Annotated in this window: 59 protein-coding genes and 1 other annotated feature (2 of these 60 running past the window's edge); of the genes, 24 read left to right on the forward strand and 35 right to left on the reverse strand. The window is 66.6% G+C overall.

Annotated features, from left to right (window positions below; translation table 11 throughout):
• Together M9978_RS00280 and M9978_RS23240 are read right to left on the reverse strand one after the other, a co-directional pair.
• A protein-coding gene (locus tag M9978_RS00280) for a reverse transcriptase domain-containing protein (protein ID WP_254290790.1) crosses the window boundary here: on the reverse strand, positions 1–812 show its 5' portion. Its footprint begins 547 nt before the window's first position; 812 of the gene's 1359 nt are visible here — the first part of the coding sequence; it begins with the start codon at positions 810–812; its stop codon lies beyond the left edge, outside the window.
• A gap of 3 nt (positions 813–815) precedes the next feature.
• Positions 816–1277 carry a hypothetical protein gene (locus tag M9978_RS23240; RefSeq protein WP_367305023.1) on the reverse strand — a complete coding sequence of 154 codons (462 nt, stop codon included), beginning with the start codon at positions 1275–1277 and terminating at the stop codon, positions 816–818.
• Between M9978_RS23240 and M9978_RS00285 the strand changes: the two genes are divergently transcribed.
• From M9978_RS00285 to M9978_RS00305, 5 genes are all read left to right on the forward strand, one after another.
• Positions 1265–2493 (forward strand): IS3 family transposase gene (locus M9978_RS00285; RefSeq protein ID WP_254290791.1). Its coding sequence is split into 2 segments (ribosomal slippage): positions 1265–1553 and positions 1553–2493, totalling 1230 coding nucleotides; the frame shifts between segments, so codons are not numbered across the junction. The two genes, M9978_RS23240 and M9978_RS00285, sit on opposite strands and share 13 nt — an antisense overlap.
• Positions 1546–1662, forward strand: a sequence feature (AL1L pseudoknot). Its footprint overlaps the gene before it by 117 nt.
• Positions 2494–3049: 556 nt before the next feature.
• Positions 3050–4228, forward strand: coding sequence for a hypothetical protein (locus M9978_RS00290; RefSeq protein ID WP_254290792.1), 1179 nt, complete (start codon positions 3050–3052; stop codon positions 4226–4228).
• A 180-nt stretch (positions 4229–4408) separates the two neighbouring features.
• Positions 4409–4621 (forward strand): cold-shock protein, encoded by a 213-nt coding sequence (locus M9978_RS00295; protein ID WP_254290793.1) that lies wholly within the window; start codon positions 4409–4411, stop codon positions 4619–4621.
• A 76-nt stretch (positions 4622–4697) separates the two neighbouring features.
• Positions 4698–4895: a hypothetical protein gene (locus tag M9978_RS00300; RefSeq protein WP_254290794.1), complete on the forward strand. Its 198-nt coding sequence runs from the start codon at positions 4698–4700 to the stop codon at positions 4893–4895.
• Positions 4892–5041 (forward strand): hypothetical protein, encoded by a 150-nt coding sequence (locus M9978_RS00305; protein ID WP_254290795.1) that lies wholly within the window; start codon positions 4892–4894, stop codon positions 5039–5041. The genes M9978_RS00300 and M9978_RS00305 overlap by 4 nt, the downstream gene beginning before the upstream one ends.
• Here the strand turns inward: M9978_RS00305 and M9978_RS00310 are convergent.
• The 4 genes from M9978_RS00310 to M9978_RS00325 form a co-directional block, all read right to left on the reverse strand.
• Positions 5038–5337, reverse strand: coding sequence for an antibiotic biosynthesis monooxygenase (locus tag M9978_RS00310; protein WP_254290796.1), 300 nt, complete (start codon positions 5335–5337; stop codon positions 5038–5040). The genes M9978_RS00305 and M9978_RS00310 overlap by 4 nt on opposite strands.
• A gap of 105 nt (positions 5338–5442) precedes the next feature.
• Positions 5443–6054, reverse strand: coding sequence for a hypothetical protein (locus M9978_RS00315; protein ID WP_254290797.1), 612 nt, complete (start codon positions 6052–6054; stop codon positions 5443–5445).
• A gap of 18 nt (positions 6055–6072) precedes the next feature.
• Positions 6073–6609 (reverse strand): 16S rRNA (guanine(966)-N(2))-methyltransferase RsmD, encoded by a 537-nt coding sequence (gene rsmD / locus M9978_RS00320; protein ID WP_254290798.1) that lies wholly within the window; start codon positions 6607–6609, stop codon positions 6073–6075.
• Positions 6606–7772 carry a pseudouridine synthase gene (locus M9978_RS00325; RefSeq protein WP_254290799.1) on the reverse strand — a complete coding sequence of 389 codons (1167 nt, stop codon included), beginning with the start codon at positions 7770–7772 and terminating at the stop codon, positions 6606–6608. The genes rsmD and M9978_RS00325 overlap by 4 nt, the downstream gene beginning before the upstream one ends.
• A 104-nt stretch (positions 7773–7876) precedes the next feature.
• Between M9978_RS00325 and M9978_RS00330 the strand changes: the two genes are divergently transcribed.
• Both M9978_RS00330 and M9978_RS00335 read left to right on the forward strand, forming a co-directional pair.
• Entirely contained in the window at positions 7877–8308 is a 432-nt protein-coding gene (locus M9978_RS00330) for a response regulator (protein ID WP_254290800.1), read from the forward strand.
• 55 nt (positions 8309–8363) lie between these two features.
• The gene (locus M9978_RS00335; protein ID WP_254290801.1) at positions 8364–9719 is read left to right on the forward strand and encodes an AmpG family muropeptide MFS transporter; all 1356 of its coding nucleotides are present in this window, start codon (positions 8364–8366) and stop codon (positions 9717–9719) included.
• Between the two features lie 195 nt (positions 9720–9914).
• Here the strand turns inward: M9978_RS00335 and M9978_RS00340 are convergent, their stop codons facing one another.
• The 15 genes from M9978_RS00340 to purM all read right to left on the reverse strand — a co-directional run bounded on the left by M9978_RS00340 (position 9915) and on the right by purM (position 22644).
• The gene (locus tag M9978_RS00340) at positions 9915–10343 is read right to left on the reverse strand and encodes a DUF6628 family protein (protein WP_254290802.1); all 429 of its coding nucleotides are present in this window, start codon (positions 10341–10343) and stop codon (positions 9915–9917) included.
• A gap of 71 nt (positions 10344–10414) precedes the next feature.
• Positions 10415–11740, reverse strand: a complete 1326-nt coding sequence (locus tag M9978_RS00345) for a bifunctional folylpolyglutamate synthase/dihydrofolate synthase (RefSeq protein WP_254290803.1) — start codon at positions 11738–11740, stop codon at positions 10415–10417.
• 319 nt (positions 11741–12059) lie between these two features.
• Complete coding sequence (gene accD / locus M9978_RS00350; protein WP_254290804.1) at positions 12060–12920, reverse strand: acetyl-CoA carboxylase, carboxyltransferase subunit beta; 861 nt, start codon at positions 12918–12920, stop codon at positions 12060–12062.
• Positions 12917–13717, reverse strand: coding sequence for a tryptophan synthase subunit alpha (gene trpA, locus M9978_RS00355; RefSeq protein ID WP_254290805.1), 801 nt, complete (start codon positions 13715–13717; stop codon positions 12917–12919). Before trpA ends, accD begins: the two co-directional genes overlap by 4 nt.
• Positions 13714–14946: a tryptophan synthase subunit beta gene (trpB, locus tag M9978_RS00360; protein ID WP_254290806.1), complete on the reverse strand. Its 1233-nt coding sequence runs from the start codon at positions 14944–14946 to the stop codon at positions 13714–13716. Before trpB ends, trpA begins: the two co-directional genes overlap by 4 nt.
• Positions 14947–14991: 45 nt before the next feature.
• Positions 14992–15630, reverse strand: a complete 639-nt coding sequence (locus tag M9978_RS00365; RefSeq protein WP_254290807.1) for a phosphoribosylanthranilate isomerase — start codon at positions 15628–15630, stop codon at positions 14992–14994.
• A gap of 85 nt (positions 15631–15715) precedes the next feature.
• Positions 15716–16219: a GNAT family N-acetyltransferase gene (locus M9978_RS00370; protein WP_254290808.1), complete on the reverse strand. Its 504-nt coding sequence runs from the start codon at positions 16217–16219 to the stop codon at positions 15716–15718.
• Positions 16220–16223: 4 nt separating this feature from the next.
• The gene (pyrF, locus tag M9978_RS00375) at positions 16224–16895 is read right to left on the reverse strand and encodes an orotidine-5'-phosphate decarboxylase (protein ID WP_254290809.1); all 672 of its coding nucleotides are present in this window, start codon (positions 16893–16895) and stop codon (positions 16224–16226) included.
• Positions 16892–17209 (reverse strand): lipopolysaccharide assembly protein LapA domain-containing protein, encoded by a 318-nt coding sequence (locus M9978_RS00380; RefSeq protein ID WP_254290810.1) that lies wholly within the window; start codon positions 17207–17209, stop codon positions 16892–16894. Before M9978_RS00380 ends, pyrF begins: the two co-directional genes overlap by 4 nt.
• 66 nt (positions 17210–17275) lie before the next feature.
• On the reverse strand, positions 17276–19567 hold the full coding sequence (locus M9978_RS00385) for a patatin-like protein (protein ID WP_254290811.1): 2292 nt from the start codon (positions 19565–19567) through the stop codon (positions 17276–17278).
• Positions 19568–19577: 10 nt separating this feature from the next.
• Entirely contained in the window at positions 19578–20273 is a 696-nt protein-coding gene (locus tag M9978_RS00390) for an endonuclease/exonuclease/phosphatase family protein (RefSeq protein WP_254290812.1), read from the reverse strand.
• A gap of 39 nt (positions 20274–20312) precedes the next feature.
• On the reverse strand, positions 20313–20513 hold the full coding sequence (locus tag M9978_RS00395) for a hypothetical protein (RefSeq protein ID WP_254290813.1): 201 nt from the start codon (positions 20511–20513) through the stop codon (positions 20313–20315).
• A gap of 100 nt (positions 20514–20613) precedes the next feature.
• Positions 20614–20991 carry an MmcQ/YjbR family DNA-binding protein gene (locus M9978_RS00400; protein ID WP_254290814.1) on the reverse strand — a complete coding sequence of 126 codons (378 nt, stop codon included), beginning with the start codon at positions 20989–20991 and terminating at the stop codon, positions 20614–20616.
• Positions 20988–21557, reverse strand: a complete 570-nt coding sequence (gene purN / locus M9978_RS00405; protein WP_254290815.1) for a phosphoribosylglycinamide formyltransferase — start codon at positions 21555–21557, stop codon at positions 20988–20990. The genes M9978_RS00400 and purN overlap by 4 nt, the downstream gene beginning before the upstream one ends.
• Positions 21550–22644: a phosphoribosylformylglycinamidine cyclo-ligase gene (purM, locus tag M9978_RS00410; protein ID WP_254290816.1), complete on the reverse strand. Its 1095-nt coding sequence runs from the start codon at positions 22642–22644 to the stop codon at positions 21550–21552. Before purM ends, purN begins: the two co-directional genes overlap by 8 nt.
• Positions 22645–22706: 62 nt before the next feature.
• Here purM and M9978_RS00415 point away from each other — a divergent pair, with 62 nt between their 5' ends.
• Genes M9978_RS00415 through M9978_RS00430 form a run of 4 tightly spaced genes read left to right on the forward strand, consistent with a single transcriptional unit; the run spans position 22707 to position 28289 of the window.
• Positions 22707–23987, forward strand: coding sequence for a heavy-metal-associated domain-containing protein (locus tag M9978_RS00415; RefSeq protein ID WP_254290817.1), 1281 nt, complete (start codon positions 22707–22709; stop codon positions 23985–23987).
• Positions 23984–24607, forward strand: coding sequence for a P-loop NTPase family protein (locus M9978_RS00420; RefSeq protein WP_254290818.1), 624 nt, complete (start codon positions 23984–23986; stop codon positions 24605–24607). Before M9978_RS00415 ends, M9978_RS00420 begins: the two co-directional genes overlap by 4 nt.
• An 11-nt stretch (positions 24608–24618) precedes the next feature.
• A complete protein-coding gene (locus tag M9978_RS00425) occupies positions 24619–26787 on the forward strand; it encodes an RNA degradosome polyphosphate kinase (protein ID WP_254290819.1) in 2169 nt (722 codons plus the stop codon).
• Between the two features lie 2 nt (positions 26788–26789).
• Positions 26790–28289 (forward strand): Ppx/GppA phosphatase family protein, encoded by a 1500-nt coding sequence (locus tag M9978_RS00430; RefSeq protein WP_436977155.1) that lies wholly within the window; start codon positions 26790–26792, stop codon positions 28287–28289.
• Between the two features lie 4 nt (positions 28290–28293).
• On the opposite strand, the gene M9978_RS00435 is transcribed toward M9978_RS00430, so the two are convergent.
• Together M9978_RS00435 and rnd are read right to left on the reverse strand one after the other, a co-directional pair.
• Positions 28294–28578, reverse strand: a complete 285-nt coding sequence (locus M9978_RS00435) for an I78 family peptidase inhibitor (protein WP_254290820.1) — start codon at positions 28576–28578, stop codon at positions 28294–28296.
• Entirely contained in the window at positions 28575–29753 is a 1179-nt protein-coding gene (gene rnd / locus M9978_RS00440; RefSeq protein ID WP_254290821.1) for a ribonuclease D, read from the reverse strand. Before rnd ends, M9978_RS00435 begins: the two co-directional genes overlap by 4 nt.
• Before the next feature lie 91 nt (positions 29754–29844).
• On the opposite strand from rnd, the gene aspS reads away from it, so the two are divergent.
• Positions 29845–31638, forward strand: a complete 1794-nt coding sequence (aspS, locus tag M9978_RS00445) for an aspartate--tRNA ligase (protein WP_254290822.1) — start codon at positions 29845–29847, stop codon at positions 31636–31638.
• 72 nt (positions 31639–31710) lie between these two features.
• A complete protein-coding gene (locus tag M9978_RS00450; RefSeq protein ID WP_254290823.1) occupies positions 31711–33090 on the forward strand; it encodes an L-serine ammonia-lyase in 1380 nt (459 codons plus the stop codon).
• Between the two features lies 1 nt (position 33091).
• On the opposite strand, the gene M9978_RS00455 is transcribed toward M9978_RS00450, so the two are convergent.
• The 4 genes from M9978_RS00455 to M9978_RS00470 all read right to left on the reverse strand — a co-directional run bounded on the left by M9978_RS00455 (position 33092) and on the right by M9978_RS00470 (position 36764).
• Positions 33092–33811: a Crp/Fnr family transcriptional regulator gene (locus tag M9978_RS00455; protein WP_254290824.1), complete on the reverse strand. Its 720-nt coding sequence runs from the start codon at positions 33809–33811 to the stop codon at positions 33092–33094.
• A 75-nt stretch (positions 33812–33886) separates the two neighbouring features.
• Positions 33887–34369 carry a transcription elongation factor GreB gene (greB, locus tag M9978_RS00460; RefSeq protein WP_254290825.1) on the reverse strand — a complete coding sequence of 161 codons (483 nt, stop codon included), beginning with the start codon at positions 34367–34369 and terminating at the stop codon, positions 33887–33889.
• Positions 34366–34782 carry a GNAT family acetyltransferase gene (locus M9978_RS00465; protein WP_254290826.1) on the reverse strand — a complete coding sequence of 139 codons (417 nt, stop codon included), beginning with the start codon at positions 34780–34782 and terminating at the stop codon, positions 34366–34368. Before M9978_RS00465 ends, greB begins: the two co-directional genes overlap by 4 nt.
• A complete protein-coding gene (locus M9978_RS00470; RefSeq protein ID WP_254290827.1) occupies positions 34779–36764 on the reverse strand; it encodes a lytic transglycosylase domain-containing protein in 1986 nt (661 codons plus the stop codon). Before M9978_RS00470 ends, M9978_RS00465 begins: the two co-directional genes overlap by 4 nt.
• A gap of 71 nt (positions 36765–36835) precedes the next feature.
• Between M9978_RS00470 and dapA the strand changes: the two genes are divergently transcribed.
• The 6 genes from dapA to M9978_RS00500 all read left to right on the forward strand — a co-directional run bounded on the left by dapA (position 36836) and on the right by M9978_RS00500 (position 43843).
• Positions 36836–37717 (forward strand): 4-hydroxy-tetrahydrodipicolinate synthase, encoded by an 882-nt coding sequence (dapA, locus tag M9978_RS00475; protein ID WP_254290828.1) that lies wholly within the window; start codon positions 36836–36838, stop codon positions 37715–37717.
• A 48-nt stretch (positions 37718–37765) separates the two neighbouring features.
• Positions 37766–38248, forward strand: a complete 483-nt coding sequence (smpB, locus tag M9978_RS00480; protein ID WP_254290829.1) for an SsrA-binding protein SmpB — start codon at positions 37766–37768, stop codon at positions 38246–38248.
• On the forward strand, positions 38241–38804 hold the full coding sequence (locus M9978_RS00485) for a DUF2062 domain-containing protein (RefSeq protein ID WP_436977156.1): 564 nt from the start codon (positions 38241–38243) through the stop codon (positions 38802–38804). The genes smpB and M9978_RS00485 overlap by 8 nt, the downstream gene beginning before the upstream one ends.
• An 89-nt stretch (positions 38805–38893) precedes the next feature.
• Positions 38894–40945, forward strand: a complete 2052-nt coding sequence (locus M9978_RS00490) for a M13 family metallopeptidase (RefSeq protein WP_254290830.1) — start codon at positions 38894–38896, stop codon at positions 40943–40945.
• Between the two features lie 121 nt (positions 40946–41066).
• Positions 41067–43451, forward strand: a complete 2385-nt coding sequence (locus tag M9978_RS00495) for a response regulator (protein WP_254290831.1) — start codon at positions 41067–41069, stop codon at positions 43449–43451.
• 41 nt (positions 43452–43492) lie between these two features.
• On the forward strand, positions 43493–43843 hold the full coding sequence (locus M9978_RS00500) for a response regulator (RefSeq protein WP_254290832.1): 351 nt from the start codon (positions 43493–43495) through the stop codon (positions 43841–43843).
• Here M9978_RS00500 and M9978_RS00505 read toward each other — a convergent pair.
• From M9978_RS00505 to M9978_RS00520, 4 genes are read right to left on the reverse strand one after another with little or no spacing between them, the layout of a single operon-like run.
• Positions 43840–44358 carry a phosphoribosyltransferase gene (locus tag M9978_RS00505; RefSeq protein WP_254290833.1) on the reverse strand — a complete coding sequence of 173 codons (519 nt, stop codon included), beginning with the start codon at positions 44356–44358 and terminating at the stop codon, positions 43840–43842. The two genes, M9978_RS00500 and M9978_RS00505, sit on opposite strands and share 4 nt — an antisense overlap.
• Positions 44358–45371 carry an adenosine deaminase gene (locus M9978_RS00510; protein WP_254290834.1) on the reverse strand — a complete coding sequence of 338 codons (1014 nt, stop codon included), beginning with the start codon at positions 45369–45371 and terminating at the stop codon, positions 44358–44360. The genes M9978_RS00505 and M9978_RS00510 overlap by 1 nt, the downstream gene beginning before the upstream one ends.
• A complete protein-coding gene (locus tag M9978_RS00515; protein WP_254290835.1) occupies positions 45368–46564 on the reverse strand; it encodes a dipeptidase in 1197 nt (398 codons plus the stop codon). The genes M9978_RS00510 and M9978_RS00515 overlap by 4 nt, the downstream gene beginning before the upstream one ends.
• Positions 46561–47187 (reverse strand): peptidylprolyl isomerase, encoded by a 627-nt coding sequence (locus M9978_RS00520; RefSeq protein WP_254290836.1) that lies wholly within the window; start codon positions 47185–47187, stop codon positions 46561–46563. Before M9978_RS00520 ends, M9978_RS00515 begins: the two co-directional genes overlap by 4 nt.
• A 147-nt stretch (positions 47188–47334) precedes the next feature.
• On the opposite strand from M9978_RS00520, the gene trxB reads away from it, so the two are divergent.
• The gene (trxB, locus tag M9978_RS00525; protein ID WP_254290837.1) at positions 47335–48306 is read left to right on the forward strand and encodes a thioredoxin-disulfide reductase; all 972 of its coding nucleotides are present in this window, start codon (positions 47335–47337) and stop codon (positions 48304–48306) included.
• A gap of 1 nt (position 48307) precedes the next feature.
• On the opposite strand, the gene M9978_RS00530 is transcribed toward trxB, so the two are convergent.
• The 3 genes from M9978_RS00530 to M9978_RS00540 form a co-directional block, all read right to left on the reverse strand.
• On the reverse strand, positions 48308–48706 hold the full coding sequence (locus M9978_RS00530) for a DUF1801 domain-containing protein (RefSeq protein ID WP_254290838.1): 399 nt from the start codon (positions 48704–48706) through the stop codon (positions 48308–48310).
• The gene (locus tag M9978_RS00535) at positions 48703–49119 is read right to left on the reverse strand and encodes a DUF1801 domain-containing protein (RefSeq protein WP_254290839.1); all 417 of its coding nucleotides are present in this window, start codon (positions 49117–49119) and stop codon (positions 48703–48705) included. The genes M9978_RS00530 and M9978_RS00535 overlap by 4 nt, the downstream gene beginning before the upstream one ends.
• 408 nt (positions 49120–49527) lie before the next feature.
• Positions 49528–49941 carry a SpoIIAA family protein gene (locus tag M9978_RS00540; RefSeq protein ID WP_254290840.1) on the reverse strand — a complete coding sequence of 138 codons (414 nt, stop codon included), beginning with the start codon at positions 49939–49941 and terminating at the stop codon, positions 49528–49530.
• Between the two features lie 79 nt (positions 49942–50020).
• Between M9978_RS00540 and M9978_RS00545 the strand changes: the two genes are divergently transcribed.
• The 3 genes from M9978_RS00545 (at position 50021) to M9978_RS00555 (ending at position 51201) form a co-directional block, all read left to right on the forward strand.
• The gene (locus tag M9978_RS00545; RefSeq protein WP_254290841.1) at positions 50021–50524 is read left to right on the forward strand and encodes a hypothetical protein; all 504 of its coding nucleotides are present in this window, start codon (positions 50021–50023) and stop codon (positions 50522–50524) included.
• Between the two features lie 63 nt (positions 50525–50587).
• Positions 50588–50893 (forward strand): ribbon-helix-helix domain-containing protein, encoded by a 306-nt coding sequence (locus M9978_RS00550; RefSeq protein ID WP_254290842.1) that lies wholly within the window; start codon positions 50588–50590, stop codon positions 50891–50893.
• Positions 50890–51201: a type II toxin-antitoxin system RelE/ParE family toxin gene (locus tag M9978_RS00555; protein ID WP_254290843.1), complete on the forward strand. Its 312-nt coding sequence runs from the start codon at positions 50890–50892 to the stop codon at positions 51199–51201. The genes M9978_RS00550 and M9978_RS00555 overlap by 4 nt, the downstream gene beginning before the upstream one ends.
• A 65-nt stretch (positions 51202–51266) precedes the next feature.
• On the opposite strand, the gene M9978_RS00560 is transcribed toward M9978_RS00555, so the two are convergent.
• On the reverse strand, positions 51267–53552 hold the full coding sequence (locus tag M9978_RS00560; protein WP_254290844.1) for an ATP-dependent helicase: 2286 nt from the start codon (positions 53550–53552) through the stop codon (positions 51267–51269).
• A gap of 127 nt (positions 53553–53679) precedes the next feature.
• Between M9978_RS00560 and M9978_RS00565 the strand changes: the two genes are divergently transcribed.
• Positions 53680–53787: the start of a hypothetical protein gene (locus tag M9978_RS00565; RefSeq protein ID WP_254290845.1), read on the forward strand. The gene runs 579 nt beyond the window's last position; only the first 108 of its 687 coding nucleotides appear in the window; its start codon is at positions 53680–53682; its stop codon lies beyond the right edge, outside the window.

Raw genomic sequence — 53787 nt, forward strand, 5'->3', positions numbered from 1 at the left:
GGAGAAATTTCGGTTTTTCCAGCGACTCCTTTAGGATGAACTTTCAAGCCTCGCGCGGATAGCTTCCGCGATACGCTCTTCAGCAATTCGTCTGCGACTTTGGCAGGGCAAATGAATAGGATGTCGTCGACATATCGAAAATAAGGGTGTTGGGGCGTAGATTGCTGCTCGTCGAATCGTTGCATGTAAAGCGCCGCCAACGCTCCAGAAATGCTTAACCCTTGGGGTATGCCGCGAGATTGCAGTTCGTTCTCGGCTCCCGTGGGGTTTTCCAATGCGTCCATACAAAGGCGCTGAACAGACGGTGTTACCCCTACACGGCGGAGCTCACGCTGCATTAGCTTGTGAGAAACACTGGGGAAGAAGTCTCGGACGTCGAGCCTCAGGAAGACATTGTCCGACTGATCGCCATCACGAATCTTTTCTACGATAGCTTTGATCAGCGCATGGGGTGTCTTACCTCGCGTTCCCGGAACATGCTCGTGCAGTAATTGGCAGGTGGCGCGGAGGGTGAGGCGATCTCGCACGGTGGGGATCGATATCTGGCGCGGAAGCCGCTTGGCTCCCCTGGGTATAAGGCGCTCTTTAAAGTGAGTGAAGCTGTACGTCTCCGCAGCCACCTTCCGTTGAATTAGGCGCGTTTCTTCTATCAAGCGGGTTTCGAACGCTCCTATCCGCACACCGTCCTTGCCTGTTGCATGAGACTTGGCAATCTTCGACCGGAACAGGTCGCGGAGGTAATGCTCATTGTAATATTGATCCTGTTCTCTAAGCACCTGTATGTGCTCAAGCAGGTCGATTAGGTTGAGCAATATTTATCCCGCACGTGAAATGGTGGAAATCACAATCGCAACAGGAATGATGAGCAGAATTCCGAAGAATATTATCCGACCAATAGTCCGTATGATATGCAATCCGATTGTCCTTTTGCTTACAACATTGGAGCCATTCGGATCGTATATGGTTTTGTTTGCGAACCACGAATCGAAAAATACTTTATCATAATCGCACTGCGAATGATTTTCGTATGCCGGCAGCATCTCATTGTACCGCTTTACAACGACGTCCTGTAGTTCAGGGGAGTCGTACAAATCGCGGAGCTTCAGGTAGCACTCACGGAAGCCGACCGCTCTGAGTTCGAACCGCTGGCCGTATAGAAATATTGAGGCCGCTAAGATCGCCGTTGATAGAAAGGTGGTTACGATGCCGCCTGAACCGCCCCGGGTTTGCCGGAGGCTCCAACTCCTGAGAAGGTGGAGCCTGTATGAGCAAGACAACGAACAAGTTTGCGCCGGAAGTGCGCGAGCGAGCGGTGCGGATGGTGGCCGATCACGAGCGCGATTATCCGTCGCGCTGGGCGGCGGTGGTGTCGATCGCAGAGAAGATCGGTTGCGTTCCGCAGACGCTGCATGAGTGGGTGAAGAAGGCGGAGGTCGACAGCGGCAAGCGCGCCGGTGTCCCAACCGAGGTTGCCGACAAGATGAAGGCGCTGGAGCGCGAGGTGCGTGAGTTGCGCCAGGCCAACGAGATCCTGCGCAAGGCGTCCGCATATTTTGCGCAGGCGGAGCTCGACCGCCCGTTCCGGCGATGATCGCGTTCATCGACGATCACCGCGATGCCTATGGGGTCGAGCCGATCTGCCGCGTCCTGCCGATCGCCCCATCCACCTATCACGAGCGCGTCGCGCAGCGACAGGATCCGACACGCCTGTCGGCGCGAGCACGGCAGGATGCGGCCCTCAAGCCGGAGGTCGCGCGCGTGTTCGCCGAGAACTTCGCGGTCTACGGTGTGCGCAAGGTCTGGCGGCAGATGATGCGGGAAGGCTTTCCGATCGCGCGCTGTACGGTCGCTCGGCTGATGCGTGAGATGGGCTTGGCAGGGGTGATCCGGGGCAAGCCGGTGCGCACGACCATCAGCGACAAGGCGGCACCGTGCCCGCTCGATCGGGTCAACCGCAGGTTCTACGCCCCAGCGCCGAACATGCTGTGGGTGTCGGACTTCACCTACGTCGCGACCTGGGCGGGGTTCGTCTACGTCGCCTTCGTCATCGATACCTATGCCAGGCGGATCGTTGGCTGGCGAGCCAGCCGGACGGCGCATGCCAGCTTCGTCCTCGATGCGCTGGAACAGGCGCTTCACGATCGTCGGCCGACCCACCGGGGCGGCCTCATCCATCATAGCGACCGCGGGTCGCAATACGTGTCCATCAAGTACACCGAGCGCCTCGCCGAAGCCGGGATCGAGCCCTCGGTTGGCAGCGTGGGCGACAGCTATGACAATGCTTTGGCCGAGACGATCAACGGCCTTTACAAAGCCGAGGTGATCCACCGGCGCGGACCGTGGCGCAGCTTCGAAGCAGTCGAGTACGCCACGCTGGAATGGATCGACTGGTTCAACCATCGCCGACTGCTGGAGCCCATCGGCAACATCCCGCCTGCCGAAGCCGAAGATCAATATTATGCTGCCGCAAACAACATCGATATGGCAGCGTGACTCACAACCCGATGCCTCCGGCAGACCCGGTGCGGTTCAGCCGTCCTTCACAGCGTAGTCGTTCGACAGGTCGGCCAAGGAGACAGCCGTGATCCAAACCGAATACCAAACTACAATAATCTGTGACCAGAGCGCGGTTCGCTTCATGCGATTCTCGGCGGCAATCCGAGCTTTGTATGTTAAATATATCCGTTCTAGCGGACCGCGAGGCGTGTGTGGGGTGGTGGGCGCAGACATTGGATCACTGTTTCTTCAGAAGAGGAAAGCACGAGCTAGGACGAGCCTGGCAGTAAGGACAACGGCGCCAAGGCGCCGCTAGTGGTCTAAACCACTCCGCCCACCGTCTTTAGCCTAGCTGCTCATGTTGCCTTGAGCAATGCGATCACGGGATAGTTTCCGTCTAAATAAAGCCATTTCGGAACCTCTCGCCAATCAACTGTTTCCGCCGCACACCCCAGTCGGCTCCCCAATCGAACCAAATAGGCACAAACAACTTTCCTACAGCCCCCATTCCGGCATACCTAACCGGTCCTCTGTTCCCGAAAGGACCACGCCGATGAACGCCGTCACCCCCGCCGCCTACGACCCCAGCACCTTCGACCACGCCGCCTTCCACGAACTCTTGCCCGGCGTCCCCGACGAACAACGCTATGACGGCTGGGTCCCCGAAAAGCAGAAGCGCTTCCTCATCGCCCTCGCGCGCGGGCTCAGCGTCACCAAGGCGTGCGCCATCGTCCGCCTCAGCCGCCAGTCCGCTTATGCGCTGCGTGATTCCGCGCGCGGCGCCGCCTTCGCGCTCGGCTGGAACGCCGCCCAGCTTCGCGCCCGCGACGTGCTCGCCGACGAGCTGATGGACCGCGCGCTCAACGGCGTGCGCGAAACCGTCACCGACGATGACGGCCGCGTCACCACCCGCCACCGTCAGGACAACAATCTCGCCTGGCGCATGCTCTCCCGGCTCGACCGCCGCGCCGACGCCGCCTGCACCGAAACCGGCGCCGCCGCCGCGCGCCTCGCCGCCGCCGATTTCGAACAGTTGCTCGACCTGATCGGCCGCGACGCCGCGCCGGCCCGCGCCGGGCTGTTCCTCGCCGCGCGCATCGACCGCGCCGGGATGGAGGCCACGCCGGACGATCTCGCCCCGATCCGCGCGCTCGCCCGCGCCGACCGCTGGCTGCGCACGCGGGTCGACGAGGCGCAGCCGCTCGACACCGCCGACCTCGACCCCGCCGATCGCGCGCGCTGGACCGGCGAGCAATGGGCGCGCGCCGAGGCCGCCGGGCTGGTCCAGCTCGCCCCGCCCGAGCCCGCCGCGCCTGACACCCCGCCGGACTGTCAACTTCGTCAACCGGGGCAGGGGGCGGATGCCATGCCCGATCCCGACAATCCCGACGACGAGCCGGTGTGGTGGGACAGTGGCGAGGAACGCTGGCTCACCCGCTTCCCGCCGCCCGACCATTATTTCGGCCATGAGGAGGGCGAATATGGCGACGCAGGCTATTGGCGCACGCTCGACGCGGACGAGGTCGTCGCGGTCGAAGCGCCCGGCCGCGCCCAGACGGAAGCGAGCCTCCCCGCCGTCAACGCCGCGCGCGAAGCCTGGTTCGCCGCCCGCCTCGCCGAAGCCGAAGCGCTGCGCGCCGCCGCTCCGTCAGCCCTTCAGACTTCGCTTCCTGCGAGCGAGGGGCAGGGGGCGGGTGCGCGCGCCAGCACGCGCCGGCGGACCACGCATTGACCCCGGCAAAGCAACGCCCCGACGGCTGCCCCTTGTAATTTCGCCCCACAGGTCCATATTCGTTGCGCTACAGTCGCAAATCGTCGGTCTACGGAGCTTTGCGGCCCCTTCTTCCTTCATCTGCTTCCGCGGCACAGGTGCGTCCACGCTGGACTCGCCTTTGACATGAAGGAAAAAATTATGAGCATCACCGGCACCGTCAAATTCTTCAATGCCGACAAGGGCTATGGCTTCATCGCGCCTGACAATGGCGGCGGCGACGCCTTCGTCCACATCTCGGCGGTCGAGCGTGCGGGCATGATCACGCTGAACCAGGATCAGCGCGTCAGCTATGAGCTGGAGCAGGACAAGCGCGGCAAGATGGCCGCGGTGAACCTCCAGGCTGCTGACTGATCAGCGGACTTCGGGCGGCGCGCTGCGGTGCGCCGCCCGCTTACTGACCCCGTATTATCGACCAAGGGGAGCCTCGATGGCCCAGCCACTCAGCTATCGTGCCAATGCCGCCAAATGCCGCGAAGATGCGGATTCGGCGACGCTCGACAATGTCCGCGACCGCAATTTGCGCGCCGAGGCCGCATGGCTTGCCATGGCCGAGCGCCAGGAGCGCGTCGACAGCGCCCGCGCCGTCCGCGAGGCGGGCGTCAAACTGCAACAGGAAACTACGTGAACTCGACGATTAACAAGATCATCCGACCCGTTACCGCGGCCCAGCGCGTTGCTCGCGCGCCGCTCTCCCTCTTCAGCCGCGTGCCGGCTCGCGACGGCAACGCCGCCCGCATCGCCCGCGCCGCGGTGCTCGAAGTCCTCGGCTAGGGCCGCGACTTCACCGCCAGCACGACCGGCCCCGACACCGCGTCGGTCACCCCGCGCCCGTCACCCAGATCCTCCAGCGTGTCGCGAAAGCGGTCCAGCGTCGCGATCATGTCGGGCCGGGCATCGGCCAGCGCCTGCGCATCCTCCCACTCGGCGATGATGCAATAGCCGCCATCGCCCGTCTCGATGATGTTGGCGCTGCGCAGGCCGGGCCAGTCGACCGGCCGGTGGGCATCCAGAAATTCCTGCTCCCGCCCCGGCTTCACCCGGAACCGCACGGCATTGAACGCGGTCATCGCATCTCTCCCTGTCTGGCCGCGGCATCATGCCACGCCGCACCCGGCCAGCACAAACCGCTTTCCTACAGCCCCCGATCCAGCCTAGCCTTTTGGCGGACTGGATCAGGCATAGGGTTCGACGATGCCGCTGATGAAGAACAGCGCGATCAGCGTGGCGAGCATCGCGATGTTCCACGCCCGCGACTTGACCTTCAGCAATGCCATCAACAGCACGAGGATCGCGATCCCGCTGACCATATAGATCACCGTCCACGCCCCGTTGAACGCTTCCGCCGCCGCGGCCTTGGCGGCGGAGGGCGGGCTGACCGTGTCGAGCACGGCGATGCCGATCCAGCTCATCACGTTGGCCGTCAGCAGCCCGCCGATGACCATGCGGTTCTGCTTGTCGTACCAGTCGTTGAAGTCGGGCCATTCCTCGGGCTGGTCGGGAAAGATCAGCGAGGCGGCGAGATAATAGATGCCGACCATCGCCAGCACGCCGAGGAGGGTCGGATAATTGGCCCCGATCTGCGCCTGCGCATCCCATGCCAGCACCCAGAAGCTGGTGAGGTCGAGGATGACCAGGATGCCGAGCAGCGGGGTCAGCCAGCCGATTTTGACCGGCTTGGCGTTGCGCTTGAGCTTGAGTGCCCGGGCGAACCCGCCCAGCACCTCGGCAATGGCGAGCCCGAGCAGCAGGCCATAGACCGCGAAGACGAGTTCGAACGACGACATTGGCCCCCCTTTGGGGCCTCAGGCGGCCCGCAGCAGCGTCAGCTTGGCCTTGCCGTGGACTCGCTCCGCATCGACGGTAAAGCCCGCGACTTCAACGGCTTCCGCCTTGCCGGTCTCGATGCTGACCCAGGTTGCCGGCGAAGTCCAGCCGAGCCGGGCGAGCTTGTCGAGCGCCACGCTGCCCGCCCCGGTGCCATAGGGCGGGTCCATGAGGATGAGGTCGAGCGGTTTCGCCGCTGGCCCCAAGGCAAGGACGGAGGAAGCACGGATATCGGCCCGAACGCCCAGTTTCTCGGCATTGGCCCGCAGCGCATCGAGCGCCGCCCGGTCCTGCTCGACGAACAGGCACGACGCCGCCCCCCGGCTGAGCGCCTCGAAGCCGAGCGCGCCGGACCCGGCGAACAGGTCGGCAACGGCAAGCCCCTCGAAGCTGCCCACCCGGCTGGTCAGCATCGAGAACAGCGCCTCTCTGGTGCGGTCGGCGGTAGGGCGGGTGGCGTCGCCCTTCGGCGCCACGAGCACGCGACCGCGCCACTGCCCGGCGATGATCCTCATTTACGCGGACTCCGTGGGCCTTTGGGTGGTCCTTTGGCGAGCGGCCGCCGGTCGCCGGAACGGTAACGCCGCTTGGGCCGGTCGATCAGTTCGCCGGCATCGTCGTCCCTGGCCGGGGCTGGTCGGGGCTTGCGGTTCGCGCCCCAGCCCTTCGGCCCCGCCTTCGGTTTCGCCTCGGGCCGGTGCGGCTTGGCTTCCGGCTTCGCTGCAACGGCCTTCGCTGGTGGCCTGCCTGATGTGCGTTCGGGCCGCGCCGGGCGGGCGGTGCCGGTCGTCTTGGCCGCAACCTTGCGCCGATCGGCCCGATTGGACGGGGTAGTTTCTTCGACGGGCGCCGCCTCGGTCACCGCAACCCGCTCCGCCTTCGGTTTGCCCGACAACTGCAGGTTCGACGCCGCCTTGCCGCCGCCCGGCCCGGCCAGCGCCTTGCGGAACAGGATCAGGTCGTGCTGCCGCACCTCGTCCGCCGCCGCGACCGGCATGTCGTCGAGCCGGAACGGGCCGTAGCGCGTGCGGATCAGCCGGCTGACCTTCAGCCCCAGATGCTCCAGCACGCGCCGCACCTCGCGGTTCTTGCCCTCGGTCAGCGTCAGCTCGATCCATACATTGGCGCCGGTCCGCCGCTCGAGATTGGCGTCGATCGGGCCGTATCGAACGCCGTCGATCTCGGTGCCGAGCATGAGGTCCTCAAGCTGTTCCTGGCTGACCTGGCCATAGGCACGGGCGCGGTAGCTGCGCTCGACCCCGGTGGCGGGCAGCTCGAGCTGGCGCTTGAGCTCGCCGTCGGTAGTCATCAACAACAGGCCCTCGGTATTCAGATCGAGCCGTCCGACCGGCACCAGCCGGGGCAAGCCGGGCGGCAGTCGCGAATAGATGGTCGGCCGTCCGCGCGGGTCGCGTTCGGTGGTCAGCACGCCGGTCGGCTTGTGGAAGCGGAACAGCCGTGCGGGGGCGGCCGCGGCGACCGCTTCGCCATCGACCGTCACGCCGTTGAGCGAAGTCAGCGTGATCGCGGGGGTCGTCAGGACCTGACCGTCGAGCGCCACGCGGCCCTCAGCGATCATCCGTTCGACTTCGCGGCGCGACGCGATTCCGGCGCGCGCGAGCAGCTTCGCGATGCGGTGTTGTTGCCTGGACGGTTCGTTGGGTGATGACGCGGACATTTGCGGCGCGATACAGGGGCAGACGGCATGACGCAAAAAATCTTGCGCGACGGGAGCCGCAAGCCGTTCCATTGCGTTGTCGAAGCGTAACATGGCGGGTGCGAATGGTGTTCGGGAGGAAAAAAAGGCGGATCACGCGGCTCCTCATTGTCGAGGACGAGCCCTTGGTCGCGTTCGACGCCGAGCATTTCCTGACCGAAGAAGGTTTCGTCGTGGTCGCCACCACGGATTCGGTGGGCGAGGCGATCGGTCATATCATCGCGCCGGACAAGGTCGATCTGGTACTCGTCGATCTGGGCCTCGCCGACGGCAACGGCGCCGATGTCGCGCATGCCGCACGGGCCGAGGGTATCCCCGCGCTGCTGGTCACCGGCAAGCCGCCGCACGAGATCGAGGCGATCGCGCTCGGTTGCCTGTCCAAACCCTATCCGCAGCGCGACCTGCTCGCGGCGATTGCCGCGGTCGAGGCGCTGCTCGACGGAAAAACGCCGCGCCGGCTTCCGCCGAGCCTCAAGCTGTTCCAGTCCGCCGCCTGAGGGCTTTGCATCGGCGTTTTTGCCGCTAGGGTCGGCCCCTTCGAGGGAGGGCTGGATGAGCGACGCGGCGGTAACGGAAGGCGGCGTGGAAGCGCGCAAGCGCAGCTTCGGCGAGGTCATGCTGCCTTATGTCCGGCCGCGCCCGCTCGCTGCGCTGCTGCTCGGCATTTCGAGCGGCTTTCCGCTCGCGCTGCTGCTCGGGACGATGACCTTCTGGCTGGCCAAGGTCGGCATCGACAAGAAGACGATTGGCTTCGCGGTCGGCCTGACGACGCCGTACACGCTCAAATTCCTGTGGGCGCCGCTGATCGACCGCATTCGCCTGCCGGTCCTCGCGGCGCTGTTCGGACAGCGCCGGGCGTGGCTGTTCCTGATCATGGCTTTGCTGTTCGGCGCGGTGTGGATGCTGGGTGCGAGCGATCCGCGCGACGGGCATATGGGGCCGTTCGCCGTCTGGGCGATCGTGGTGGCCTTCCTCGGCGCGACGCAGGACATTGTCATCGACGCGTATCGCATCGAGATCCTGCCGGAGGAGGAACTGTCGCACGGCACCGCCAACAATCAGTTCGGCTACCGGCTCGGTGCATTCGCGGCGGGCGTGGGCACCATTGCGCTGGCGTCGTCCGAAGGCTTCAATCTGGGCTGGGCGGCCGCTTATGGGCTGACTGGCTTCTGCATCATTCCCGGGATCATCGCGGCCTTCTGGGCCGGCCCCGGGCTGCATGAGGCGGTCGTTCGGGACAAGTCCGCGCAGAGCTTTGGCGGGTGGCTGCAGGAGACGCTGGTCGGTCCGTTCAGCGAATTTTTCAGCCGCAAGGGCGCGGTGCTGATTCTGCTGTTCGTGCTGATCTACAAGCTTGGCGACGCGATGGGGCAGGTGATGCTCAATCCGATGATCGTCGAGCTCGGCTTTTCCGACACCGAGTTCGTGGCGATCAACAAGCTGGTCGGTTTCTGGGGCCTGATCGTCGGCACCGCGCTGGCCGCGCCGCTGATGGCGTGGCTGGGTCTGGGGCGGTCGCTGTTCGTGTCGGGCGTGCTGATGATGGTCAGCAACCTGACCTTCGCGATGCTGGCGAGCCGCGGCCATGACGTGACCTGGCTGACGATCGCGGTGACGACCGAGCAGGTGACCAGCGGCATGGGGCTGACGGTGTTCGTGACCTACCTCTCGGGCCTGTCCAATCTGGCCTATACGGCGACTCAGTTCGCATTGCTTTCGTCGCTGGCGGCGGTGGGGCGGACCTGGCTGTCGAGCCCGGCGGGGATCGCGGCCGAGGCGCTGGGCTGGACCGGCTTCTGGCTGCTGACCACACTGGTCGCATTGCCGGGGATGATCCTGCTGTGGATTTTGTGGCGCAAGGGGTTCGTGGTGGAGAGCGTTCGCAAGGCGCGATCAGGCGCCGTCTGACACGCAGGTTGACAAAGTTGACAGTTCCACAGGGGTGTCAGCGGTTGTCGGTAAATCCCGTCTCGTCTGAATTTTTGCGTGATCACAAGGTGTTACAGGCGATTTCCTCACGGGATCGCTGATCGGGCGGTTGACACTGTCAAAGAGCGGGCAGGGGCGACAGGAGCAGATCAAATCCTACATTGCAATCGACGGTCAGGTGTCGAGCGGCAGGCCCAGATCGGCGAAGCTGCCCGCCAGCGCCGCGGCGGTGGCGAGAATGCCGTCCACCTGACGCGCGCCGAGCAGGTCGGCGAGCAGGACGCGGGCGCGGCCGGGGTCCGACATGCTGGCGGCGAGCAGGTCGAGCAGCGCGCTTTCATTGGGCGTCATCCTGGGGCAACACCAGGGTGCGATCTGGATCGGGCCGGAGGCCGCGACCGACATCTCGGCCATCAGCGTGCGCAGCAACAGCAGCGGGCGGCGGAAGCCCTTGCCGAAGGCAGTGACGAAGGCGTGGGCGGTCGCCGCATCGCTCAGCCCGCCGGCGCCGATCTGGCGGATGCCGAACAGCAGCAGTCTTGCCCCGGGCGCTTCGGGTTGAAAGCGGGGCAGGGCTTGGCCGAGCGTGGCGATGGCGGTCATGCGGCGGACTCCGGATTCGATTCGTCCTGCTATCCTGACATTCTGTTATTGATAGTCAATCGCAATAAGGGTCAATCCGGCAGTTCGCCGTTCGCCGCCAGCACTTCGCCGGCGAGATAGAGCGAGCCGAGGATCAGAACGACTGGGGCGGTCCTATTCGGATGCGCGTCGACTTGACGGAGCGCGTCTTCGATATGGCTGGCTGTTGCCGTTCGCGCGATCCCCGATGACTGAGCTGTAACCGCCAAGTCCGCCGGATCGTGGTGCGCGTGGCCCGGTACTGGAACGGCGGTGAGCGAAGCGGCGAGGGGCGCAAAGGGCGCCAGCAGGCCGTGGGCGTCCTTGTTCGACAACATGCCCAGAATCAGATGCACCGGCCGCCCATGCGCCGCTTCGGCCAGTGCCGCGCTGACCGATCGCGCGGCGGCTTCGTTATGCCCGCCGTCGAGCCACAATTCGCAGCCAGCGGGCAGCAATGCCATCAGCGGTCCCGGCGAGAGCCGCTGCATGCGCGCGGGCCAGCGTGCGGTGGTCGCCGCGTTGTTCAAAGCGCTCGACGGAATATCGAGGCGGCGCTGATGACGCAGTGCGGCGATGGCGAGCGCCAGATTGGCGGGCTGGTGCGGTCCGGCCAGTTTCGGCAGCGGCGTTTCCAGCTCGCCATCGGCATCGCGGTAACGCAGCCGGTCGTCGGCGACCGCGAAGTCCCATGCGGTTCCGCGGGCGTGGACGGGCGCGCCGGCCGCAGCGGCGACTTCGGCGATCCGTGCCGCTACCGGTGCGTCATAGGCCATCGTGACGAGCGGCACGCCGGGCTTGGCGATCCCGGCTTTCTCCGCAGCGATGGCTTCGGCGGTGTCGCCGAGGAACGACTGATGATCGATGCCGAGCTGGGCGATGGCGCAGACGGCAGGGGCGGGAACGACGTTGGTCGCGTCGAGCCGGCCGCCGAGTCCGACTTCGATGACGCAGGCATCGGCGGGCGTGCGGTGAAAGGCGAGGAAGGCGGCGGCGGTGGTGACCTCGAAGAAGCTGGCCCCGATATCGCCGCCGGCGTCGAGCACTTCCTCGAGCAACTCGGCCAGCGCCGTGTCGCCGATCAGGTCGCCCGCGAGGCGGATGCGCTCGTTGAAGCGAACGAGGTGGGGGCTGGAATAGACGTGCGCGGTCAGTCCCGATGCCTCGATCGCGGCGCGCAGGAAGGCGCAAGTCGAGCCCTTGCCGTTGGTGCCGGCGACGTGGAGCACGGGGGGCAGGGCGAGATGCGGGTCGCCGATGCGCGCGAGCAGGCGGGTGATGCGGTCGAGGCCCAGCACGTCTGCGCCGGGGCCGAGCGCCCAGAGGCGGTCGAGCTGGCGCTGGACGTTGGGATCGGTGGAGGTGGCGTGATCGGGCATGGTCAGACAGCGGCTGGTGCGTCGATGGGGTTAAGGCGCCTTGCCGCCTTGATCGTCATCCCGGCCTTGTGCCGGGATCCACGGTGCTTCGAGTGATGCGGTCGAGTTGATAGCGAAGCATTCGTGGCGCGGTGGATCCCGGCACAAGGCCGGGATGACCATTGAGAGAAGTGGGATAGGGTGGCAGGTCGCGGCGCAACTTGACCGGGCGAGAAGCCGCGGTGGAGCTTGCCTGCGAATTCGGATAGCTCGCGTTCGGACCTTGCCATGACTGCCCCACCCCAACCCCTCCCCTGAAGGGGAGGGGCTTTTAACAGAATCAGGCCGCTTCCTTCTCGCCCACGAGCAGGCCGATCAGCTGGCCGAGCTTTTCGCGCAGCGCCTTGCGGTGGACGACCATGTCGATCAGGCCGTGTTCGAGATAATATTCGCTGGTCTGGAAATCGTCGGGCAGCTTTTCGCGGATCGTGCTCTCGATCACGCGGCGGCCGGTGAAGGCGAGCGTGGCCTTGGGCTCCGCGATCTGGACGTCGCCGAGCATGGCATAGGCGGCCATGACGCCACCCGAGGTCGGGTCGGTCAGCACGACGATATAGGGCAGGCCGGCATCGTGCAGCATCGAGATCGCGACGGTGCTGCGCGGCATCTGCATCAGGCTGAGAATGCCCTCCTGCATGCGCGCGCCGCCCGAGGCGGTAAAGACGATATAGGGGGCGCGGGCGCCGATCGCGGCCTCGACCCCGGCGATGAACGCTTCGCCGACCGCCTGGCCCATCGATCCGCCCATGAAGGCGAAGTCCTGCACGCCGATCACCGCCTTGTGGCCGAAGATGCGGCCGCTGGCGTTGAGGAAGGCGTCCTGCTCGCCGGTCTGGCTGCGTGCGGCCTTGACGCGATCGGTATATTTCTTGGAGTCTCGGAATTTGAGCGGATCTTCCGCCACGCGCGGATTGGCGAGGACGGTGTAGCTGCCGGGATCGAACAGCTGCTCGAACCGCGCGCGGCCGCCGATGCGCTCGTGATGGTCGCAGATCGGGCAGACGGACTGGTTTTCCTCCAGCTCCTTGCTGAAGACCATCTGCCCGCAACCCTTGCACTTGTGCCAGAGGTTGTCGGGCGTCTCCGCTTTGTTCGGGACGACGCGTGAGAGGACGTTGCGGACGCGGGTGAGCCAGCTCATGCGGCGTGTTCCTTTGGCGCGGCGAGGGCCGCGGAGAGGGATTCGATATAGGCGCGGACGGCGGCGGGCGCATCTTCGCCGTGCTGCGCGATCTGGTCGATGATCGCCGAGCCGACGACCACGCCATCGGCGACGCGGCCGATCGCGGCGGCTTGTTCGGGCGTGCGGACGCCGAAGCCGACCGCGACAGGCAGGTCGGTCGCGGCCTTGAGCCGGGCCACGGCGGATTCGATGCTGTCCTGCGCGGCTTGCTGGAGGCCGGTGATGCCGGCGACCGAGACATAATAGAGGAAGCCGCTGGCGCCTTCGAGCACGGCGGGCAACCGCGCGGCGTCGGTGGTGGGGGTGGCGAGGCGGATGACGGCGATGCCGTGCTCGCCGAAGGGAACGAGTTCCTGTGCTTCCTCGGGCGGTATGTCGACAATGATCGCGCCGTCGACACCGGCGTCCGCTGCGCTTTTCGCGAAGGCGGCGGGGGTGGGGCGGGTCATGGTGTTGGCGTAACCCATCAGCACCAGCGGGGTTTCCGGGTGGCGGTGGCGGAAGGCGGCGGCGATGGCGAGGACGTCGCTCGTGCGCGTGCCGCTGGCGAGGCTGCGCAGGTTGGCCGCCTGAATCGCCGGGCCGTCGGCCATCGGATCGGTGAACGGCATGCCGAGCTCGATCACGTCGGCGCCACCCTCGACCAGCGCGTCGAGGATCGCGGCGGTGTCGCCGTCACCGGCCGTGACGAAGGTCACGAGCGCCGCGCGGGATTGCGCACGGGCATTGGTGAAGGCGGTGGCGAGGCGGGTCATATCTCCGCCCCCATCGCCTGTGCGACGGTGTAGATATCCTTGTCGCCACGGCCCGAGACGTTGACGAGGATGATCTGATCCGCGTTCATTTCCCGTGCCTTGGTCTCCAACGCTGCCAGCGCATGTGAGCTTTCGAGCGCGGGGATGATGCCTTCGAGCTTGCAGCAGAGCTGGAAGGCGTCGAGCGCTTGCTGGTCGGTGATCGGCACATATTCGACGCGGCCGCTTTCGTGCAGCCAGCTATGTTCGGGGCCGATGCCGGGATAGTCGAGGCCAGCGGAAATCGAGTGTGCCTCGGTGATCTGGCCGTCCTCGTCCTGCAGCAGATAGGTCTTGTTGCCGTGCAGGATTCCCGGCGCGCCGCCGGTGAGGCTGGCGGCATGCTCGCCGCTGTCGATGCCGCGGCCAGCCGCCTCGACGCCGATCATCGCGACGTCGGGATCGTCGAGAAAGGGGTGGAACAGGCCGATCGCGTTGCTGCCGCCGCCGACCGCGGCGAGCAGCAGGTCGGGCAGGCGGCCTTCGGCCTCGAGCATCTGCGCGCGGCTTTCGGTGCCGATCACCGACTGGAAGTCGCGCACCAGCTCGGGATAGGGGTGCGGGCCGGCGGCGGTGCCGATGATGTAGAAGGTGTCGTGGACGGTCGCGACCCAGTCACGCAGCGCCTCGTTCATCGCGTCCTTGAGGCTTTGCGACCCGCTGGTGACCGGGCGGACCTCGGCGCCGAGCAGCTTCATGCGGAAGACGTTGGGCTGCTGCCGTTCGATATCCTTGGCGCCCATGAAGATCGTGCAAGGCAGGCCGAAGCGCGCGGCGACGGTGGCGGTGGCCACGCCGTGCTGGCCGGCGCCGGTCTCGGCGATGATCCGAGTCTTGCCCATGCGGATCGCGAGCAGGATCTGGCCGATGCAGTTGTTGATCTTGTGCGCGCCGGTGTGGTTGAGTTCCTCGCGCTTGAAATAGATCTTCGCGCCCCTGCCCGCGGCAGCGCCTTCACGATAATGCTGCGTCAGGCGCTCGGCGAAGTAGAGTGGGCTCGGGCGGCCGACATAATGCTTCATCAGCCCGTCGAACTGCGTCTTGAACGCCGGATCGACCTTGGCGGCGCGATACTCGCGCTCGAGGTCGAGGATCAGCGGCATCAGCGTCTCGGCGACGTAGCGGCCGCCGAACTGTCCGAAATGCCCGTGTTCGTCGGGCAGGTTACGCAAGGAGTTGGGTGCGTTCATCGTGAGGCGCGTTTAGGCGTGTCGGCGGCGCAGGCCAAGCCTTCGTTACAGCGCGGCGACCGTCTTGAGGAACGCGGCGATCTTCACCGTATCCTTGATGCCGGGCGCGGATTCGATGCCGGACGAGACATCGACCAGTTTTGCGCCGGAAACCTGCACCGCCTCGGCGACATTCTCCGCGTCGAGCCCGCCCGACAGCGCCCACGGCAACGGATGTGCGAAGCCCTGGAGCAGCGTCCAGTCGAAGCGGAGCCCCATGCCGCCGGGGAGCTTGGCGTCCTCGGGCACCTTGGCGTCGTAGAGCACGCGCTGCACCGCGCCGCGCAGGGCGTTGACGCCGTCGAGGTCGGCGCGGGTCTTGACCGCGACCGCGCCCCATACCGGCAACCGCGTCTGCCGGCCGATTTCCGCCGCGCGCTCGGGCGTGACGCGGTGGAGCTGGATCGCGTCGAGCCGGGTGGCGCGGATCGCCTGATCGAGCAGCGAGTCGGCGGGATCGACGAACACGCCGACTTTACCGACTTGGCGCGGGACGCGTCCGGCGAGCGCGCCGGCCTGTTCGAACGTCACATGGCGCGGAGAGGGCGGGAAGAAGACGAAGCCGACATGGCTGGCGCCGCCAGCGATCGCCGCGTCGAGCGTTTCGGCGGTCGAAAGGCCGCAGATCTTGGCGGTGACGGTCACGCGTTGCTCTCCTGCGGACCAGCGCGCGGGGCGGGCGGTCACCGGTCCGCAGCGCTAGCCGTCCGGCCCCCGCAGGGCAAGCCGGTCAAATGGGCAGATGTTTGACGAGCACGGTCATCGACAGCGGCGGATCGAGCGGCACGGGGAAGGCGCGCGTCTCGCCCGATGGCGCATAGCCGTGCCGCTGATACCAGGCGATGAGTTCAACGCGGCGGTCGATCACGGTCATCTCGATGCGGTCGGCGCCAAAGGCATCGCGCGCCGCGATTTCAGCGGCTTGCAGCAGTTGCTTGCCAATTCCGGCTGTCTGCAGCCGGGGATCGACGCAGAGCAGGCCGAGATAGGCGAGGCGGTCGCCGCGATAAGCGATGTTGACGCAGCCGAGTACCTTGTCGCCATCGAGTGCGATGAGCAGGCGGCTGTGGCCGTCGAGTAGGCCGGTGAGCGTTTCGATATCGGTGCGGTCGCCGGAGACGAGATCCGCCTCGTGCGTCCAGCCCTGGCGCGCCGAGTCGCCGCGATAGGCGCGTTCGACGACGGGGTGCAGACGAGGGAGATCTTCCAGCGTGGCCGGCCGAATCGCGGTCATGCGGTTACAGCGTCGCTTCGATCTCGCGCGCGGCCATGTCCGGGTCGGTCGCCTGCGTGATCGGACGCCCCACGACGAGGATCGAGGCGCCGGCGTCGAGCGCGGCGCGCGGGGTCACCACGCGCTTCTGGTCGCCGGCATGACCATTGGCCGGGCGCACGCCGGGGACGACGAAGAAGCCGTCCTTCCACGCATTGTGCGCGGCCTTCACTTCTTCGCCCGAACAGACGATGCCGTCGACGCCGGCCGAGCGGGCGAGTTCGGCGAGTCGAACGACCTGCTCGTGCGGGTCGGGCGAGAGGCCGATCGAGCGCAGATCGCTTGCGTCGAGGCTGGTGAGCATGGTGACGGCGACGACCTTGGTGCCAGTCGGCGCGGCGGCTTTGGCGTCCTCCAGCATCGCGCGGCCGCCCGCGGCGTGGACGGTGAGGACCGCCGGGTTGAGCGGGCGCAGCGCCTGGATCGCCTTGCCGACGGTGTTGGGAATGTCGTGGAATTTGAGGTCGAGGAAGATCGGCAGGCCGATATCGGCCATCTCGTGCACGCCGGCGCGGCCATTGGCCATGAAGAATTCGAGGCCGAGCTTGATCCCGCCGACATGATGGCGGACGCGCTTGGCGATGGCCTTGGCGCGTTCGAGATCGGGCGTGTCGAGCGCGACGTAGATCGGGCTCATGACAGCACCAGCGGCGGCGCAGCGGGGGCGTCGGCTGGCTGAGCCGGTGGCGGCGTGGCGTGGACGGCGCGCATGTCCTCGAGCGTGCGTTCGAGCATGGTGATGCGCTGCCGATAGCGCCAGCGGACCGTGTGATAGAGCAGCAGCATCGGGATCAGGCCGAACAGGAAGGCGACGAGGATCAGGAAGGGCAGGTTCACGTCAGCGACCAGCCCGCTCCACAGTTGAATCTCGACCGGATGCCAGTTGGTGACCGCAAACGCCGCGATCACGCCAAGGATCAAAAACCAGAATAATGCCTTGAGAAATTGCATCCGCCGCTGACACCTGTTCCAACCGTTCACCGGCAGCTTAGGCCGGGTCGCCGCCAGATGCCAGCCTCAGCCGATCTCCGCACGGAGCTGGTCGAACAGGTTGGGAATCGCGGCGAGACGCGGCTGTTCCTGGTCGAGAATGGCGAGGAAGATGGCGCGCTTGATCGTGGCGACCCGGCCCGGGCCGAGGCTGGCGCCCGTGGGCAAGGTCGAGAGGATGATGTCAATGAGCCGCTCGGCGCCGTGCAGGCGGCCCCACAGATAGTCGTTCTCGCGATAGGCGCGGCTGAAGAAGGCGCCGAAATTGTTGAACTGGATACCCTTGAGCGTCGCCTGTGCGCCGCCCGCACGAATCGAGGTCGCGTCGTCCGGCGAGATGCGGTCGACGCGGATCGGGTCGAACTCGTTGAGCCCTTCGCCCTGCAGCAGCGGCAGCGTCGCAATGTCGAAGAAGGGGAAGCCGAGATAGGCGAGCAGCATCGGCCGGCGCATCTCCTTCGACAACTGGCTGAGTCCGATCGAGAGCCGCTCGTCGGTCTCGCGGTCGAGCGTGCGCAGGTCCATCCGTGCCGCGAGGCTGTCGAGCAATGCACCCACATTCAGGTCGGCGGCGCGGGCCGCTTCGCGCAGGCCCATGAACGGGTCGGTGCGCTGGCATTCGAGATAGCCGGCGAGCGATTCGTAGATGGCGTCGCGCATCGGAGCGAGTTCGGCATTCTTGTTCGCCTGGTCGAGTTCGGTCAGGCGGCGCGCGAGCAGGCGCAAGCGGCGAATACGGAAGCCGAGATCGTGCGCGCGCAGCAGGTCGAGCGTCGCGGGGCTGGCCGAGGCGGCGTGGCTGGTCGCAAAATCGTCGGCGTGGCGGCGCTGGATTTCCGCCCATACCGCGCCGCGCAGCCGCCGCCAGCGTTCCGGGCCGGGCAGGTCGCCGATCTGGTGGAGATGCGTGGCGATTCGATCGGCGACGCCCTCGACCTTGAGCATGCCATAGGCCGCGTGGCCATAGCCGGCCTTGGCCGCGGCGGCGACCTGAGCGCGGCTGCGCCAGGCGTGGAGGCGCTTGGGCGTCGGGTAATCGAGGAAGAGCGTGTAGCCGAACAGCGATTCGACCTGGCCCTCGACCTCGGCTCGGATGCGTTCGACGATCGCGAGCATGCGCTCGATGCGGCGTGAGCGGCCGCCGATCGCCTCGAGATTGTCGCGGATCGGCTGCTGGCGAGGGAGTTCGGACAGCGCGCCGATGATCGTCTGGAAAAAGCCGGGATTGTCCGGCGCCTCCCCGTAGAAGCCGATGCGCTGGCCGGGGGTCGGGTCGATGAACACGAAACGGCGGTCGATCTGGCGGCGCGCGGGGCGTTCCTTGAGCGCGTCGATCGCCGGGCGGAACGGCGCGTTGGCGAGCACCGAGCCGTCGATCAATGCAGCCTTGTCGGCGACATTGGCGGCGTGCTGGCGCGGTAGGGCATGCCGGAGGAACGCCTCGCGACCCGGCCAGCTCACCCGGCGATCGGCCAGCACGGCGTCGAGTTCGGCGACGGTCGCGGGCGGAAAGGCGCCGGGAAAGCTGGAGGTGGCGCGCGCAGCGAAGGCGAGTTCGGCCGGCGCGGCGAATTCCGCCTCGGCGTCGCCATGATCGCTGAACGAGAAGACCAGGCGATGCTCGGTCTCGACCACTTCGGGCGGCGAGTTGAGCTTGAGCCGCTCGGGATGGCCGCGAAAGTCGGTAACGGTGACGAACAGGTCGAGCGGCTGGCCGTCGGGCAGCAGACGCGGGCCACACGGCGCGGCGGCCATCGCGTCGAACGCGTCTAGCATCATGTTGAGCAGTTCCTTGCCGCCAAAGGGCGGTTCGAACCAGCGTGAGCGGACGAATTTCTCGAGCTTGGCGCGCACTTCGGCGCGGGTGCCGGGTTCGACCGTCGCATCGATCGCGCCGCCTTCGCGCGCGAACATCCAGGCGAGCGGTACCGCCCAGATCTTGGCCAGCTTGTGCGACGGCCCCTGCGCCGGGTTGAGCAGCGCCTCCACGTCAGCGGTTTCGAGCCACAGATCGGTCAGCGGGTCGAGCGACTGGCCGGTCGAGATGGCCTGCGCCAGGAACACGCCGTTGATCCCGCCAGCACTCGCGCCGGCGACGATATCGACCAGCGTGCGCAGGCGGATGCCGGTCGCCTCGCCGATCTCGTCGAGCAGTGCGTGATAGACCGCTTCGCTGCCGTCGGGGGATTCGGCGCCGTCGCGATGTGCGCGGCTGGCGCGGGCGAGGTGCCAGATCTCCTTCGTGATGCCGTGCATGTAGACGGCCAGGCTGATGCCGCCATAGCAGACCAGAGCGAGGCGGAGTTCCTTGTCGGCCATCAGTGATTCATCAGCCCTTTCCGACCCGCGCCCAGATCGGAAGGTGGTCCGACGCGGTGCGCGATGCGGCGCTGTCGTGCACGCCGCATTCGGCGACAGCGAGTCCCGGCGACACCATGATCCGGTCGAGCCGCGCGACCGGGCGGCGCGCGTGAAAGGAGCGGCCAGTGGCGGCGAAGGTGAAGTCGCGGCCGAAATCGCGCAGGCATCCCGATTGCGCGCTCCAGTCGTTGAGGTCGCCCATCATCACCGTCGGCAGCTGTTTCGAGCTGGAGGCGAGATGAGCGAGGATCGCATGCGCCTGACGCCGCCGCCACAGGCCGGAAAGGTCTAGATGCATGCCGACGACGCGCACGGCATGGCCGTTGACGCGCAGGTCGGCCATCACCGCACCGCGCGGCTCGAGCGCGGGGAGGTGGATGATCTCCTGATCGAGGACCTGCGCGTCCTTTCGCACCAGGATCGCATTGCCGTGCCAGCCCATGCTGCCGGTGCGCACCCCGAATTGCACGGCCTTCCACGGGCTATGTTCAGCGAGCAGATGGGGGGTGATGACGCCAAGACGCTGTCCGAAGCGGCGGTCACACTCCTGCAGCGCGATCACATCGGCATCGATCTCGCGCAACACTTCGAGCGTGCGCTCGGGCCGCCGCCGCCGGTCGGTGCCGATCGACTTGCGCATATTGTAGCTGGCGACCTTCAGCATCGCGCCAATCTGTGAGACCTGACGGGCAAGAGCAAGCGTTCAGGCAGGGATCCGCGGCGTTTGTTGCGATGTCTGGCCGCGCGCCTCATCGGCGGCAGCGATCAGGCTGTGCGCGGTCGCCTCGGCCGCGTCGGGCGTGAGGGCGATCGCGACCCCGTCGGGACCGTCGAGCATGACGGTGCCTTCTTCTGCGCTGGCGATGCCCGCTTGCTGGTGGGGCTCGCGTCCATGACGGTCCATTGACGCGTCTCCCTGGCTTGCTGAGAAAAGTCTCAGCCATCAACGTCGCGCGCGGGGAATATATCCAAGGTTGGTGGTGATTTACCGGGTGATGCTGAAATCAGCGCCCGCCCGCTTCGAGCAGGCGGCGCGGTGCGACGAGTTCCCAGCTGATCGCGATTCGATCGGCGACGCGGTCCCAGTCGGTATCGGGGCGATCGAGATGGATGCCGACCCAGCCGGACGGGCCGATATAGGGCGGGCGGTAATAGAGATCGGGCTCCATTTCGATGAGCATGCCCTGTTCTTCCAGCCCGCTCGTCTTGACCAGCGCGGCGGTGATCCCGTCGCCATGATGGTCGTGGGTGAAATAGGCGAACATCTTGCCCTTAGTGATGAAGAAAGCGGGCGTGCCGTGCGATAGCTTCTCGTCGGCCTCGGGCAAGGCGAGGGCGATCGCGCGGAGCTTTTCCAGCGCGTCCGCCGCCTGCGGGGTCATTTGCTCAGCCATTCCGCGACAATGCGGGGATAGAGTTTGTGTTCCTCGGTCAGCACGCGGTCGGCAAGGCTGTCGGCGGTGTCGCCGGGCAGGATCGCGACCTGCGCCTGTCCCAGCACCTCGCCGCCGTCGAGTTCCTCGGTCACGACATGGACCGAGCAGCCGGCGTGGGTGTCGCCCGCCTCGATCGCGCGCGCATGGGTGTCGAGGCCTTTATATTTGGGCAGCAGCGATGGGTGGATGTTGACGATGCGGCTGCGCCAGCGCGCAACGAACGCGTTGGTGAGCAGGCGCATGTAGCCCGCGAGCGCGATCGCTTCGACGCCGGCGTCGCGCAATGCTGCGTCGATCCGGGCTTCGTAATCGGCCTTGGCCATGCCTTTGGGCGAGAGCGCGAAGGTGGCAATGCCCTGGTCCTGTGCCCAGGCGAGGCCGGGCGCGTCGGGCTTGTCGCTGGCAACGAGCGCGACTTCGTAGGGGCTGCCGTCGGCGCGTGCCGCTCCGGCCAGCGCCATCATGTTCGAGCCGCGGCCGGAGATCAGGATGCCGAGCTTGCGTTTAGCCATGGTGCGTCGCGGACCAGTCCGCGCGGGCGCTCCACGTCTCGGTGCTGCCCGATACCGTGCAGCCGCGCTCGCCCGCGACGATCGCGCCGATGCGGTGGACGGTTTCGCCTGCCGCTTCCAGCGCTTGCGCGACCGCGTCGGCCTTGTCGGCGGCGACCACCGCGACCATGCCGACGCCGCAGTTGAAGGTGCGGGCCATTTCCTCGGGTTCGATATTGCCCTGCGCCTGCAGGAAGGCCATCAGCCGCGGCTGGAGCCAGGCGTCGGCGTCGACTTGCGCATGGCAGCCAGCCGGCAGCACGCGGGGGATGTTTTCGAGCAGGCCGCCGCCGGTGATGTGCGCGAGGCCGTTGATCGCGCCGTCGCGCAGCAGCGGGAGCAGGCTCTTCACATAGATGCGGGTCGGCGCCATCAGCGCGTCGAGCAGGATCACCTCCTGATCGAACACGGCAGGGCGGTTGAGCTTCCAGCCCTTGTCCGCGGCGAGGCGGCGGACGAGCGAAAAGCCGTTGCTGTGCACACCGGTCGAGCCGAGGCCGAGCAGCACGTCGCCGGGCTTGATCGCGGTGCCGTCGAGCAGCCGGTCGCGCTCGACCGCGCCGACGCAGAAGCCGGCGAGGTCGTAATCGCCATCGGCGTACATGCCGGGCATTTCCGCGGTCTCGCCGCCGATCAGCGCGCAGCCGGCCTGGCGGCAGCCGTCGGCGATCGAGGCGATCACGCGCTCGGCGACGCCGGAGACGAGCTTGCCGCTGGCGTAATAGTCGAGGAAGAACAGCGGCTCGGCACCCTGCACGATCAGATCGTTGGCGCACATCGCGACCAGATCGACGCCGACGCCGTCATGCGCGTCATGCTCGATCGCGAGCTTGAGCTTGGTGCCGACGCCGTCATTCGCGGCGACGAGCAGCGGATCGGCGAAGCCCGCAGCCTTCAGGTCGAACAGCCCGCCAAAGCCGCCCAGGTCGGCGTCGGCGCCGGGACGGCGGGTCGAGCGGGCGAGGGGGGCGATGGCCTTTACCAGCGCATTGCCGGCATCGATGGACACGCCCGCCTGGGCGTAGGTGTAGGGCGTGGGCTCGGTCATGGATGCGCGCCTAGCGATATCGCGCTTGGATTTCCACGCCTGCTTCGCCAAAAGGGCGCCGAATGTTCGCGCGCTTCTCCCCTTGGTCCACTGCCACCGCTGCCGTTGCGCTGCTGGCCACCGCTGGTTTCGCGGTTGCGCAGGCCGCGAAGGACGCGCCCAAGAACGGTCCCAAGGCGGAGTCGGGGCGCGAGGCGGGCGACAGTTCGGGCAGCTTCGAGGTCGGCGGCGTCGATGTCGACGTGCGCGGCAAGGATGCCGAATCGGCGCGGCTCGGCGGCTGGCGGCTGGCGCAGCGCAAGGCGTGGCCGATGCTGGCGCAGCGGCTGACCGGCGAATCGTCGACGCTGTCGGATTCGGCGCTTGACGCGATGGTCACCGGGATCATCGTCGAGCGCGAGCAGATCGGCCCGAACCGCTATGTCGCGCGGCTGGGTGTGCTGTTCGACCGCGGCAAGGCGGCTTCGATCCTGGGCGTGGCCGGGCAGATGATGCGCTCGCCGCCGATGCTGCTGGTGCCGGTGCAGGTGTCGGGCGGGGCGCATCGCGTGTTCGAGGGCAGCAACGCCTTTGCCGAGGGCTGGGGACGATTCCGCACCGGCAACAGCGCGATCGACTATGTGCGGCCGGCCGGTACCGGGCCTGACCGGCTGCTGATGAACGCCGGGCAGATCGCACGGCCCGGGCGCGGCTGGTGGCGCGCGATCATCGATCAATATGGCGCGGCCGACGTGCTGGCGCCCACCGTCGAGCTGCGGCGCAGCTATCCCGGCGGGCCGATCGTCGGCGTGTTCACCGCGCGTCATGGCCCCGACAATCGCCAGATCGCGCAGTTCGTGCTGCGCGTGAACGACGGCAATGCGCTGGGCGCGCTGATCGACGCGGGGATCCAGCGGATCGACAAGGTGTATCAGGACGCGCTGCGCGCCGGCATCCTCAAGACCGACAGCCTGCTCGCGACCGAGCCGCCCAAGCCGGAAGTGCCGGTCGAGGAGGAAGGCACCGAGGAAGTGCTGGACACGACGGATACACCGCAGGTCACGACCGGTGCGGCCTTCACGATCCAGTTCGAGACGCCGAGCGTCGCCGCCGTGAACAATGGCGAGAGCGCGTTGCGCGCAGTGCCGGGCGTGAGCTCAGCGACCACCACCAGTCTCGCGCTGGGCGGCGTTTCGCTGATGCGCGTGACCTATGACGGCAGCCAGGCTGCGTTGCGCGCGGCGCTCGAAGCGCGCGGCTGGCAGGTGCAGGAGGGCGCGGGCGTGCTGCGCATCCGCCGCGGCGGCGGGTCGCCCGCGCCCGCACCGGCGCCTGCCGAAGCCGGGAACAGCAGCGACGGATGAGCCAGCTTTCCCTGCCGCTCGACCGGCCAGCCGGCGCGCGTGAGGACAAGTTCCTGATCGGCGAAGGCAATTCGCGCGCCGTCCACATCCTCGAACATACGGCGACCTGGCCGGTGATGGCGGCGATCATCACCGGGCCGCGCAAGTCGGGCCGTAGCCTGCTGGCGCGCACCATGGTCGCGCGCAGCGGCGGGACGATGATCGACGAAGCCGACCGGCAGAGCGAGACGATGCTGTTCCACGCGTGGAATCAGGCGCAGGCAGAGCGGCGTCCGCTGTTTCTGGTGGCGGACGACGCGCCGCCCTTGTGGGAGGTCAGGCTGCCCGACCTGCGCTCACGGCTGGGGGCGAGTCCGGTGGCGCGGATCGAGGAGCCGGACGATGCGCTCGCCACCGAGATTCTGCGGCAGTTTCTCGACCGTCACGAAATTGTCGTGACTCCCGATGTAGTGACGTGGGTGATGCGCCGGATCGAGCGGAGTTACCTCTCCATCCTGCGCACTGGCGAAGCGCTGGAGGAAGATGCCAGCCGCCGCCGCAACCGGCGCTTGTCGATCCCGGCGGCGCGGGCCACATTGACCGCGTCCGGCCTGCTCAGGGAATCCGGGGCGGACCGCTGAACCGAGGACTCATGTCAAGCCGCGCGCAAGTACAGGCCGACCCCGCCCAACCCGATGCGGAGCGGGGTGCGCGCTATTTCAACCGGGAATTGTCCTGGCTCGCCTTCAACCGGCGGGTGATGGAGGAGGCGTGCAACACCGCGCATCCGCTGCTCGAACGGCTGCGCTTCCTGTCGATCTCGGGCTCGAACCTCGACGAGTTCTTCATGGTGCGCGTCGCGGGCCTCAAGGGCCAGCAGATGCAGGAGGTGGAAGCACATTCCGCCGACGGGCTGACGCCCGTGCAGCAGCTCGCCGCAATCGTCGCCGAGGCCGGCGAGCTGGTGGATACGCAGCAGGCGGTGTGGAACGATATTCGCGCTGAACTCGACGGGCGGGGCATGGAGGTGCTCGACGCGGACGAGATCACCGGGCCGGTGGCCGAATGGATCGAGGCGCATTTCCGCACGCAGATCTTTCCGATCCTGACGCCGCAGGCGCTCGATCCGGCGCATCCCTTCCCGTTCATCCCCAACAAGGGGCTGAGCGTGATCTTCGACCTCGTGCGCAAGAGCGACGGCGAGCCGATCCGCGAACTGGTGCTGCTGCCGCCGGCAAGCCCGCGCTTCGTGCGGATGCCGGGCGACAACGCCTGTTACGTGACGGTCGAGACTTTGCTCAAGCGGTTCTCGGCGATCCTGTTTCCCGGTTACGAGGTGAAGGGCGCGGCGACGTTCCGCGTGCTGCGCGACAGCGATATCGAGCTGGAGGAAGAGGCCGAGGATCTGGTGCTGTACTTCCGCAGCGCGATCAAGCGCCGCCGCCGGGGGCGCGTGATCCGGCTGGAGATGGAAGACGGCATCGATCCCGAGCTGGAGGCGGTGCTGAAGGAAGAGTTGGGCGGCAGCGAGGCGTTGCTGACCGAGACCGGCGGGTTCCTCGGCATCGGCGATCTGGCGCTGATCGTCGACGAGGACCGCCCCGACCTGAAATTCCCGCCTTATTCGCCACGCTTTCCCGAGCGCGTGCGCGAATTCGGCGGCGACTGTTTCGCGGCGATCAAGGCCAAGGACATCATCGTCCATCACCCCTACGAAACGTTCGACGTGGTGCTGGCCTTCCTCAAGCAGGCCGCCTCCGATCCCGACGTCATCGCGATCAAGCAGACGCTGTATCGCGCGGGCAAGCAATCGGCGGTGATCCAGGCGCTGATCGCGGCGGCCGAGGCGGGCAAGTCGGTGACGGCGGTGGTCGAGCTCAAGGCACGGTTCGACGAGGAGCAGAATTTGCTGTGGGCGTCGGCGCTGGAGCGCGCGGGCGTGCAGGTGATCTATGGTTTCACCACCTGGAAGACGCACGCCAAGGTGTCGATGGTGGTGCGGCGCGAGGGCGACGAGTTCCGCACCTACTGCCATTTCGGCACCGGCAACTATCACCCGGTGACGGCGCGCATCTATACCGATTTGAGCTTCTTCACCGCCGATCCGGCGATGGGACGCGATGCGGCGAAGATCTTCAATTACGTCACCGGCTATGTCGAGCCGGAGGATCTCGAGCGGCTGACGGTGTCACCGCGGCATTTGCGCGACCGGCTGATGGAACTCGTCGATGCCGAGATCGCCAATGCGCTGGCGGACAGGCCGGCGGCGATCTGGGGCAAGATGAACAGCCTGGTCGATCCGGCGATGATCGAGAAGTTGTACGAGGCCAGCAATGCCGGGGTCGAGATCGACCTGATCGTGCGCGGCATCTGCTGCCTGCGGCCGGGGATCGAGGGCATGTCGGAGAATATCTCGGTCAAGTCGGTGGTCGGGCGGTTTCTGGAGCACAGCCGCATCTGGGCGTTCGGCAACGGCAAGGCGCTGCCCAATGACGGGGCGCAGCTGTTCATCTCGTCGGCGGACTGGATGCCGCGCAACTTCGACCGCCGAGTCGAGTTCATGCTTCCGATCCTGAACCATACGGTGCATGATCAGGTGCTCGACCAGGTGATGGTCGCCAATCTGATCGATGACGAACAAAGCTGGGAGCTGGAAAGCGATGGCCGCTATGTGCGCGAAATTCCCGGCGCCAAGCCGTTCAACCTGCACCGTTATTTCATGACCAATCCGTCGCTGTCGGGCCGCGGTGCGGCGCTGGAAACCAGCCGTGCGGTGCCCAAGCTGTCGCTGCGCCGCTGGCGCGCCGAGCGAAACGGGTGAGCGTGACTCAGTTGCTGTTCCGCAAGCCGCGCGCGCCGGCGCCGGCTGCGGCAAGCCGCGCGGCGATCATCGACATCGGGTCGAACTCGATTCGCCTCGTCGTCTATGACGGCACCGCGCGGTTGCCGGCGACCTTGTTCAACGAGAAGGTGATGGCGGGACTGGGCCGCTCGCTGGCCGAGACCGGTAGCATCGACGAGGCGTCGCTGACGATGGCGACCACGGCGCTGGCGCGCTTTGCGAGCCTGGCGCGCGAGATGGAGGTCGACACGATCCGCACGGTGGCGACCGCCGCGGTGCGCGAGGCGGCGAATGGCGAGCAATTGATCGCGATCGCGCGCGCGCTCGGGCTGGACGTCGAATTGCTGTCGGGCGAGTCCGAAGCGCTGGCGGCGGGCTATGGCGTGCTGTCGGGGATACCCGAGGCGGACGGGATCGTCGGCGATCTGGGCGGCGGCTCGCTGGAGCTGGTCCGGGTGGTCGCCGGGACGGTGACCGACCGCGTGTCCTTCCCGCTCGGCGTGCTGCGGCTCGGCGCGATCCGCGGCAAGGGCAAGGGTACGCTCGACAAGACCGTCGCGGCGCTGCTCGCGGAAGCGGGCTGGGCGAAACGCGGGGAAGGGTTGCCCTTCTATCTGGTCGGCGGATCGTGGCGCGCGCTGGCGCGGCTCGACATGCATTTGACCGGCTACCCGCTGCCGGTGATCCACGAATATCGCATGGCAGCGCAGACCGTGACACGGCTCCAGCGCACGATCGCGCAGCTCGGCAAGGGCAAGATGCGGGCCGTGCCCAACCTGTCCTCCGGCCGCGTCGCGACGATGGAGGACGCGGCTGCGCTGCTCGGCGTGCTGATCAAGCATCTCGGCAGCCGGGAAACGGTGGTGTCGGCCTTCGGGCTTCGCGAAGGGCTGTTGTTCGGCCAGCTGAGCGTCGAGAAGCGGCGCGAGGACCCGCTGATCGCGGCGGCGCGCGACGAGGCGGAGCGGTTCGGGCGGTTTCCTGAACATGGCGACCTGCTCGACGAATGGATCAGGCCGCTGTTCGCGGATGAGCCTGCCGAGCTGGCGCGGCTGCGTCATGCGGCGTGCCTGCTGGCGGATGTGGGCTGGCGCGCCAACCCGGAATTCCGGGCCGAGCGCGGCCTCGAGATCGCGTTGCACGGCAATTGGGTGGGGATCGACGCGCGGGGGCGGGCGCTGCTGGCGCAGGCGCTGTTCACCTCGCTCGGCGGCGGACTCGAATCGCCGCCGCCGATCGGCCAGCTCGCGCAGATCGACGATATCGAGCGCGCCAAGCTTTGGGGGCTGGCGATGCGGCTCGGCCAGCGGCTGAGCGGCGGGATCGCGGGGCCGCTGCGGCGGTCGTCAATGGTCGCCGATGACGAGCGGCTGGTTCTGCATTTCGATGCAGAACATGCGGCGCTCTATGGCGAGGCGGTGGAGCGGCGGCATCGCGCGCTGGCCGGGGCGCTGGGGCTGACGGCGGCAGTGGACGTCTAGGCGATCAGCCGCAGCGGGCGGCCTTGATCGTGTTGACGTTGTCGAGTTCCAGATTCAGCCGGTCCGAGCGGAAGTCCATCGTGACCGCGTCGCCGGGCTTGATCACGCGGACGGTGCGTGCGCCCGAACGTTCCCTGGCGCGAGCCACCAGATCGGGCGTCGCCTCGCGGCCGATCAGCGGCTGGACGCGGTCGGCGTTGCACTGCACGCCGAGCCGGTCTTCGGTTTCCGGCGACATCGTACAGGCGATCAGCGGCAGGGGCAGCAGGGCGGCGGCAAGGCGGATCATTGCGGCGGTTCCTCGGTTCGCGTCATCTTGAGCTTACCATTGCGCACGGTGAACCCGAGCTGACCCTCGACCAGCGCGAGCGCGTCGCGGCCGAATTGCTCGAAGCGCCAGCCTTCGAGGATCGACAGCCCCTCGCGCTGGCCGGCGGCGAGCGCTTCGAGGTCGTCGGAGCGCGCGAGCAGGCGGGAGGCGACGTTGATGTCGCGCGCGCGAATCTTGAGGAGCAGCTTGAGCAGGTCGGCGACCAGCGCGCCTTCCTTGCCGAGCGGGAGCTTGCGGTCGTCGCGCGCGGGCATTTCCGTTGCGGACATCGCGGTCGCGCCTTCGATCGCGCTCATCAGCCGCCCGCCGATATCGTTGCCGCCCCATGCCGCGGAGAGGCCGCGCACGCGCGTCAGGTCGGCCTGCTTGCGCGGTGGGTTGGCGGCGAGATCGGCGATCGTCTCGTCCTTGACGATGCGGCCGCGCGGCAGGTTCTTGCCCTGCGCTTCGAGCTCGCGCCAGCGGGCGAGCGCCTTGAGGCGGCCCAGCACATCGGCCTTGCGGCTGGAGATACGGATGCGTTGCCACGCCTCGTCGGGATCGTTGCGGTAGTTTTCGGGATCGGCGATCCGCTCCATTTCCTCGTCGAGCCAGTCGCCGCGCCCGGTCTTGCGCAGCTTTTCCAGCATCTTGGGGAAGATTTCGGAGAGATAGGTGACGTCGCAGATCGCATAATCGATCTGGCGCTTGTCGAGCGGGCGGCGGCTCCAGTCGGTGAAACGCGCGCCCTTGTCGACGGTGATGCCGAGATAGGTTTCGACAAGGTTGGAATAGCCGATCTGCTCGCCCTGGCCGAGCGCCATCGCCGCGACCTGCGTGTCGAACAGCGGGTGCGGGGTCTTGCCGGTGAGGTTGTAGACGATCTCGAGATCCTGCCCGCCGGCGTGGAAGACCTTGAGCACGTCCTCGTTGTTGACGAGCAGGTCGAGCAGCGGGGTCATGTCGATGCCGGGCGCCATCGGGTCGATCGCCGCCGCCTCGTTGGTGTCGGCGATCTGGATGAGGCAGAGCTCGGGCCAGAAGGTGTTCTCGCGCATGAACTCGGTATCGACCGTGATGAACGGCTGCTGCGCGAGGCGGGTGCAGAGATTGGCGAGACTGGCGGAGTCTTCGATCAGACCGTGAATGTGCATCGCTGGCCCATAGACCCGAGTGCGCGGGTTGACAAAGGGGCGAGTGGAGGGGAAGCGCGCCACTTTCCATACAAAGATGTTGAAAGTCGCCATGCACGCCTATCGTTCGCACCATTGCGGCCAGCTCGCCGCCGCTCAGGTCGGTGAGACCGTCCGCCTTTCGGGCTGGATTCACCGCAAACGCGATCATGGCGGCGTGTTGTTCGTCGATCTGCGCGACCATTATGGCGTGACGCAGATCGTCGCTGACAGCGATTCGCCGGCGCTGCCGGTGCTGGAGGGGCTGCGCGTCGAGTCGGTGGTGACGATCGACGGGCTGGTGAAGGCGCGGTCGGAAACGACGGTGAACCCGAACCTTGCGACCGGCGAGATCGAGGTGTTCGCCAAGGGCGTCACGGTGCAGAGCCACGCGCAGGAACTGCCGATGCCGGTGTTCGGCGACGCCGAATATCCCGAGGATATCCGCCTGCGCTACCGCTTCCTCGACCTGCGGCGCGAGGCGCTTCATGCCAACATCATGCTGCGGTCGAACGTGATCGCGTCGCTGCGCAAGCGGATGATCGGGCAGGGCTTTACCGAGTTCCAGACGCCGATCCTGACGGCCTCGTCGCCCGAGGGCGCGCGCGATTATCTGGTGCCGAGCCGCGTGCATCCGGGCAAGTTCTACGCGCTCCCGCAGGCGCCGCAGATGTTCAAGCAGCTGCTGATGGTCGCCGGTTTCGACCGTTATTTCCAGATCGCGCCGTGCTTCCGCGACGAGGATGCGCGCGCGGACCGCTCGCCGGGCGAGTTCTACCAGCTCGATTTCGAGATGAGCTATGTCACGCAGGACGATGTGTTCGCGGCGATCGAGCCGGTGCTGCATGGCGTGTTCGAGGAGTATGCGGACTGGCAGGGCAAGGGGCGCACCGTCTCGCCGCTGCCGTTCAAGCGCATCCCGTACCGCGAATCGATGCTGAAATATGGCAACGACAAGCCCGATCTGCGCAACCCGATCGTGATCGGGGACGTCAGCGAATTCTTCAAGGGCTCGGGCTTTGGGCGTTTCGCTTCGATCGTCGAGGGCGGCGATGTGGTGCGCGCGATCCCGGCGCCGGGGACGCATGAGAAGAGCCGCAAATTCTTTGACGATATGAACAGCTGGGCGCAGAGCGAAGGCTTCCCGGGCCTTGGCTATGCGACGCAGAAGGACGGCGTGTTCGGCGGGCCGATCGCCAACAACCATGGCCAGGAGGGCATGAAGGCGATCGCCGATTCGCTCGGGCTTGGGCCGAATGACGGCATCTTCTTCGCCGCCGGCAAGGAAGCGCAGGCGGCCAAGCTGGCTGGGCTGGCGCGGACTCGGGCGGGCGAGCAGCTGGAGCTGATCGACAAGTCGCGCTTCGAATTCTGCTGGATCGTCGACTTCCCGATGTTCGAATATGACGAGGACGCGAAGAAGATCGATTTCAGCCACAACCCGTTCAGCATGCCGCAGGGCGAGCTGGAAGCGCTGGAGACCAAGGACCCGCTCGACATCCTCGCCTGGCAGTATGACATCGTCTGCAACGGCATCGAGCTGTCGTCGGGCGCGATCCGGAACCACCGGCCCGAGATCATGTACAAGGCGTTCGAGATCGCTGGTTACACGCAGGAGCAGGTCGACACCAACTTCAGTGGGATGATGAACGCGTTCAAGTTCGGCGCGCCGCCGCACGGCGGATCGGCGCCGGGCGTCGACCGCATCGTGATGCTGCTGGCCGACCAGCCGAACATCCGCGAAGTGATCGTCTTCCCGATGAACCAGAAGGCGGAGGACCTTATGATGCAGGCGCCGTCGTTCGTCAGCGACAAGCAGTTGAAGGAACTGAACATCCGGCTTGCGCCGGGTGTTGCACCGGCCTGAAGCGACGGGTCCCGTCGGCGGTCCGGCTATTGGACCCGGACGAGCGGCGGGGATCGTGCTAGATCGTTGCCAATGCTCGAATCCACACGCACCCGCGCCGAGGCCACGATCGGGCTTGCGGACCTGTTCACCATCGGCATCGGGCCGTCGTCATCGCATACGGTGGGGCCGATGCGTGCCGGGTTCGCCTTTGCAGAGGCGGCGCTCGATCGTGGCACGCCGCTGTCGGTGTCGTGTGAGCTGTTCGGCTCGCTCGCGCTGACGGGGAAGGGACATGCGACCGATAGCGCGGTGATGCTGGGGCTTGCCGGGCATCAGCCCGAGCGAGTCGATCCCGACGCGGTCAGCGCGATCATCGCGACGATCCGGGCAGAAGGGCAGCTCAAGCTCGGCGGGCATATGGCGGTGCCGTTCGTCGAGGGCACGCACCTGATTTTCCACAGTGACCGGTTCCTGCCAGCGCACCCCAATGGCATGCGCTTCGTCGCGCATTATGCCGAGGGTGAGCCGTATGAGACCTTCTGGTATTCGATCGGCGGCGGCGCGGTGGTCGAGGGCGGGTGCGAGGCGCCGCAGACCAATGTGAAGCTGCCATTCGCCTTTTCGTCGGGTGCGGAGCTGCTCGCGGTGGGCGAGGTACAGGGGGCGAGCATCGCCGATATCGTGCGCGCGAACGAAGCCGCCTGGCGCGACGATGCCGAGACCGATGCGTTCATCGATTCGCTACGCGCGGCGATGTCGGCGTGCATCGAGCGCGGGATGCGTGGGGAGGGAGAATTGCCGGGCGGGCTCAAGGTCAAGCGCCGTGCGCGCGACCTGCACGCGCGGCTGATCGCGCGCGGGCCACGCAGCGATCCGTCCCTGGTGTTCGACTGGGTGAGCTTGTGGGCGCTGGCGGTGAATGAGGAGAATGCTGCGGGCGGCCGCGTCGTCACCGCGCCGACCAATGGCGCGGCGGGGGTGATCCCCGCGGTGCTGCGCTATTACGAGACCTTCTGCGCGTCCCCGACGCCGGCCGGGGCGCGGACCTTCCTGCTGACGGCGGCGGCGATCGGGTTTCTGTACAAGAAGCGGGCGTCGATCTCGGCGGCTGAGATGGGGTGTCAGGGCGAGGTCGGCGTCGCTTGCTCTATGGCGGCGGCGGGGCTGGCGGCGGCGCTGGGCGCGACCAACGCGCAGATCGAAAATGCCGCCGAGATCGGGATGGAGCATAATCTGGGGCTGACCTGCGATCCGATCGGCGGCCTCGTGCAGATCCCGTGCATCGAGCGCAATACGATGGGCGCGATCAAGGCGATCAACGCCGCGTATCTCGCCATGCACGGCGATGGCAGCCATGTCGTGAGCCTCGACGCGGTGATTGAGACGATGCGCCAGACCGGCGAGGACATGCGGTCGAAATACAAGGAAACTGCGCAGGGCGGGCTCGCGGTCAACGTCGTGGCGTGCTGAGCTAGATCGGCACCGCGACCGGGTAGAGATAGGCCGGGTCGAACTCGCCAGCTTCTTCCAGCCGCGCGAGGTCGTGGATCACGACGCGGCCGGTACGGAAAGTGACGATGCCGTCCTCGCGCAGGCGGCGCAGCGAGCGGTTCACATGCACTGGCGTCAAGCCGAGGCATTCCGACAGGTCGATCTGGCTGATCGGCAGGTCATAGCCGTTCTTGGTGGCGAGGCCGACGACTTCGAGCCGGAAACGGAATTCGGCGAGCAGGTGCGCGCAGCGGCCCAGGGCGGTGCGGCGGCCGAGCGACAGCTCCCATTCGCGATGAATCGCGGCGTCGAGATTGGTCGAGAACCAGTAGACCCGCGTCAGATGCGGATAGCGTTCGGTGATCACGTTGAGATTGGCGTGCGGCACGAACGCGATCCGCGTCGGGGTCAGCGTCATGATGCTGTGGTCGAGCTTCTTGAGCGTGAAGCTGTGCAAATCGGGGAAATCGCCGGGGACATGGACCTGGGTGATCTGGCGCTGGCCGTCGCTCAAATCCTTGTAGCGGCAGATGAGCCCCTTCAGCAGCAACATGCTGTGGCTCATCTCCTCGCCCGCTTCGACCAGCGTCCCGCGCGCAGGAAAGTCGCGAATCTCGCCGATCGCGGCGCGGATCGCCGCTTCCTCCGCATCGCTGATGGAATGGCGAGCGCGCAGGCGCCTGAGGTGCGCTTCGATCATGATTTCTCCGGGTCGTGCCCGGCCCTAGCACGCCGTCACGCGTTTTCGGCGCGCTAAATCAAACAGCGTGCGCGTTCAGCCGGGATAGCCGATCGCGAGCACCTCATAATCCTTTTCCCCCGCGGGCAGCGTCACCTTGCGCACGTCGCCGACCGCGGCGCCGCGCAGCGCGCGGGCGAGCGGGGCATTCCAGCCGATGCGGCCGGTGCCGGCATCGGTTTCATCGTCACCGGCGAGGGTCAGGGTGCGGTGGTTGTCGTCCTCATCGGCGATGGTGACGGTGGCGCCGAACCAGATGCGACTGCGGTCGGTCTGCACGGCGGGATCGACGACCTTGGCGGCCTTCATCCGCTTCGCCAGCCAGCCGAGGCGGCGGTCGATCTCGCGCAGGCGCTTGCGGCCGTAGATGTAATCGCCATTCTCGGAGCGGTCGCCATTGCCGGCAGCCCAGGCGATGGTCTCGACCAGCTTGGGACGCTCGCCGGCGAAGAGGGCGTCATATTCGGCCTTGAGCGCAGAATAGCCGGCGGGCGTGATGTAGTTGGGGCGATCGTTCATGCGAGGTGACGGCCCATAGCGATGCGCGGTTCCTCGGCATAGCCCATGTGCGCCCAGAAGCGGGCGGCCTCGTCATTGTTGCTGCGGACCTGGAGATTGGCCTTGGTGCAGCCGAGCGCGGCGAGGCGCTTTTCGGCGGCGCGGACCAGTTTCTCGCCGATGCCGCAGCGGCGCGCATTGGGGTGGACGGCGAGCTTGTAGAGCCAGCCACGATGCCCGTCATAGCCGGCGAGGATCGTGCCGAGGACATGGCCGCCCTCGACCGCGACGAGGAACAGGTCGCGCTGGACGGCGAGCTTTTGCGGGACGGCGACGGCGGCGTGACTGTGTGGCGGGTCCTCGGGAAAGACGGCTCGCCATAGCGCATCGACCTCGGCGAACTGGTCTTCGGTGTAGGGAATGACCTCGATCAACCGGGACGGCTCTTGCCGAGATACCAGCTGATCCGCGCATCGCCGCGCGAGCGGGCGCGCTGGGGGTGGAGGAGATCGTAGACCACGGCGTTTTCGAGCACGCGCTGGACGTAGTTCTTGGTCTCGAAGATCGGGATCGCCTCGACCCATTCGATCATGCCGATGCTGCCGGCGCGCGGGTCGCCATTGGCGCGCAGCCACTTGTTCACATTGCCCGGCCCGGCATTGTAGGCGGCGACGGCGAGCGGGTAGCTGCCGCCATAATAGCTCAGCATGCGCTGGAAGTAGCTCGAACCTAGGCGGATGTTATAGCCGGTGTCGCTGGTGAGCGCGCCGAGATCATAGCCGAGGCCGAGCTTGCCCGCGGTCTCGCGCGCGGTGCCGGGCATCAGCTGCATGAGGCCGCGCGCGCCGACGCGGCTGACCGCGGCACGGTCGAACTGGCTTTCCTGCCGGGCAATGGCGTGGATGATCGTGAAATAGCTCTCCTCGCCCGGCGGCACCGCGACCGAGGGGTAGCCGGCGACAGTATAGTCGGTGAGGCCGTTCAACAGCGCGCTGCGCCCGACCATCACGCCGAGATCGGGACGGCCGATGCTGCGTGAGAGCTCGGTCGCGAGGATGTGGTCCTCGGCGCTGGTGGCGTCGGCGGCGATCTGGCGCAGGAACAGGCCCTGGTCCTGATACTGACCGGTCTGGCCAAGATATTGCGCGGCGCGAACGACCTCGCGGTTGAAGAAGGCGGCGCGTGCGGCGGGGGCGGCGGCCGCTGGATTGAAGGCGGGCGGGGCCTTCAGCGCGAGGCCGGTGCGCTCGGCGGCGAGCTGGCCATAATAGAGGTCGGAGAAGGCGGCGGCGCGCTGGTAGTAGGTTTGCGCGGTCGAGGCTTGCCCGGCAGCCTCGGCGGCGCGGCCGGCCCAATAGAGGCCCTTGGACTGAGTGGTCGGCGTGCGGCTTCCGCGTGAATAGCGGTCGAACATCGCCATCGCGTCGGCCGGGCGGCGGAGTTTTTGCAGCGCGAGCGTGCCGGCGAGCCACACGAGGCTGGTATAATCGTCGCGGATGCCGAGGCTCATGTCGGAGACTTCGGCGCCGGGGGGCAGCGCATCGTCGACCCTGGACGCGATGTCATAGGCGAGGCTGTACTGGCCGTCGGCTTCCGCCGCGCGGGCATTGGTCAGCAGCACTTCGTACCATTTCTCGACATTGCCGGGCAGGCTGGCGAGCGCGCGGGGGCGGGCGAGCAACGAGCGGGCGGAGCCGCTCGCGCCGTTGTTGCGGTACCAGCTCGCGCGGTCGGCGATGAAGCCGGGGTCGCGGCTGCCGAGCGCTTCGGCGGCGGCGGCCTTGACCGACGCGTCTGGCCAGTTGCTGCGCAGCGCGAGGCGGGCGTCGAAGACCGCACGGTTCTGCGGCGAGGTGAAGCCGAGCTGACGCGCCGCGGCGGCGCGGGCGTCCTGCCACAGCAAAGCATCCATGCGGGCGTCGTGATCCGCCGGACCGATCGCGCCGGGGAAGCTGCTCATCAGCGCGGTTTCGTCGGCGGGACGCAGCGAGCCGCTGCGCCAGGCACGGCGGGCCTGCTCGTCGGCCTCGGCACGGCGGCCCGAGACCGCGAGCGCCTCGGCGAAGCGGACGCGCCCGGCGGCGGTGAGCGGCGGGAAACGGTCGAAATAGCGGGTGACGAGCGACGGGGCTTCGACACCCGAGCCCAGCGTCGTCTCGGCAGCGGCGCGACGGCCGGTCTCGCCCGGCCAGCCGGGGTGGGCGAGCATGAAATTGGCGTAGTCGGTGAACGGGTAACGGTCCGACTGCTGGAGCCGTTTCCAGTCGCCGATCACATATTGGAGCGAGGCCGATTGCGCCACGGGCGGGGGCGAAGTGCGATAGCCGCCAAATCCGTCCTGCACGACCTGGGAGGAGACCGCGACACCTGATACGCCGGCGAGCAGAAGCCCGCTCTTCAACACTGAGGCAAGCATGCTGGACATGATACGCAAGCCGGGCCTATTGGCCACCCCGAATTTCTGACGAATAGGGCGTTTTGGCGATTATGTTCTCTGGCTCGATTCCCGCCCTGATCACGCCGTTCCGCGACGGCCTGTTCGATGAGGCCGCCTATCGCGATTTCGTCGAGTGGCAGATTGCCGAGGGTTCCTCGGCGCTGGTGCCGGTCGGCACCACCGGCGAAGCCGCGACGTTGACCAAGGACGAGCATTTCGAGGTGGTGCGGGTATGTGCCGAGCAGGCGCGCGGGCGCGTGCCAGTGATCGCGGGCACCGGGTCGAACGACACGCAAGTCGCGATCGGCAACGTCAAGGCCGCGAAGGAGGCCGGCGCCGACGCGGTGCTGATGGTGCCGCCTTACTATAACCGTCCGAGCCAGGAGGGCATCTTCCGTCATTTCGAGGCGGTGGCGCGCGAATGCGAGCTGCCGATCATGCTCTACAATGTGCCGGGGCGGACGGTGACCGACATCCAGCCCGAGACGGTGATCCGCATCGTGCAGGCGTTCCCCGACACATTCGTCGCGATCAAGGACGCGACCGGCGACCTGTGCCGCGTGTCGCGACATCGCGCGGGGCTGCGGGCGGGCTTTGCGCAACTGTCGGGCAATGACGATACCGCACTGGCGTTCAACGCGACCGGCGGGGTGGGGTGCATTTCGGTGACGGCCAATGTCGCCCCGAGGCTGTGCGCGCAGTTCCAGAAGGCGTGGGCGGAAGGTGACACCGTGCTCGCGCTGGCGCTGCACGACCGGCTGTTCCCGCTGCACAATGCGATGTTCGCGGATGCTTCGCCGGGGCCGGTCAAGTACGCGGTGAGCAAGTTGCGGCCCGACATTTCGGGCGAGACGCGGCTGCCGATGACGCCGGCGAACGAGGCAGCGCGGGCGGCGGTCGATGCGGCGATGGCGGCGGCGGGGATTATCTGAAGCCGTCCGCTTCCCTTTAGCGGCGCGCGGCCCTACATCGCGCGTCCCATGGCCCGTCCGCGTCCCACCGAATTCGACAAGAAGAAGATCGTCGCCGAGAACCGCAAGGCTCGCTTCGAATACTTCATCGAGGACGTGTACGAGGCCGGCATCGCGCTACAGGGCACCGAGGTGAAGGCGCTGCGTTTCGGCGAAGGGTCGATCGCCGAGAGCTATGCCGAGATCCGCGGCGAGCAGGCGTGGCTGGTCAACGCCAACATTCCCGAATTTTCCCACGGCAACCGGTTCAACCATGAACCCAAGCGGCCCCGTAAATTGCTCCTTCATCTACGGCAGATAGAAAAGCTGCACGGCGCGGTAGCACGCGAGGGGATGACCCTGGTGCCGCTGTCGATCTATTTCAACTCGCGCGGCCGCGCGAAGGTGGAACTGGCGTTGGCGAAGGGCAAGAAGACTCACGACAAGCGTGAGACGATCAAGGAACGAGACTGGAAGCGTGAACAGGGAAGGCTCCTCCGCGACCGTGGCTGACCGGACGTTCTGGGACCGCGTGCGGGCCTGGGCGGACCGCAACATGCCGACTCGCGAGAGCCTGGAGGCCAATCGCTGGCTGCGCCCGGTCGCGCATCGCGTGCTGGCGCCGGAGCTGTGGCGCTTCACCCGCCGCTCGGTGCCGCGCGGCGTGGCGCTGGGGATGGTCACGGGGATCATGATCCCGGTCGCCCAGATCTTCTTCTCGGCGCTGTTCGCGCTGCCGTTCCGGGCGAATATCCCCACCGCCTCGCTGACCACCTTCCTGACCAATCCGGTGACGACGCCGCCGCTCTGGGCATTCGCCTATTGGGTGGGGCGCAAGATCCTGCATTTCGACGCCACGGTGCCGGGGCAGCCGATCACCACGCACGTCGCCAATGACAGCTGGCTCAACTGGCTATGGTCCGAGGCGGGGCCGGCGCTGATCACGGGCCTCGTGACGATCACCATCGTCGCGTCGGTGCTGGGCTATATTGCCAGCGCCGTCGGCTGGCGGCTGTGGATCGCGCGCAAGTGGAAGAAGCGGGCGCATTCACGTGAGGTAAAGCCGTAACAGGCGATACATTCTCCGCTTGATCGACCGTATGATCGGCGCAATACAGCTGCCCATTCTGAAATCCCCCGCTCGTCGAGGTTCCTGACATGCGTCTTTTCGTTGCTTCCGTTCTGCTGGCCGGCACCGCTATTGCCGGCACCGCGACCGCCCTTTCCGCGCGCGAAGCCCCTGCGGCGGTGCCTGCCGAAACCGGCTCCAAGCCGCAACTCGGCGCGTTCGGGTTCGACGAGAAGGGCATGGACAAGACCGTTGCGCCGGGCGACGACTTTTACGGCTTTGCCAACGGCGTATGGGCGAAGAGCACGCCGATCCCCGCCGATAAATCGAACTATGGCATGTTCACCGCGCTCGACGATCTGTCGAAGGAGCGGGTGAAGGGCATTCTCGACGCGGTGAAGGATGACGGGTCGAGCATGGTCGGCCGCGCCTATGCGAGCTATCTCGACACCGCCGCGGTCGAATATCGCGGGCTCGCGCCGATCCAGCCGTGGCTGGGCAAGGTCAAGGCGATGAGCGACCGCCGGGATTACGCCGAACTGGTCGTCGAGGCGACCAAGATGGGGATCGCCGGGCCGTTCGGCGGGTATGTCGGGCAAGACGACAAGCTGCCCGAGAATTACATCTTCACGATGTCGCAGGGCGGCACCGGACTGCCTGATCGCGACATGTATCTGGTCGACAATGACAAGATGAAGTCGATCCGTACCGCCTATGTCGCGCATCTGGCCAAGATGCTCGAGCTGGCGGGCGAGGACAATGCCTCGGCGCGCGCTGCAGCGGTGATGGAGATGGAAACCGAAATCGCCAAGGTCCAGTGGACGCGCGAGGATTCATCCGACGCGGCCAAGACCTATAACAAGTTCACGCTGGGACAGGTCGACCAATTCTCAAGCTCGACGCTCGACCTGACCAAGATCCTCGTGGCGCTGAGCCCCCGGATCAAGGAAGTGCTGATCAACCAGCCGACTGCGTTCAAGGGCATTGCCGGCATCCTCGACAAGGCGCCGGTCGAGGTGCTGAAGGACCAGATGCTGTTGCGCAGCCTGGACGGGCTGTCCAACTATCTGCCCGACGCGATCTCGAACGAGAATTTCGCCTTTTACGGCACCGTGCTGCAGGGCACGCCGCAGCGTGAGGCGCGCTGGAAGCGGGCGGTCAGCTTCACCGAGGGCGCGCTGGGCGATGCCGTCGGCAAGGAATATGCCGCGAAATATTTCCCGCCCGAATACAAGGCGGAGATGAACAAGCTGGTCGCCAACGTACTCGACGCGATGGGCCGGCGGATCGACGGACTCGACTGGATGCAGCCGCAGACCAAGGCGCGCGCCAAGGCCAAGCTCAAGAACTTCACCGTCAAGGTCGGCTATCCTGACAAGTGGCGTGACTATGCCGGGCTGGAGGTCAAGACCGACGACCTGTTTGGCAACGCGGTGCGGTCGAACCAGTTCGACTATGCCTATATGCTCGACAAGCTCGGCAGCCCGGTGCGCAAATGGGAATGGGGCATGCTGCCGCAGACCGTGAACGCCTATGCCAATTTCGGCATGATGGAAGTGGTGTTTCCGGCCGCGATCCTGCAGCCGCCCTTCTTCGACCCCAAGGCCGATCCGGCGGTGAATTATGGCGGCATCGGCGCTGTCATTGGCCATGAGATCAGTCACCATTTCGACGATCAGGGCGCGAAATATGACGAGAAGGGCGCGCTGCGTGACTGGTGGACTCCGGCCGACGTCAAGGCGTTCGAGACGGCCAGCAAGGCGCTGGTCGCGCAATATGACGCCTATGAGGCGCTGCCGGGCGAGCATGTGAAGGGCGAGTTCACGCTGGGCGAGAATATCGGCGACCTTGCAGGGCTGACGATCGCCTATGACGCTTACAAGCATTCGCTGGGCGGGAAGAAGGCGCCGGTGGTGGGCGGCTACACCGCGGATCAGCGCTTCTATCTCGGCTGGGCGCAGATCTGGCGGCGCAATTACCGCGAGGCGAATCTGCGCGCGCGGCTGCTGACCGATCCGCATTCGCCCTCGACCCAGCGCGCCTGGGTCGTGCGCAACCTCGACCCCTGGTACGCCGCGTTCCAGCCCAAGGCCGGGCAGAAGCTGTATCTGGAGCCCGCGAAGCGCGTGCGGATCTGGTAACGGACAGCTTGGAACAACGCTTGGTCGTCATTCCCGCAAGGGCGGGATGACGATCGAGGGGAATATCGCCTCGCCGCGAGCGAATGCTTGACGCTGCTCCCGCTGGCCGGGAAAGAACGTCATGGCTTCACATGCGGCATCCGAAACCGAGCGCCTTCCAGCGGCCGTCCCGATGATCGTCGCGGCGGCCGTGGCGGTGGCCGCTGCGGCGATCGTGCTGACCGTTATTGGCTCGCCTGTGCTTGCGGCGGGGTTCGGCGCGGCGGCGCTGGTGGTCATCGGCGCCGTCTGGCTGTTCGCGCGGCTGGCGCCTGGCTCTGCGACCGACGAACCGGCGATCGACTGGTCGGTAGCGCATGCGCTCGCCTCGATGAGCAGCGACGGGCTGGCGGTGACTGATCGAGCGGGGCGGCTGGTGTGCGCGAATGAGCGCTTCGGCACGCTGTTTCCAGGTTATCCGGCGCCGCCCAATCTGGTGGTGGGCGACTGGGCGGCAGCACAGCTCGGCACCGCGGGCCGCGCGGCGTGGCGCGACGGCAGCGCGTCGAGCGGCGCGTTCGATGCCGCCGGGACCAAGCTGACGGCGCATATCCAGCGCGTCAGCGATGCGATGCTGGTGTGGCGCTTCGTCGGGCATGACGTCACCGATCTCGCCAAGCAGGCACAGGCGCTGGTGGCGGGGTTGTCCGGCGATCGGCTCGGCATGGCGGGGATCATGATCGCGCTGCTCGGCGCCGATGGCCGCGTGCGCGCCGCGAACCGCGTGCTGCGGGTGCGCGCGATGGGTGATGAGCGCGCGATGATCGAGGGGCGCGACTTCACCCGCTTCCTGACTACCGACAATTTCGGGATCGTGCGGTTCGAGCGCGAAGGCACGAGCGGCACGCCGCTGCGCGTGCTGGAGATTCCCTTCCTCGACGGCGAGAATGCGCCGATGCTGGTCGCGCTGCTCGACGAGGAACTGGCGATGCCGCACCCGGCGATCGGCGACAGCGCGACCGCGCATGTCCGCTCGCTGATCTCGCTGCTGCCGGCGGGGATCGCGCTGGTCGGCGGCGATGGGCGGTTCGTGCACATGAACGATGCGTTCGTCCGCGCCTCGCATGTCAACCCGGCCAACCCGCCGCTCTATCCCGGCGATCTGGTCGTGCGCGAGGACAAGGGGGCGCTGGCCGACGCGATCCGCCGTTTCGCGGCGGGTGCGGCGCATTCGATGGACATGACGGTGCGCTTTGCCGAAGTGCCGGACGAAGCGGTGTCGGTGTCGATCGCCGCCGCGCGTGGCCTTGGCGAGGCGGCGGTGATGCTGTCGCTGCGCGACGCGGGTGAAGAGGGGCGGCTCAAGCGTCAGGTCGCGCAGGCGACCAAGATGCAGGCGGTCGGCCAGCTCGCAGGCGGCGTCGCGCACGACTTCAACAACATCCTGACCGCGGTGATCGGGCATTGCGACCTGATGCTGATGCGCCATGCGCCGGGCGACAGCGACTATGACGACATCCAGCAGATCCTGCTCAATTCGAACCGTGCGGCGGCGCTGACGCGGCAGTTGCTGGCCTTTTCGCGCCAGCAGACGCTGCGGCCGCAGGTGCTGCAGCTGCCCGATGTGATCTCCGAAGTTTCCAACCTACTCAAGCGGCTGTTGGGTGAGACGGTCGAGCTGGTGGTCAATCACGGCCGCAATCTGGGACCGGTGCGCGCCGATCCGGGGCAGCTCGAGCAGGTGGCGGTCAATCTCGCGGTCAACGCGCGCGATGCGATCCTGGCGAAGAATCCCAATGGCGGCGGCACGCTGACGATCGAGACGCTGAACGTTCCGGCGCACGAGGTTCGCGCGATGGACGACGATGTGCTGCCGGTCGGAGACTATACCGCGCTGCGCATCAGCGACACCGGGTCGGGGATTCCGGCCGAGGTGCTGGCGCACATCTGGGAGCCGTTCTTCACCACCAAGGAAGTGGGCAAGGGCACCGGGCTCGGCCTGTCGACCGTCTATGGCATCATCAAGCAGTCGGGCGGCTATATCTTCGCCGAGAGTCCCAAGGGGCGCGGCGCGGTGTTCACCATCTATCTGCCTGTCCACACCGCGACCGAGGCGCCGGCCAAGGCAGTGCCGGTCAAGGCCGTGCAAGGCGATCTGTGGGGCAGCGGCACCGTGCTGCTGGTCGAGGACGAGGCGATGGTGCGTGCGGTCGCCGAGCGGGCGCTGGCGCGGCAGGGTTATACCGTGCTGACCGCGGAGAATGGCGAGGCGGCGCTCGAACTGCTTGAGAAGACCGGCCGGCCCGACCTGCTGATCTCCGACGTGGTGATGCCGAGCATGGACGGACCGACGATGGTGCGGCACGTCCGAAAGCGTTATCCTGACCTGCCGATCCTGTTCATGTCGGGCTATGCTGAGGAGCAGCTGCGCAAGTCGATCGATCTCGACAACGTCGCGTTCCTGCCGAAACCCTTTTCCGTCCAGCAACTTGCCGAGGCAGCGCGGGCCGTTTTGGCAGCGAAATAAGTGCTTGGCCGGGAACGGTTTCTCCGGCACATAACGGCCCCATGACCGTGCCGCAGCGTATCCTGATCGTCGAGGACGAACCGTTGATCTCGATGATGATCGAGGACTTTCTGGATTTGCTGGGCAAGGAAGTTGCCGGCACCGCGGACAGCGTGGCGAGCGCGCTGCCGATCGTGGAGGCGGGCGGTGTCGATGCCGCGATCCTCGACGTGAACCTTACTGGCGGCGAGAAGAGCTGGCCGATCGCCGACGCGTTGGCGGAGGCAGGGATTCCGTTCATCGTCGCGACTGGCGGCAGCGGCGACACCATCGTCGATGCGCATCAGGGCCGCCCCGTGCTGGCCAAGCCGTTCACGATGGACGCGGTCGAGCAGGCGCTGGCGGCGCTCTAGGCGATCCGCTGCGGCACTTCGGCCGCATCCGCCGCGATCGAGGCGGCAGGGGCGACCGCTTCCCACGGAAAGACGAACCAGTCCTTGGTGACCGTGCGGTCGATCTCGCGCGCACGATATTCGACCCGCTGGCTCGACACGATGTTGTCGAGCAAGGTGGCGAAGCGGATGCCGGCCATGTCCGCGCCTGCTGCGGCGAGCTTGGCGCGCAGCTTGGCGATGGTCGCGCCGCTGTCGTTGATGTCGTCGAGAAACAGCAGTCTCTCGCCCGCGCGGGTGCGGGCGGCGAGGCGTTCGAGCGGGGCGTCGGCGAAGTCGTGGACCTGGCTGCTGTGATCGACCGAGAGCATCGACATGCCGGTCGCATGGCTGAGATAGACCGCGGGCGCGAGGCCGCCGCGGCCGATGCCGATGATGAAGTCGGGCTTCCACTGGCGGTCGGCGTGAAGCGCGGCAGCGATGGCAAGGACGTCGGCGACGAACTGCTCGTGCGGGATCGGCGTGAAGACGGGCATCAATGGGCCGCCACATAGGCGTCGAGCCGGGCGAGATGCGCTGCCTTGGCGTCGTCATCGAGGAACGAGCCGGTGAAGCCGTTGCGGGCGAGGGTGGCGAGCTGGGCCTTGCCGAGGCCGCGCGCGGCCGCCACCGCGCGGTAATTGTCCGCGACATAGCCGCCGAAATAGGCCGGGTCGTCGGAGTTGATCGTGGCGCGCAGGCCTTCGGCGAGCATGCGGTCGATCGGGTGCGCGTCCATGTCCGGCACCACGCACAGCTTGAGATTGGAGAGCGGGCAGACGGTGAGCGTCATGCCTTCCTCGACGAGCCGGCGGACCAACGCGGGGTCTTCGAGGCTGCGGTTGCCATGGTCGAGGCGGTCGATGTTGAGCAGGTCGAGCGCCTGCCAGACATAGTCGGGGGGCCCTTCCTCGCCGGCATGCGCCACGCGTTTGAGGCCCATGTCGCCGGCGGCGGCGAAGACGCGAGCGAATTTTTCGGGCGGATGGCCGACTTCGGAGCTGTCCAGGCCGATGCCGGCGATGCGGTCGAGCCACGGTTCCGCCGCCTTGAGCGTGGCGAAGGCGGCGGCTTCGTCGAGATGACGGAGGAAGCAGAGGATCAGCTTCGAGGTGACGCCGTGCCTGTGTTCGGCGTCGCGCATCGCCGCGAGCAGGCCGTCCGCAGCGACCTGGAACGGGATGCCGCGATCGGTGTGCGTCTGAGGATCGAAGAAGATTTCTGCATGCACCACGCCGTCCGCCGAGGCGCGGGCGAAATAGGCGTCGGCAAGGTCGTAAAAATCCTGTTCGACGCGCAGCACGTCGGCACCGGCGTAATAGATGTCGAGAAAGTCCTGCAAATTGGAGAAATTGTAGGCCGCTCGCACCGCTTCGACGCTTTCGAACGGGATGGCGACCTTGTTGCGCTTGGCCAGCGCGAACATCAGCTCGGGTTCGAGGCTCCCCTCGATGTGCAGATGCAGCTCGGCCTTGGGCAAGCCAGTGATGAAAGCCGACAGCTCGTTCATCGCTTCGCCTTCGCCGCGTCGGCGGCGCGCAGGATGCGCAGCACGTTGCCCGACCAGAACTTGGCGAGGTCTTTCTCCGAATAACCCGCCGCGACCAGTCGCTCGGTCACCTTGGGCAGCGCGGTGATGTCCTCGAACCCGCGCACCCCGCCGCCACCGTCCCAGTCGGCGCCCATGCAGACATGGTCCGGTCCGGCGACCTTGAGCAGATGCAACAGGTTGCGCATGAAATTCTCGAAATCGGTGTCCTGCACCGGCGCGGTTTTGTCGAGCGCACGGACCTCGGCGGTGATCCTTGCCTGCTCGGCCGCGGAGAGGGTCGGGAATTTCTCGACCAGCGCGTCGAGCCGGTTGCGTTCGTCGGTGTAGACCATCTTGGTCAGGAACACGCTGTTCATGCACACCGCGCCGCCCTTCGCGGCGAGCTTGCGGATGCGGGCGTCGTCGATGTTGCGGTTGTGATCCCACATCGCCTTCGGCCCGGAATGCGAGAGGATGATCGGCGTTTTCGACATCGCCAGCATCTGGTCGAATGCGGCGTCGGACGAGTGGCTGCCGTCGATGACCATGCCGAGCCGGTTCATCTCCACCACCCATTTGCGGCCCAGCGGCGAGAGGCCCTTCCACGTCGCCGCGCCGGTCGCGCTGTCGGCGAGCTGGTTGTCCTTGGAGTGCACCGGCCCCGCCATGCGCACGCCGCGGTCATAGAAGGTGCGGAGCAGCGACAGGTCGTCGCCCAGCGGGTAGCTGTTCTCGATGCTGATGAAGGCGAAGCGCAGGCCAGCCTTGTCGGCGCGAATTGCCTGGTCGGCGGTGGTGACGAGTTCGATCCGGCTGGGATAAGTAGCCATCGTCCGGTGGATTTCATCGAGCCGCTTGAATGCGAACGCTTTGGCGTCGGCAAAGCCCTGTGGGGTGACCGGCCCCTGGCGGGTATAAACGACGAACATGCCGCCATCGAGCGCGCCGGTCTCCATCCGGCCGAGATCGACCTGCGCCAGATCGGTGCGCCAGTCGTGGCGGTCGCCGAACTTCCAGTGCGGGTTGGCGAACCATACCGGCGTGTCGAGATGCGTGTCGAGCGTCAGCAGGCGGTGGTGGAGCGGGCGGGGCGGTTGCGGTTCGGTTGGCTTGGCCTGGGGTGCGGTGCAACTGGCAAGGGCCAGCAGTGCGAGGACCGGGAAACGCTTCATGGCAGGCGGCGGACGCTGACGATCTTGACCTTTGGGTCGAGCATCGAGCCTTTCATCACGCCTTCGCCCTTGGTCGGCGACGTCGTGGAATCGAGGATCTTCCACACCACCTCCATCCCCTCGATCACCTTGCCGAACGCGGCATAGCCCAGATTGTCGCCGGGCTTGGTCGGGTCGGCGTCGAGCGAGGGCTGGTCGCCGACGCTGATGGTGAACTCGCTGCGTCCGGTGCCGGGGGCGAGGCGGGCGGTGGAGATGGCGCCGTTGACGTGTTTCACGCCGGTCTTGGTAGTGGGCTCATGGGCGATCGGCGGGAGGACGCGCTTGGGATCGCTGTCGGCGCCGAACTGGATGAAGCCGAATTTGTCCTGCACCCTGACCGAGCGGTAGAAGAAGGCGCCGTCGAGCCGCTTCTGGTCGGCGTAGCGCAGGAAGTTGCGGGCGGTGATCGGGGCGCGTTCGGTCTCCAGTTCCAGGACGATGCGGCCGAGTGAGGTTTCGATGGCGACCTTGGCGGTGGCCGGCTTGGCGACCGGGGGCGGTGCGGGTGCTGGCGCGGTCTGGGCGAGTGCGGCCAAAGGCGCGAGCAGGGCGGCGGCGAGCAGGGTGCGGCGGATGGTCATGGGGGCAGCTTCGCGCAAGCCGGCACTGGCCGCAACCGGCTTTCGTCCACAACAGAATCGCTTTTGTGGTGTCTTTCCAGACCACAACCCATGTTGCCTTTGTCGGCCTCGCCCCACTAGATGCGGGGCCGCCAACAGGGATTTGAAATGACCGCGACCCACTCCACCCGCATGCTGATCCTCGGTTCCGGGCCGGCCGGCCTGTCCGCCGCCATCTATGGCGCGCGCGCCGGCCTGTCGCCGATCGTGGTGCAGGGCATCCAGCCCGGCGGGCAGCTGATGACCACCACCGATGTCGAGAACTATCCCGGTTTCCGCGAGGTGATCCAGGGGCCGTGGCTGATGGAGGAGATGCAGGCGCAAGCCGAGCATGTCGGGGCGCAGATGATGTACGACACGATCGTCGAGGTCGACCTCTCCAGCCGGCCGTTCCGCATGGTCGGCGATGGCGGGACGGTGTATCTCGGCGATACGCTGGTGATCGCGACCGGGGCCCAGGCCAAGTGGCTGGGGCTCGACAGCGAGGAGGCGATGAAGGGCAAGGGCGCTTCAGCATGCGCCACCTGCGACGGCTTCTTCTACCGCGGCAAGAAGGTCGCGGTGATCGGCGGCGGGAATACCGCGGTCGAGGAAGCGCTGTACATGACCAACCATAGTCATGACGTGACGCTGATCCATCGCCGCGACAGCCTGCGCGCCGAGAAGATCCTGCAGGACCGGCTGTTCGCCAATCCCAAGATCACCACGCTGTGGAACAAGGAAGTGGTCGAGTTCGTCGGCGGCGGCGATCCCGAGGGGCTGGTAGCATTGCGGCTGAAGGACACGGTCACTGGCGAACTCTCCGAGATCGAGGTCGAGGGCGGGTTCGTGGCGATCGGGCATCATCCGGCGACCGAGCTGTTCCGCGGGCATCTGAAGCTGGATTCGGACTCCTATATCGAGGTCGAGACGGGGACGACGCGGACCAGCGTGCCGGGCGTGTTCGCGTGCGGCGACGTGATGGACAAGGTGTACCGTCAGGCGATCACCGCGGCGGGCACGGGCTGCATGGCGGCGCTCGATGCCGAGCGCTTCTTGGCCGAAGCCGATTTCGAGGCGGTGGCCGAGGCGGCGGAGTAGCTCATCGCTTCTTCTTCGCGAGGTTGTGGGCGACGGCGGCTTCGACCAGCGTTTTGAAGGCTTGCGGGTCGACGTCCTCGCCCTCTTTCAGGTCGATCGCGCGGCGGGTGCCGCCTTCGAGGCTGGCGTTGAAGATGTTGGCCGGATCGGGCAGCGCGGCGCCGTTGGCGAAGGTGAGTTTGACGTAGCCCTTATAGACCTCGCCGGTGCACAGGATGCCGGCATGCTCCCACACCGGCACGCCGTGCGGGTTGGTCGGCTTCACCCATTTGACGGTTTCCTCGACCTGCGGGTCGGCTTCGTGGATCAGGCGGCGCAGACGGGCGAGGGTGGCGCCGCGCCAGTCACCGAGGGCCGCGAGGCGGGCGTCGATGCGTTCGGAGGGGGTGGGGTCGGTCATAGGCGTTCTCCCGGCAGTCTGGCCGCCTGTTCGATCCACGACGCGAGCTGGGCCGTGGGGAAATCGTCGGTTTCGTGGATGTGGAAATAGCGGGTGTCGCCGCTCTTCGACGCGACCGGCGGGACGGGCAAGAGCGACTGGCCGCGGAAGAAGGTGATCTTCACATAGCGGTCGAAGCAGTGGAAGACGAGGAACCAGCTCTTTTCCGCGACGCCGTAAAAGGGCGAGTTCCATTTGACCGCCTTGCGCACGCCGGGGACGGTCAGCTCGATGAGCGCGTCGAGCTGGCGGCCGACCGCGTGTTTCCAGCCGGGCATGGCGTCGATGTAGGCCTGCACCGGGGCGTCGCCGTCGCCCTTGGCGATCTGCGGGTTGCCGCCGGAGAGGAGGACGGGCTTGTCGGGGTCGGTCATGCGGGGATGCTGCCGGGCAGGTTGACGAAGTTGACAGTTTTGCAGGGTTGTCGGGCCGAAGCGACTGCGAGGCGACGGGTTTGCGACCGCGACGCGACGGGAACGCGACAGTGGCGCGACAGTGCGGCGACAGTGACGCGACACTTGGGCGACGGGGTTTGCGGGGGGAGGGCGCGGGCTGGCATCGGGTGGTTCCGGCTGTGGCTGGCGGCGGGAGGCTAGGCCGGATCGGAGGGTGTAGGAAAGTTGTTTTGCGGGCGTGGCTTGTGTCCAATTCCTTGTCCCGGAGGGAGAGGTGGCATCGCGGAGCGATGACGGAGGGGTAGCCTCCGCTCGCGGGCCGGTCGCTTGTGGCGACCTACCCCTCCACCGCGCAGGCGCGGTCCCCCTCCCCCTCCGGGGGAGGACTTAGCTGGGTCTGGGGTGGTCGATCTCACGCAGCAGCCAGGCGCGGGCGTGGGCTTCGTCCTTGCGTTCATAGACTTCGTAATGGACGCCGGGGATCAGCGCGCCCTCGATCCGGCTGAGCGTGCGGACCCATTGCGCGTCGGCGACGATCGCGACGCGATCGATCGCGCGGATCAGGCGGATGAGGAGCGGCCAGTGGCTGAGCTCCGCCCCGACCGCGCCGAGCGAAACCGAGGGCGAGCCGCGGACATCGGCGAGGATGTCGAGGTGCGGCGCGGCGTCGAGGACCGCGGCCATGCGCTCAAGCGCGGGCGCGATGTCGGCGGCGGTGAAATGGCCCTCGGCGGTGATAGCGATAGCGCGCGGGGTGTGGGTTGGGTGAAGGTGAGCGGCACTGTTGATCTCAATATCCACAGCTTTCGTTTTCAATATTTCCCTGCGGCTTGTCGAGCGGAGCTGCTTCTCACATTCTCCGCATCGGGTGGAGGCCACAATGACGACCCGGTACGATCGGCGAAAAGCCAAGCGAGAATTGAACTGGAAACTGTCAAATCAGACGGTTCAAAAAATCCTTCGGGCGGAGTTGGAAGCAGGTCGCGGAACGGAGATATATCGGCTTGAACGGACTGATAATGGTGAGCCGAGGTATTTTAATATATCTGCGATGCGGCCTTGGGTCGAAGCCAACATTGAGGTCGGTGCATTTCCGCTAGACTATGAGCGTGCGGCCCGATTGATCCAGACGGGTGCCGTGGACATGGATCATCTTGAGAACCACACCATTCAAACGGAGCTCAAGCCAATAATCGTTTGCCGAGAAGGCGGCGGCCCGGCACAAGATCAGATTGTTGATGGAGCGCATCGCTTCGTAGCACTTCATATGGGTGCAGCCGCATTCGGTCTTGGCGGAGGCATTCCAGGCTACCTGGTGTATCCAGCAGATTGGAAACAGTTCTTGGTTCCACCGAAGATCGCCGAGCGTATTTTCAAGTTCTAGATCGCGGTCCGCATTGTGCTATTTATTGGTTCTTCGATTGAATCCACCGGTCTGCGAACGAGGATGATCGCATTGGACTCTACCCGCCGCCTTTCAGTCGAACTGCCCGAGGATATCGCCGATGCCGTAGAGGCGCGTGTGAGCACAGGCGAGTATGCAAGCGTTAGCGCGGTGATCGAGGACGGGTTGCGCGCGTTGGCGGAGCGGGACGACGAATTGTTGCGCGATCCGGCGGTCGAGAAATGGCTGCGGGAAGAAGTCGTGCCGGAGGCGCAGCGGGTGCGTGAGGGGAAGGCGCGGCTCTATTCGCCGGAGGAAGTTCAAACGCGGCTCGACGCGCTCCACGCAAGGACATTGCGCGGCGAATGAGGCGCTATCGAGTCGGGTATTCCGACGCTGCTCAGGCGCAATTGCTCGATCTTTATCGGTACGTGGCGAGTGAGGCCGATCCGCATGTCGCCTATCGCTTTGCCCAGCGGATCAAGGCGCAGTGCGAGAAACTCGGTACCTTCCCGTTGCGGGGGACGCCCCGCGATGACCTGATGCCAGGGTTGCGGACGCTGTCGTTCGAGCGGCGGGTGGTGATCGGGTATATTGTGGACGATGATGCGGTGTGGATCGTCGGCGTGTCTTATGGCGGGCGGGATCTGGCGGGGGCGTTTGAGGGCGGGCTGTGAGCCGCTTCCTGTCGCGTTGAAGAAGAAGCTGGACCCCGGCTCAAGGCCGGGGTGACGGGTTGGGGTCAGGCGGGGATGCTGACGAAGCTATCCATCACCCGCTTCCTACCCGCCGCTTCGAACTCGATCTCCAGCTTGTTGCCTTCGATCTCGACGATTTCGCCATAGCCGAACTTCTGGTGGAAGACGCGCAGCCCAAGCGACAGGTCGTCGCGGCCCTTGTTGCCCAGACTGACGGCGCTGGCGCGGCTTTCGACGATGCGTTTGGGGGCGGTGGTGAAGCTGGAGCTGGGCGCGGCGGCGCGTTGCCAGCCGGGGCCTCGGCCGGTGCCTCTGCCCACGTTCGCAAAGGGGTCGGCGTGTTCGCTCCAGTTGGCTCGCCATAGCGACGCGCCGCCGGTCATGGTGGATTCCTCGTCGATATGCGGCTTGGGCAGCTCGCCGACGAAGCGGCTGGGGATGCTGCTGGTCCACTGGCCGTAGATGCGGCGGTTGGCGGCGTGGAGGATGGTGGCTAGGCGGCGGGCGCGGGTGATCGCGACATAGGCGAGGCGGCGTTCCTCCTCGAGGCTGGCGAGGCCGCCTTCGTCGAGGGCGCGTTGCGAGGGGAACAGGCCTTCCTCCCAGCCGGCGAGGAAGACGGTGTCGAATTCGAGGCCCTTGGCGGCGTGGATGGTCATGATGGTGACCTTGGGCTCGTCGGCGCTGGCGTCATTGTCCATGACGAGGCTGACGTGTTCGAGGAACGCGCCGAGCGATTCATATTCCTCCATCGCGCGGACGAGCTCGTTCAGGTTTTCGAGGCGGCCGGCGGCTTCGGCGGTGCGGTCGGCCTGCCACATGGCGGTGTAGCCGCTTTCGTCGAGCAGCTGGCGCGCGAGCTCGGCATGGGGGAGCTGGCTCGCCATGTCACGCCAGCGGGCGATGTCGCCGACGAAGCTGCCGAGCGCGCGGCGGGCTTGCGGGGTCAGCTCGTCGGTGTCGAGGATGCGGGCTGAGGCGGTGAGGAGCGGGAGGCCCTCGGCGCGGGCGAGCTGGTGGATGCGGGCGATCGCCTTGTCGCCGAGGCCGCGTTTGGGGACGTTGACGATGCGTTCGAAGGCGAGGTCGTCGGCGGGCTGGTGGACGAGGCGGAGATAGGCGAGCGCGTCGCGGATCTCGGCACGCTCGTAGAAGCGGAAGCCGCCGACGATGCGATAGGGCAGGCCGATGGCGATGAAGCGGTCTTCGAACTCGCGCGTCTGGTGCTGGGCGCGGACGAGGATGGCGAAGGCTTCGAGGCTCTTGCCTTCGCGGAGCCGGGCGGATTCGATGTCCTCGCCGACGCGGCGGGCCTCCTCCGGGCCGTCCCATACGCCGATGACGCGGACCTTTTCGCCGCTGTCGGCCTCGGTCCACAGCTCCTTGCCGAGGCGGCCGGAGTTGTTGGCGATGACGCCGCTGGCGGCGGCGAGGATGTGGGGGGTGGAGCGGTAATTCTGTTCCAGGCGGATGACCTTGGCGCCGGGGAAGTCCTTTTCGAACTTGAGGATGTTTTCGACCTGCGCGCCGCGCCAGCTGTAGATCGACTGGTCGTCGTCGCCGACGCAGCAGATGTTCTTGCGCTCCTGCGCGAGCAGCCGGAGCCAGAGATACTGGACGCTGTTGGTGTCCTGATATTCGTCGACCATGATGTAGCGGAAGCGCTGCTGATACTGTTCGAGCACGTCGCGGTGCGTGCGCAATATGGTGAGCATGTGGAGCAGCAGGTCGCCGAAGTCGCAGGCGTTGAGCGCGCGCAGGCGGTCCTGATATTGCTGGTAGAGCGACTGGCCCTTGCCGTTGGCGAATTGCTCGGAGTCGCCGGCGTCGAGCATCTGCGGCGTGAGGCCCTTGTTCTTCCATTGGTCGATCAGGCCGCCGAGCTGGCGGGCGGGCCAGCGTTTCTCGTCGAGATCGTTGGCCACGATGAGCTGCTTGAGCAGGCGGAGCTGGTCGTCGGTGTCGAGGATGGTGAAGTTGGACTGGAGCCCGACGAGTTCGGCGTGGCGGCGTAGCATCTTGGCGCCGATCGCGTGGAACGTGCCGAGCCAGGGCATGCCCTCGACCGCGTCGCCGACGAGATTGCGGACGCGCTCTTTCATCTCGCGCGCGGCCTTGTTGGTGAAGGTGACGCTGAGAATTTCCGACGGGTAGGCGCGGCGGGTCCATAGCAGGTGCGCGAGGCGGGCGGTGAGCGCGGCGGTCTTGCCGGTGCCGGCGCCGGCGAGGACGAGGACCGGGCCGTCGGTGGTGAGCACGGCCTCGCGCTGCGGTTCGTTGAGGCCGCGGATGTACGGGGGGTCGTCGGGGCTAGGCGCAGGCAGAGTCATGGCGAACAGTTAGGGAACGCGGGCGGCGCGGGCAAGTTTCGCGTTCGGGTATGGTTTTGGGGCGAACGGGCGGAACGGCGGGTAACGGGGTGGACGGGCGCGGTTGGGGTGGTCAGGGGCGCGGGCCATGAAGAAACTCATCGCTATTGCCGCCTTGTTGTTCGCATCGCCCGTGCTGGCGCAGGGGCCGGAGTCGCTGGATCAGCTGGAGCCGGGCGGGGGCGAGGTGCAGCTG

This window comes from Sphingomonas tagetis (assembly GCF_024211275.1).
GTDB lineage: Bacteria > Pseudomonadota > Alphaproteobacteria > Sphingomonadales > Sphingomonadaceae > Sphingomonas > Sphingomonas tagetis.

Coding starts and splice junctions, on each gene's coding strand:
- accD (WP_254290804.1), bottom strand. CDS start 12,920: ATGAGCTGGCTCACCCGCGTCCGCAACGTCCTCTCACGCGTCGTCCCG.
- M9978_RS00395 (WP_254290813.1), bottom strand. CDS start 20,513: ATGGACCGTCATGGACGCGAGCCCCACCAGCAAGCGGGCATCGCCAGC.
- trxB (WP_254290837.1), top strand. CDS start 47,335: ATGACCGCGACCCACTCCACCCGCATGCTGATCCTCGGTTCCGGGCCG.
- M9978_RS00390 (WP_254290812.1), bottom strand. CDS start 20,273: ATGCTGAAGGTCGCCAGCTACAATATGCGCAAGTCGATCGGCACCGAC.
- M9978_RS00490 (WP_254290830.1), top strand. CDS start 38,894: ATGCGTCTTTTCGTTGCTTCCGTTCTGCTGGCCGGCACCGCTATTGCC.
- purN (WP_254290815.1), bottom strand. CDS start 21,557: ATGGCTAAACGCAAGCTCGGCATCCTGATCTCCGGCCGCGGCTCGAAC.
- trpB (WP_254290806.1), bottom strand. CDS start 14,946: ATGAACGCACCCAACTCCTTGCGTAACCTGCCCGACGAACACGGGCAT.
- M9978_RS00295 (WP_254290793.1), top strand. CDS start 4,409: ATGAGCATCACCGGCACCGTCAAATTCTTCAATGCCGACAAGGGCTAT.
- M9978_RS00450 (WP_254290823.1), top strand. CDS start 31,711: ATGCTCGAATCCACACGCACCCGCGCCGAGGCCACGATCGGGCTTGCG.
- M9978_RS00530 (WP_254290838.1), bottom strand. CDS start 48,706: ATGACCGACCCCACCCCCTCCGAACGCATCGACGCCCGCCTCGCGGCC.
- M9978_RS00335 (WP_254290801.1), top strand. CDS start 8,364: ATGAGCGACGCGGCGGTAACGGAAGGCGGCGTGGAAGCGCGCAAGCGC.
- smpB (WP_254290829.1), top strand. CDS start 37,766: ATGGCCCGTCCGCGTCCCACCGAATTCGACAAGAAGAAGATCGTCGCC.
- M9978_RS00545 (WP_254290841.1), top strand. CDS start 50,021: ATGACGACCCGGTACGATCGGCGAAAAGCCAAGCGAGAATTGAACTGG.
- M9978_RS00555 (WP_254290843.1), top strand. CDS start 50,890: ATGAGGCGCTATCGAGTCGGGTATTCCGACGCTGCTCAGGCGCAATTG.
- M9978_RS00515 (WP_254290835.1), bottom strand. CDS start 46,564: ATGAAGCGTTTCCCGGTCCTCGCACTGCTGGCCCTTGCCAGTTGCACC.
- aspS (WP_254290822.1), top strand. CDS start 29,845: ATGCACGCCTATCGTTCGCACCATTGCGGCCAGCTCGCCGCCGCTCAG.
- M9978_RS00425 (WP_254290819.1), top strand. CDS start 24,619: ATGTCAAGCCGCGCGCAAGTACAGGCCGACCCCGCCCAACCCGATGCG.
- greB (WP_254290825.1), bottom strand. CDS start 34,369: ATGAACGATCGCCCCAACTACATCACGCCCGCCGGCTATTCTGCGCTC.
- M9978_RS00310 (WP_254290796.1), bottom strand. CDS start 5,337: ATGACCGCGTTCAATGCCGTGCGGTTCCGGGTGAAGCCGGGGCGGGAG.
- M9978_RS00290 (WP_254290792.1), top strand. CDS start 3,050: ATGAACGCCGTCACCCCCGCCGCCTACGACCCCAGCACCTTCGACCAC.
- purM (WP_254290816.1), bottom strand. CDS start 22,644: ATGACCGAGCCCACGCCCTACACCTACGCCCAGGCGGGCGTGTCCATC.
- rnd (WP_254290821.1), bottom strand. CDS start 29,753: ATGCACATTCACGGTCTGATCGAAGACTCCGCCAGTCTCGCCAATCTC.
- M9978_RS00455 (WP_254290824.1), bottom strand. CDS start 33,811: ATGATCGAAGCGCACCTCAGGCGCCTGCGCGCTCGCCATTCCATCAGC.
- M9978_RS00435 (WP_254290820.1), bottom strand. CDS start 28,578: ATGATCCGCCTTGCCGCCGCCCTGCTGCCCCTGCCGCTGATCGCCTGT.
- M9978_RS00315 (WP_254290797.1), bottom strand. CDS start 6,054: ATGTCGTCGTTCGAACTCGTCTTCGCGGTCTATGGCCTGCTGCTCGGG.
- M9978_RS00325 (WP_254290799.1), bottom strand. CDS start 7,772: ATGTCCGCGTCATCACCCAACGAACCGTCCAGGCAACAACACCGCATC.
- M9978_RS00470 (WP_254290827.1), bottom strand. CDS start 36,764: ATGCTTGCCTCAGTGTTGAAGAGCGGGCTTCTGCTCGCCGGCGTATCA.
- M9978_RS00385 (WP_254290811.1), bottom strand. CDS start 19,567: ATGGCCGACAAGGAACTCCGCCTCGCTCTGGTCTGCTATGGCGGCATC.
- M9978_RS00560 (WP_254290844.1), bottom strand. CDS start 53,552: ATGACTCTGCCTGCGCCTAGCCCCGACGACCCCCCGTACATCCGCGGC.
- M9978_RS00520 (WP_254290836.1), bottom strand. CDS start 47,187: ATGACCATCCGCCGCACCCTGCTCGCCGCCGCCCTGCTCGCGCCTTTG.
- M9978_RS00550 (WP_254290842.1), top strand. CDS start 50,588: ATGATCGCATTGGACTCTACCCGCCGCCTTTCAGTCGAACTGCCCGAG.
- dapA (WP_254290828.1), top strand. CDS start 36,836: ATGTTCTCTGGCTCGATTCCCGCCCTGATCACGCCGTTCCGCGACGGC.
- M9978_RS00535 (WP_254290839.1), bottom strand. CDS start 49,119: ATGACCGACCCCGACAAGCCCGTCCTCCTCTCCGGCGGCAACCCGCAG.
- M9978_RS00495 (WP_254290831.1), top strand. CDS start 41,067: ATGGCTTCACATGCGGCATCCGAAACCGAGCGCCTTCCAGCGGCCGTC.
- M9978_RS00380 (WP_254290810.1), bottom strand. CDS start 17,209: ATGCAATTTCTCAAGGCATTATTCTGGTTTTTGATCCTTGGCGTGATC.
- M9978_RS00340 (WP_254290802.1), bottom strand. CDS start 10,343: ATGACCGCCATCGCCACGCTCGGCCAAGCCCTGCCCCGCTTTCAACCC.
- rsmD (WP_254290798.1), bottom strand. CDS start 6,609: ATGAGGATCATCGCCGGGCAGTGGCGCGGTCGCGTGCTCGTGGCGCCG.
- M9978_RS00330 (WP_254290800.1), top strand. CDS start 7,877: ATGGTGTTCGGGAGGAAAAAAAGGCGGATCACGCGGCTCCTCATTGTC.
- M9978_RS00400 (WP_254290814.1), bottom strand. CDS start 20,991: ATGACCCCGCAGGCGGCGGACGCGCTGGAAAAGCTCCGCGCGATCGCC.
- M9978_RS00415 (WP_254290817.1), top strand. CDS start 22,707: ATGTTCGCGCGCTTCTCCCCTTGGTCCACTGCCACCGCTGCCGTTGCG.
- M9978_RS00345 (WP_254290803.1), bottom strand. CDS start 11,740: ATGCCCGATCACGCCACCTCCACCGATCCCAACGTCCAGCGCCAGCTC.
- trpA (WP_254290805.1), bottom strand. CDS start 13,717: ATGACCCGCCTCGCCACCGCCTTCACCAATGCCCGTGCGCAATCCCGC.
- M9978_RS00420 (WP_254290818.1), top strand. CDS start 23,984: ATGAGCCAGCTTTCCCTGCCGCTCGACCGGCCAGCCGGCGCGCGTGAG.
- M9978_RS00500 (WP_254290832.1), top strand. CDS start 43,493: ATGACCGTGCCGCAGCGTATCCTGATCGTCGAGGACGAACCGTTGATC.
- M9978_RS00370 (WP_254290808.1), bottom strand. CDS start 16,219: ATGACCGCGATTCGGCCGGCCACGCTGGAAGATCTCCCTCGTCTGCAC.
- pyrF (WP_254290809.1), bottom strand. CDS start 16,895: ATGAGCCCGATCTACGTCGCGCTCGACACGCCCGATCTCGAACGCGCC.
- M9978_RS00505 (WP_254290833.1), bottom strand. CDS start 44,358: ATGCCCGTCTTCACGCCGATCCCGCACGAGCAGTTCGTCGCCGACGTC.
- M9978_RS00300 (WP_254290794.1), top strand. CDS start 4,698: ATGGCCCAGCCACTCAGCTATCGTGCCAATGCCGCCAAATGCCGCGAA.
- M9978_RS00510 (WP_254290834.1), bottom strand. CDS start 45,371: ATGAACGAGCTGTCGGCTTTCATCACTGGCTTGCCCAAGGCCGAGCTG.